Raw genomic sequence first — 57,671 nt, forward strand, 5'->3', positions numbered from 1 at the left:
CAAAATCCCCTAATATATAATGTAAAACTGCAAATAGCTAGTAAAATATAATCATTTTACTAGCTATTTATAGTCGCCTTCACTTTGTATTTAATCCAATAACTCTTGCTGCTTTTTCTTTGAAAATGATTGTAATACTAAATCATACGACCAATCTATCATTTTATTAATTTGTTCTTGCCCCACATCCTTATGTATGTACACTGTATTCCAATGCTTTTTATTCATATGATATCCAGGAATTATTGTTTCTGGGTAATCTTCTCTTATTCGTAAAGAGAGTTCTGGATCACATTTTAATGTAATCGCAGCTTTTTCCCCTTCTTCATGGTTCACTATCGCAAATATTTTATTATTGAGCCTCATACATGTTGCACTCCAGCCATCTGGAGAATCCTCTGTCGCTTTTCTTTTCGATAAACAATACGCTCTTGTTGCATTCATTCTAATTGGCACCTCTTATTCTTTCACTATTTGATTACGATGCATCACAATTTGCTTCGTCGCTTTAAATTGCTGTTCACCATAAAACTTTATTAGTTTCTCGCCGCAAAATAGACTAACAATATCAATATCGGATACCTCTTGAAGTAACATTGTAAGCATCTTCTCACCAATTCCCTTGTTTCTTACACTCTCATGTACGACAACATCTTCAATATACGCCCGAAAAACACCGTCAGTAACAACTCTAGCAAATCCAATTAATTCGTTTTCTTCCCATACTCCAATTGCTATACTATTCTTTAACATTTTTTGAATATCGACTTCTTTTCTTTCTGGCCACCAACCTACAGAATCGTAAAGTTTCTTTATTTTTTCTACACAAATTGGTTGTTCATGTTGTAATTTATACGTGTACATTTTCTTTCTCCTGTCAAATAGTTTACATAATATTATTATAATCTCTTTTCTAAAAAGTGCTGACTATGCCCTTTCGGGTGATCTTCAACGACACCATATTCTCGGTAGCCGTGCTTTTTATAAAATTCTGGTGCTTGGAAACTAAATGAATCTAGTAATATGAGTCTACATCCTTTTTCTTTCGCAATGTCTTCGATTTTATGTATCAGTTGACTTCCATAACCATCATGACGAACGGATTCATCAACCCATAAAAAATCGATATGAAGATGATAAAAATACATCGTTCCTGTAACGCCGCCAAAGATTTTCCCTTCCTCATCTTTCACTACGAAACTTACTTGTTCCATTGGTTGCTTTACTTCATCTGTTAAGGTGGACATGTTATATTGAATTACTTTATTTTTTATGTATTCGCCTTCAGTGCGAGTACCGTTCTCTATACGTTTCATATGTACTTCTTCCTTTCAATTCTTATAATATTTACATATTTTTATTTCTTCATTTCAATAGACTAATCCATACAAATCCACCATATGTAACAAAACATGAAAAACTAATTAACCCCGGCATTGATACATACCCTGTTCTTGCATAACTTATGACGATATAACTAGCAATTAATGGAATAGATTTATATCTGTGACATAAGGGCATATGCTTATTTTTATTTTTAAAGGCTTTTTCCTTATACTTGCGTGTTAGCTAGTTCATAAACTATAAAGTGTAAGTGGGTGAATAATAAGGATGGTGTAAAAATGAGTAAATTTAAAAAGAAATTTCATATTCCGTGCGAATGTTTTGGTCCCCCTTTACCTCCACCTGAAATTGGTCCAACGGGTCCAACAGGACCAACAGGACCGACAGGACCAACAGGACCAACAGGACCAACAGGACCAACAGGACCAACAGGACCAACAGGACCAACAGGACCAACAGGACCAACAGGACCAACAGGACCAACAGGACCAACAGGACCAACAGCAGTAGGGTGTTGTCCATGTACTAATGTTCTTGACAACCCTGGATTTGATGAGCTACCAATAATAACCGATCCAGTTCCTGGTTGGAATCAAACTGGGGATGTTACAGAGGTAGGTTTTCCAAATGCCCATAGTGGTCGTATTCTTTCAAATGGGACACTTAGTCTCTTAGCTGCGTCAATTGAACCAGGTGGAAGTATTAATCAATCGGTTGATGTTGGCGAAGGTTGTTGTTTTACACTTTCTTTCGCTGCGGATGTAAGGGATAATGCATTTCTTATAGCTTCTGTATCTTTTCCAGAACTTGGACACGGATGTCCTCCTCTCGCTACAACTCTTGGTTCATTAAATATTCCACATATTATACCTGTTGGGAATCAACCGCAATCTCTTTTCCAACATTATATTCTTGTTGTGTGTATACCTCCTGGTGTGACTACAGCATGTGTTGCTTTCCAAAATATTGCTACAGGTGGAGAAGGTGCAACAGCTTTTGTTGATAATGTTGTATTTCAGCCGACTGGTGGACCTTGTCCTTCATGTTCACAAAATTTCTAATGTATTGAAGTACTTGAAGCTTTTCGTTTTACTGGCGGATCACAAAACCATTAAGGAGAGCCTTTGTGCTCTCTTTTTATGTTAGAAATCACCAGACACTCCCATATGCTGAGCGCATTCCTTTATAGTCCCGATACATATGAGCGATTCACTTTTGTAAACGGTATACTCCTTTAGGTGCACTATTCCCCTCCCTGCTATTAAAATAACGTTTTTATTCAATTATCGGTTACAACGTTTGGTTGACTTGTCATCTTATATTCTTTATATAAGCACTTCAAAGCTTCTAGAATTGTTTCATCAACCTCTTTATGATCAAATCGATTAGGTAAATCTCTTCCCCCAATTACATAAAGAAACGGAAATTCATGAAACATTCCTATTATACCAATATTTATTATAGCGGTGGATAAACCACCTGTCATATGAGCTAAATGATAATACGGTATCCCTTCATAATCACCTTGTTGCCTTACCATTCCATTAATAATGGGTTCCCATAATTCTGGTTCTGATTTATATCCTTGAAAAATATGTACTAAAAGTGAAAGAACTTGATTTAACTCTCCGACATTTTGCTCATCTCTAGGGTTTTCCTGTATATGAATCTTTGAAAAGTACGTTAAAACATTTTCTCTGACAGTTTCCCATCCTCCGCAGTGCATTACAACCGAGTGAGCAATATAACTGTCGTGGCAAGCTATCATTACTTCAACCGCTTTACTAAGTGTTAATGTAGTTCTTCCTTGTAAATGAGGATATAACTGCACACTATCCTCATTTGGATTAAACTTAATGTGATGAAGTGTATCATTCCAATTAATTTGTTTGTCCTTTACCATCCTCGCTACTGCAAATCCAATTGCCACTTTTGCTGCTGATGCTAAAGGAACATAAAGTTCATTATTATAAGAAGCAATTATGTTTTCATATTTTGTAGAGTAAACAATTACTCCAACTTGACCAGATTGTATTTCTTTAATTTTCCCAATGACATCCTGCATATTCACCCCTCTTTTTATATCGTTTTATCATCTTCTCAAAATTCGATATAGAATATAAGAATCCTTTTTTGTTAAATGATAATCATGAATACAATAAGAAAAAGATAGCATGAGATTTCTTCATACTATCTTTTGAAATATATACAATTTCTTTTTAAAATTATTTTTACAGTAATAGATACAGCTATTCTTCAGTAGGATTTTTAGGACCATTAAGCTCCAATTGATAAAAAGCTAAATCTAGCCATCGATTGAACTTATAACCGGCTTTTTTTATTGTTCCTGCATGAACAAATCCATAGTTTTGATGCAGGGCAATACTTTTCTCATTTTCTGCGTCAATTCCAGCAATTAAGGTCATATATTCTCTTTTCTGTGCAATAGCTATTAGTTCTTTCATTAAAGACTTCCCAATTCCATTTTTTCTATATTCCTTATCAACGTATATAGAATGTTCAATTGAATATTTATAGGCAGGCCATGCCCTAAAGGGGCCAAATGTCGCAAATCCTACTACTTTATTATCTAGCTCGTAGACTAAAATAGGATAGCCATCAGCCTTTTTTTGTTCATACCAATCTATTCTATTTTCAAGGGTTACAGGTTCGTACGCATATACAGCTGTTGAATTAAGGATTGCATCATTATAAATATCTAAAATAAATGTTACATCTTCTTTCATTGCTTCCCTTATCATTGTTTTCTTCCTTTCATAATGATTTTTCTCTGTACCTTTCTTTCAACTGATCTACCTAATAATAATACAAACTTATTTTTACAACCGAATTCTAGATTTTCGAAAACCATCAATTGCATTTAGTACCGCAGATAATATGAAGATAATTATCCCTCCACCAATTAACCACGTTTTAAATTCCTCTGGAGAAATTGCAAACACATTTGCCACATACGTAATGAATCCTTCGTTAAATAAATGAGGATTTACTACGATTACAATGAATACTATTGTTGCAGCTAACTGTAGGATTGCGTTCCCAATTGCCAACCTTGTCGTCCATTGTCCTTGCACTAACTTATAAAGAGATATACCTATCTCGAAAACAATCATAATTACAACGATTGGCCAATACTGAAGTAAAACATCTTGATTGAAAGTTGGTGCGACAAATTTCAGTCCATCTGCTGCACCATTATATACGCCAACAAGATGATTCGCATAAAAGTAAAGGGTAGCCCAAACTGCTGTCCACATCAAACCTCCAAAAACTTCAAACTTTGAGATCGCCTTTTTCTTTGGAACATACGAGATATTTTTCAAATCATCAGGAGTCCATTTTTTTAAACTTGTCGTCAACGGTTGGGTACCTTTGTCTTTATCTGTTCTTTCTAAAATAGCAAATACAAGTGTCAACCAGAAAAATACATGGAGGCCTACTTCGACAATTTCCCCAATGCCTTTACCTATCAATTGTAAAATAACATTTAATACTGCCTGATCACCAGTATAGCCTATAAAATTTTCTGCAATCATTGCAATGAGTGCGATAACAGCTGCAATTGGTATGATCATTTTTAATAATGTCGTATACACATCAAAATAACGTGGTCCAATTAAATGCATCGGTCTATCCAAATACCCATTAGCCAATGAAACTGGGCTCCCCAATTTTTCAAGGACACTCTTTACATCTTCCTCATTGTACTCATCAGGTAACATATCCTCTATTGTCGACCGTAGTTCAAGCGTAATATCTTCACGATTTTTTTCAGGTAATCTCTTCGCAACTTCATGGACGTACATATCAATCAAACTCATTCTCGTCCTCCTCCTTTAATAAGTTATAAAGTTCTTTTGAATCCTTTATCCATTCCTTTTTCAACTGCAAAAATATATTTAATCCATATTCACTTAAAACATAGTACTTACGAGGTCTACTCTCAGTTTTATCCCAACTACTCGTCACTAGCTCCTGCTTTTCTAATCGGCGAAGTAGTGGATATAAAGTACTTTGATCTATCATGATTCCTGATTGCTCCAATAATTGGACAAGCGAATATCCATATTGCGGCGTTCTTAGTTGACTTAAAACCGCTAATGTCAATGTCCCTCTCCTTAGCTCAGTAATTAATGAATTTAATAAAGTATCCATTCACCCACCTCATTTCCATTACTATATGTCATACAGTATGTGTTTTATACTATGTATCGTACAGTATTAGTGTGACAAAAACAATAATTTTTCAAAAAATATATACAATAAAAAGCACAAACTATATAATTTGCGCTTTTCTAGCTAACTTAAATACCTATAACACTCTTAACCTTGTCCCTCTGGTAATAAAAAATCTCCCTTTTCTTTAAAAAATGGAGCAACACCTACAATTGCCTCAAAATTGATTACTCCATATACATGCGGGTATTCTTGACCGTTAGTAGCAAGTTCATATTTTATTTCTGCTTTTACTAGGGATGGATCAATTGTAAGTAATAAAACATCTTCTTCATGACTGAAATATGTTTCCGCAACTATTAAAGCTTGGTCTAATAATGAACAATGAATAAATCCCTCTTCTATTAGTGATTTTTCATTAATTTCTCTAGTTGTTTTTGCGATTTCCCAATTTCTTTTTGTTATTACTTTTGTAATCATATCCATTCCCCCTATATCCTTATATAGAAAAAAAGAGGTTTTTCTGTTTATTACTAGAAAATCCTCTTTTTTATTTATTTTATCCCCTTAATTAATGGCGACGCTTCCCCACTATGGAAAATCCATAAATCATGAAGCGATCTCGTACATCCGACATACAATAATTTCGCATCATGTTTTGTATTTTTGTAATGTTCCTCATCAACGTCGATTAGAAGTACGGCATCAAATTCTAAACCTTTCGCCAAATATACAGGTACTACCGAAATACCACCTTCATATTTGCTTTGATCTGCTTCAATGACATTAACAGTCAACCCTGCATTTGTTAACTTCTCATATATATCACGGCATTCATCGTCTGTTCTTCCAATTACCGCGATTGTTTTCACATCTTCAGTTTGCAAATGCTGTAATGTCTTTAAAACTTCAGTAAATTGGTCCTCTGCCGGAATTACTTTCACGTCTTCACCGCTACGGAAAACTGGAGTTGCCAGTCCCACTGGAATCTCTGCATTTTTAATTATTTCATTCGCGAATTCAATAATTTCTTTTGTAGAACGATAACTTCTCGTCAATTCGTAATAATCTGTTTCTTGGAATACTTCCTTAAAAGCACCCCAGTCTTCAATTCCTTGATAATCATAAATCGCTTGAGATAAATCACCTAATATAGTGAAAGAATTACCTAGTGTAATTTCTTTTAATACATATACTTGGAATGGCGAGAAATCTTGCGCTTCATCAATAACGACGTGATGGAACTTTTGTCCAATTTCAATTCCTGTTATGCGATGTTGTATGTAAATTAAAGCTGGTAAGTCTTCTACATACACTTCTTTTTTACGACAATTCTTTTCTGTTTCTTGAACAAGTTCTTCAGGTAATACTTCGAGTATTTCTTTACTCTTTATCATTGAATTATATAGTGAAAGCGGGCTCATTTTCGGCCAAAAATTCATATATGTGTTCAATCTCTTTGTCGCTTCTTTTTTTAGTAATTTTTTCTCGTTTGTTTCTCCAAACTTTTTAAGCTCAATTTCAATCCAGCGCTTCATACGGCCGACTAAACGTTCTCTTCTTTTCTTTAATGGATAGTGTTTATATTCAACCTGCATCCATTTTTTAACGTCTTCCACTGGAATAACAGCTTTATCCCATGCCTCAAAATCTTTTGTTGGCACTAAATCTTTTTCAAATTGAATCATTCTTTCTTCAATAAACGACTTAAATTCCAGCGTGCCTTTCAATTTACCTAGCATAACCTTTTTTTCATCGCGATTAATTGAGAAAGCTTCTTTCAATTTTTCTTCTGTCTGCTTCAGTTTCACCGAACCATCTAACGTACGTAATGCCCAATCTGGAAACGTTGTTTGACTAATATTTCCTACCCCTAACTCAGGAAGTACACTTGAAATATAGTCTAAAAACAAACTGTTTGGAGCGAATACGATCATTCTCTCCGCTTCAAGTTGTTCACGATATTCATAAATTAAAAAAGCAAGGCGATGTAAAGCGATTGTTGTTTTTCCGCTCCCTGCAACCCCTTGAATTAATAACGGTAAGTTTCTTTCCGCACGAATAATATCATTTTGCTCCGATTGTATAGTCGAAACGATATCTTTCAATTTATTATCTTTATTCTCACCTAATCGATATAGAAGAAAATCATCAGCATGTGAGACATCTTCATTTCCTTTCACATATGTATCAACAACACGTTCTAGTTCTCTCTTTCGAATCGAAATGTTTCGTTTTAAATAAACATCTCCTTCTACTAATCCGTCTGGTGAATGATAAAATGCTAATTCTTCTCCACCGGTAAATGAATAAAACATACTTGCGACAGGTGCACGCCAATCAATTACAATTGGTTTCATCGTATCTTTATCTGAAACACCTACTTTACCGATGTAAATCGGCATTACATCTTCCTTGCCATCCTCCTGAAAATCTAATCTTCCAAAGTACGGCTCATGTATACCAATACGTAAGCTTTGTCTATTAGACTCCCTCATACTTTCAAGAATTTGTTCTTTAAAATCTTCTCCATAATAAACCGGGATTTTTTCAAGCTGTTCTAATTGATCATCCATCGTACTTAAAGTATCTTTCATTTTTTGTAACTCTTCGTCAAAAATGTTGTTCATTTGATGATTCCCTCCTGTCCGTTCCAATTTTTTCAGTCGAAATATAATTGTATTAAAAATCCATTCATAAAGTCAATAGTTTTAGTAAGAATTTTCTAAATTAAAAAAGAGTAGAGATTAATCCCTACTCTTCCTTACTTTAATTCGATATGCCAAACATTCATTTAATGTTGCCAATTCTTTATATTTTCGTTTTTCAAAATCATATGCTCCCCCAGGGAAGAATCCCATAATACTTAAACCAGCTTCAGCACATAGATTGCTAATCTCATCTACCGTATAACATCGTAAAGACTGTGTTACTACATCATTTGGATAATTAGGGTCCCACCAATGATCTAACATTCTTTCATTTATACTATCATATTCGTATTTTCGCATAGCTGCACTTAAGGACATTTCTTGTCCACTTACTTTTTTCCAATACAATGGTTGATAAATATCAATAAGTGCACATCCATCATCCTTCATCCAATTTTTAATCCGTTTTAATAGAATCAATTGCTCATCATCTGTTCCTACACCAAATCCGTCTAAATAACTAACAACATCAAACTTTTCTTCAAAGTTAATTTTATAAAAATCAGCGCAATGAATATCTATATTATTAGTAGAATGTTCTTTTGCAAACATAACTAACTCTGGTACAAGTTCAACCGTAGTCATTTTCACTTGTAACCTAGACATCGCCCTTGCAAATCTACCATTTCCTGCTCCTAGTTCTAACATCGCTTGAAATGGATGACCAACTTGTTCTTGAACTTCTGTAGCAACCTGCTCTAACCAGCTTTCTGTATTGATATCGTAATTCGACAGTTCGAATTGTTTTTGGTAAAATTCCTTCACATTTAATTCGTTCATTATTATTCTCCTCCTGCACTAGATTTTTCTGCTACAGGTGAGAAACTAAATTTCTGACACCCATGAAAAAAAACCATTCTTATTTCTCTATATTTACAATTTATCAAAATAATAGGAATTTTGAAAGTACCAATATAAAAAGCAGATAATGGTCGATTCCACTATCTGCTCTATAGCTGCTTTTATTTTCCTTGTTGATACTCCACCCAATCACCAGAAATGATAACTTTCTTTAGCATCTCTTTATCTTGAGCAATATACACAAATGCACGTATTTCTCTATCACCTAAATAAATCGTTTCGGTGATTCGGTCATATAAATCACTCTCTGCATTACCTGTGTATTCTTCAAGTTCATCTAACTTTTGCAGAACATCATCATTTACTTCATAAACTTCTCCGTATACTTTGTCCTCATTTGAACAAATCATCGCAGGATACCCTTCGTATGTATCAAATAATTTACCATACGTCCATGCTTCGTCTGCGATGCATATTGCACCTTGCATAAAATGAGCATTCGTTTGCTCTTTTCTTAACGTGCCATACACGAAAACGTGATGCATAAATCCCTATCCCCTTTATATGTCTCTACTTTCTAATTTGTAAATAAGCACGAATCATAAAGTAACTCACTTCATTTGGAAGTTGGTCCTTAATCGATTTCAGACCACCCTCTGCATTTTGCACGGCAGTTTCAATCAGTGATTCATATTCTGCAGGAACAAAACTGTTCCAGTCTACTTCCATTCCATCTTCAAAGCAGCGAATTAAATGATTTTCAATTGTTTGTCTTGATAAGCTACGTTCTTTAGCAATTTCATCTAGATCAATGCCTTGTTTATACATTTCATACGTTTCTAAATGAGAATTCGCTGACGCTTTTCCTGATTTTTTACTCTCTGAAACAACTTCAGTCTTAATTGTTTCCGCATAGTTTGGGTTATCCTCAATAAAGCGCTGAACTGCTTGTAAGAAGTGAGACCCGTACTTCACAAGTTTGTGTTCTCCGATTCCTTTTACAGTTAGGAGTTCGGAGTCACTTTGTGGCATTTTCGCACACATATCTTTTAACGTTTGGTCAGAGAAAATAACGAACGGCGGTACACCTTCTCCTTGTGCAATTTCTTTACGCACTTCACGAAGCACTTCAAATAAAGGATGGTCTTGAACAATTTGTCTCGTTTCTACTCGTTCTTTGCGTAAAACATTCTCTTTACCAAGTAATACTTCTTTTCCTTTTTCCGTTACTTTTAATGTTGGATACGTACCATGTTCAACTGCAATTAACTCATCTGAAATTAAAAACTCAATAAACTCACTGACTTCTTTTACACTACGGTTTGATAAAAGACCGTACGTTGGCAAAGTATGAAAATTAAATTCAATGACTTTCTTATTTTTAGATCCAGTTAATACTTGTGCAATCATTTGCTTTCCGAATCGTTGGTTCGTCCTAATCATACAAGATAGTACCATTTGGGATTCTCTCGTCACATCGATACTTTCACGGTCGTCCGTACAATTACCGCAGCGACCACAATCTTCTTTCGGCTCTTCTCCGAAGTATTGCAAAATAAATGATTGTAAACATTGTTCTGTATGACAGTAATCGGTCATATTTTGGAGTTTTTCAAGCTCATTTGAAAAACGTGATTCTCCAGTTGATTGATCAATTAAAAAGCGTTGTACTTGCACATCTTGAGAAGAATATAACAAAATACATTCACTATCTAATCCATCACGACCAGCACGTCCTGCTTCTTGATAGTAACTTTCCATATTTTTTGGAAGTTGATAATGGATAACGTAACGTATATTTGATTTATCTATACCCATTCCAAATGCAGATGTTGCCACCATAACACTTATTTCATCTCGTAAAAAGAGTTCTTGCTGTTCATTTCGATCGTGGTCGCTCATACCAGCATGATATTTCGATACAGAAACTCCTGCTTTCCCTAAATCTTCATATAACTGATCGACAACTTTTCTTGTAGCTGCATATATAATCCCAGATTCCTTCTGATTTTGACGAATATAATCCGCTAAATAAGCATTACGATCCTGTCCTTTAATGACAGAGAATGATAAGTTCTCGCGCTCAAACGTTGTCATAATTGTATTTTCTTGATTAATTCCAAGCGTGTTGCAAATATCTTCACGAACTTGTGGTGTTGCCGTAGCAGTTAACGCTAATACGAGCGGCTTTTCTGGAAGATAATCTAATATGCGATGTATATGTAAATAACTAGGACGGAAATCATGTCCCCACTGCGAAATACAGTGCGCCTCATCAATTGCAATCATCGGGATTTTCATATCGATAAGTTGATCAACAAATTCCATTGAATCAAGACGCTCAGGCGCCACATAAAGTAACTTATAATGGCCTTGTTTCGCTAATTGAATTCGTTGATTTGCTTCTGTAATAGAAATAGAACTATTAATATAAGTAGCTGAAATACCGTTTTGTACTAATGTATCTACTTGGTCTTTCATAAGTGAAATCAAAGGTGAAATAACTAATGTCGTTCCTTCGAATACTAATGCGGGAATTTGATAACAAATTGACTTACCACCACCCGTAGGCATAATACAGACTGTATCTTTCCCATCTAATACATTTTTAATTGTTTCATCTTGTCCTCTTCGGAATGACGAATAACCGAAATAAGACGCTAAAAGTTCTTGTGCTTTTGTAAACAAAAAAGAGTCACCTGCTTTTCTTTATCTTTCATCTATTCCCATTATATCATCAAACTGATTCTCGCCACTTTGAATTTTATAAGTATTTGAGTTCTATTTGCTTCCTACGTTTTCCAACATAAAAAACAAATCTAGTACACAAGAAGAAAGAATTTCAAAATAAATATTCATTTAATTTACCTTCCTAGAATACTACTAATCGTATACATATGAATTTGAGGAGGTTAAATTATGAAGAGTCGTTACAATAATTCCAACAAACCTAAAGCGTCAAATAAACAACTCCAATTCTCTAATAATGATGCGTGGAAATATGAATCATTTTATAAGTATCAGCCCTTATTTTCTTATAGCAAGCTTATGAATTTCCTTTCTCAACTTTTTAAACGTTAATACATGTGCCAAATATATATCATTCAAACAAATTTTCTCAACATATAACTTATAGACTTACTACAATACAGTTGTTACCATATATAATAATCTGTTAGATAAACCCCTTATGTTGACCTGCTTAAATTAGCAGGTCTTTTTTTATACTTACATATTGCAATGTATCGTAGCCTGGCTGAAAAGTCTTTTCTCCATTTTAGAACCCTATTCCGCTCTCCACAAATGATTATAATTCCAAAAAGCAAAATATAAATCCGCTACATTCATACAAGCAATTCATTTTTTCTCAATACACAAAGTGAATTTCATTTGTTACTATAAAAGTACTCTAGATGAGTTTTTGCTCATCAACATTATCTAGTTAAAGGGATCTGCCGCGGGAAGCAGATCCCTTTAACTTTATTAAAAAGCACCCTTCTCATTTGGACACATTTACCAGGGTTTTTTGAAAGAATTTTATGTTAATATTACGTAGTCGAGTCCGACATCTCGGCAATACCCTTTTGAGGTCCTGCAATTTCCCTTGCAGGACCTCTATTATTTTAAAATTCTTTTTATTCATATATATCATAAGTGTGTTTTTTATTCCCCTTCAACTTTCTCCTTTTCCAACTCTCAAAAAAACTCTTGGACACGTAACTTAAAAATAACGTTTATCATATTGTGAGATATACATGTTCAAAGGAGTGTAACTATTTATGTATACTTATTGGCAATCGTATTACTCCCCTTATCATATCACTAATGGAAACTTCGATTCATTTGTACGAAATTACCGAGTTAGTAAAAACGAAAACTTTCTAAAAGGATATATGCGTTCTTTATGGGAACAACACGTTGCTTGGACACGATTAGCCATTATAGGCATCATCTTTAACTTGCCCGACGTAAACGTTACCGTTGGACGTCTTCTACAAAATGCAACACACATGGGGCTATCACTTGAACCATTCTACGGAGAAAATGCAGTGAAAAACTATAGTGCATTAATTAAAGACCACTTAACAATCGCTGCTGATCTTGTTAAAGCCGCAAAAGCTGGTGATCAAAACGCAGCGGCCGCTATAGAAAAGAAATGGTACGCTAATGGTGATGAAATCACTGAATTTCTTAACAGTATCAACCCATATATAGATAAAGAAGAATTTAGAAAAATGTTTTATGAGCATTTAGCGTTAACGAAAGCGGAAGCACTTGCCTTCCTAAATAAAGATTATGATGCCAGTGTAAAACTATACGATAAAATTGAAAAAGAAGCATTAGAAATGGCCGACATGATAACAGACGCAATCGTAAAACAATTTCCGCAAGTATTTCAATAAAAATAAGCCGATTTGAAAAAACAAATCGGCCTATTTAGTTTTCTATCAATGATATTTCACCACTCCTCTTTACATTTAACGTATATCGATATATTTTATTAATATCCGTTTTTTATAGGAGGAAATAGTTTGATTAACGCAATTGGTCTCGTATTTATTCTCACAAATAAGCACGAGAAAAAGAAGAAAGTTTATCTGAATGAAAAATTCGCATTAATAGACATTATTGATTCTAAAGAAGTATTTGATGATGAAGGTAACTCATTAGTAGAACTAACATGTAAATACAGCATATACTTAGATGAAAAATACTATTGTAAATCTCTCGATGATTATACTGGACAAGTATTCCCCTTCTTAAGCGCAAAAATAGGAAAGGGACTTCTTAGAAACTTAAATTATTACTTTTCTTACGTTGATGCCTATGATAAAAAACCACCTGTTAAAGAAATAAGACCGCTTATGAAACAAGTAACTAACAGATAGCGGACAGTAATCAAAAAGAAAGCACCTAACTTCAGATGCTTTCTTTTTTTGAATCAGTAACTCTCTAACTTTCATCTCCTTCTAAATATATATACCCACGCATACTTTAAAATAAAAACATTGGAGGATTAGGCTGAATGAAATATTCAGAATCAATCGTAAGTAAACGGCTTCGAAAACTTAAAACAACTGGTATGTTTTTTATACTATTTTTAATCGCATGGCTTGGATATACAAAATTCCTTTATGGAAATGGTTTTCTTCTAGAAAAGAAAAATTCAGTTGAAGTAATGAATACTAGCGTTACTGGAGAAATAGAAAAGAATTTCGATGTAAACTTACAAGGTTTTCGTAAAACGAACCTTGATACACTTATAGATGCTAGTAAAACCGATCCTAGCGAACTATCCTTAATTGAACTTATCAACACATCTTGTTCTAAAGATTGCATTGGCGAACCTTTAACTTACGTTAAATCAAACCACGGATATATCTTTTATAAGGAATCTAATGGTACTAATGTAGCTTTAAAGATTATAAAACAGGATTCATGGGAAATTGAAAAAAAATCTGTTCAAGATGGAATTTAAAAGGTTTATACACAAAAAGAGTACTTACTTCAAAGTACTCTTTTTAAAATATTACCACTTACGACATTTATCATCGTCGTCACGTTTACGATTGCGACGGCAATCATCACAATCACAGTCACGTTTACGTCTACAACCACAATCATCACAATCTCTGCGTCTACATCTTCCAAACATTAAATCATCCCAAAATCTATTACAATCTCTGCGTCTACAACCACAATTATTACACATGAATATGACTCTCCCCTCAATAGCGTTCATCATATTCTATGTTTAAAAACGTAAAAAGGCTTGTTTACTAGTCTATTTTAAATGTATTAATTTGGCATAATTTGAATCTATATTACTAATTTATCCCTATACTTCCTTCCGCGCTTCCAAAGCCCCCTTCAATCTCTGCAACATATACCCAATTCCTTTACACCCTTCTAATGGATATGTAATGATTTCTTCTGGATATAGCTTCGTCACTACTTTTTTATGCTTCTTTCCCGCAAGTAAGACGATCTCTTCAAACTGAAGTAAATCTTTATCAACCATCTGTTGTTTTAATTGTTCTATGCTAATAATCTCATTACTCTTTGAATCAAATGCAAGATCATAGTTTTCTTGTACGATATCATTTGGTCTTAAGAATCCATGCTTTGCTGATAATATAACCCAATTCTCAAAAAACTCAGTTGCATACGCCTGACATGCTTTTCCGAATGGACTAATATATACATCTTTTGCCTCTGCCTCTCCGTAATCTGAGTACTTATCCCAAATTTTCTTCTTTCCGCACGGAATAATGCATAATCTTTTCATTGTTATTTCTTACCTCGCTTCTATATTTCTTATGAAATATCAATTTTTCAGTACATTTTTTTACAGAATACTATATACTTATCTCGAAAGATAAAATTACATTATCTCCTATATTTGGTTTAATTTATTTCAGAACAGTCTATTAAGCATATGTATTATTACATAAACACACCGTACTAAAGTCACTTTCATACAGCATGCAGACTCCTCATCCTTTAGTGAATTTGTAAAGATTTCGTAAAATCAAGTACACTTAATCTCCCAATCTCTATTCAATAGTACAATATATAAATGTATTATAAAAAGGAGGTGAACAACTATGAAAAATATACTCCCAGCATTATTAGCTTATATTATTGTTTGTATCATCGCGATTATCATTCCAGCATCTGAGGGCTATAATACTGTAGGTTGGAAATTCTTTGTTGGGCAAGCGTACGCAATACCTATTTTCATTATTGCTGCTATTATCACATTTTATATAAATAGGAAACGATCTTATAAATAAATGATAAGAAGGATAGCTATTGCTATCCTTTTTTATTTCCATCCAATAGGCTCTTCTGTAATTTTATAATAAAAAGGACAAGTAGCCAATATGACTACTTGTCCTTTCTTTTATCCATACTCAATAATATTAAGCTTGGAATGTTTCTGTTAGTACAGGAACGATTTGTTTTTTACGAGATACAACACCTTTTAAAGTAGCTGTGTTGTTTTGTAATGTTACGTTGTAAGCTTTCTCAACAACGTTTGTTGCTTTACCAATCGCAAGACCAACAGAATCGTTAGTTAAGATATCAGTTACAACGAATAAGAATAGGTCCAAACCTTTTTCTTCTACTACTGTAGTGATAACTTTTTCAAGTTCTGCTTGGTGTACAAGAACGTCGTTTGTATCAACAGCGTTTACTTGTGCGATTTCAACTTTCGCGTTACCCATTTGGAATTCTTTAGCATCAAGAGAGATTAATTGCTCCATTGTTTTTCCGCTTAAATCAGCACCAGCTTTTAACATTTCTAAGCCGTAGCTATCTGCATCTACACCAGCGATTTCCGCTAATTCATGAGCTGCTGCTACGTCTTGTTCTGTGCAAGTTGGAGATTTGAATAGTAAAGAATCTGAAATGATTGCAGATAACATTAAACCAGCAACTTCTTTACGAATTGTAACGCCATTTTCTTTGTACATTTTGTTTAAGATTGTAGCTGTACATCCAACTGGCTCACAACGGTAGTAAATAGGATCGCTTGTTTCAAAGTTAGCAATACGGTGATGGTCAATAACTTCTAACACACGAACAGATTCGATATCGTTAGCACTTTGTTGACGCTCGTTATGGTCAACTAAAATAACGTTGTCCACTTCGTTTGCTACTGTCTCAACAAAACGCGGTCCTTCTACTTTAAAAGAGTCTAACGCAAATTGAGTTTCACCACTGATTTCGCCTAAACGTACAGGCTCAGCATTCATTCCTAATTCTTTTTTCAATTCTGCATAAGCAATCGCAGAACAAATTGCATCTGTATCTGGGTTTTTATGCCCGAAAACTAGTACTTTTTCCATGTTTTCCACCTCTTCATGAAAAGGATATCTTAAAGAAGCAAATATGACAATATTTAAAGCCGAATTTTTTATAAATAATTGTACTTTCTTCTATATTTTTCATAAAAAAGATCATCTAAAATGAATTAGATGATCAAAATGTATATTTAATTTAAAATAGTGTAGGAACTTGCACTACATTGTTAAACGCAAAATTGGAATTTAAACCATTATTCACAAGGTTCACATCAATAACTTGATAAAACGCATTTCCAGTGTCCGCAATCTCCCAAACAGCTAAAATAAGATGGTAGCCACTACGATCAGTTGGTACATTTGCTTCATGCGTTACTGTTGTCCCCGGTCTAACTCCGCCATCATTTTTCACATAGAACGGCACTAAATCTAAACTAGACCTTGTTAAAGGCATATTTGGATTCCAATCCTTCTTTGTAATGTAGTATTTCCATTCTTTCGTACTATGAGGAGCCGTTAATTTCCACTTGAATGTATTCGTCCCGCCGTTTAACGTAACTTTCTTCCACCTATCCACTGATTGAGCGTCTAAAGCAGGAAAATGACCAGCACCTGCAATTTGTCCATCAGAAGGTCCTAATTGCGGAAAGCCGCCTATTCCTTCTACACTTTGTGGTTCATATTGAACTGGACCGCAATTTACATTTACCTCTTGCTTACATAAAAAAGATCGGCTCGCTGGTGATTCTACATACCCATGAGCTGAAGCCTTTTCTGAAAATCCAAATGTTAATAATCCCGTAAGTAATATCCCACCACTTAACATAATCTTTTTCATCTTTTGTAAACTTGTCTTTTTCATTCTTTCATCCCCTTCCCAAAAATGAAACGAAAATAACTATAGTTGCCTAGTCATCTTCTCTACAACCATTATAAGTGGAAGGGCATTACTAAAAGAACCCTCTAAAAACTTTCTCAAATTCAATTAGTATATTAAATAAAGTTTATTGATACATTCAAATAACACCGCTAGAAAAATATAGACGGTGTTAAATATACTCAATTAAACCATTCGTTTATAAATAAATTACGAAATTGGCAAAGGCAGTCTAATTATCGAATAGCCCTCTTCCTCTCAGATTTGCGGAAACAGGCTCCTTTCCTATTTCACGTGCCCATATAGATAACTGGCCGATATGGTGGATTTCATGGACAATGACATGACGTATTATCTCTCCGTGTGTACATTCAATGACTCGGCGCCTGATTGGGGCGTCTCTAGAGCTAATCGTTTCTTCATTGAAATCAGTTTCTGAAAGTTTCCGAGAATCCATTTCATTTGTCCAAGATGTCACAAATGGCTTCACTTTCTCGTGATATTGAGCTGAGAGATTTTTTACTTTTTGCAAGCTGGCATACTCTTCAAACAAGGGCTCCTCAGGAACTGGCTCACCTCGCAAACCTAAGATCCACATATATTCCACATCTACAATGTGAAATAAAGTATGTAGTATACTGCCGAACCCACCGACCCGTTTCTTTACCAGTTCTTCATCCGGCATGTCTTCGCACCATGTAAACCAATCATCACGAACTTGCCAGTTATATTGAAACAGTTTCAACATCACAGCAACCTCCATCTTTTAGATTAACATTTAATATTCACCAAAAGACTTCAAAATTCCTATTTAAATAATACCTCTTATAAACCTATTAAAACCTTATACAAATTGGCCCTCAAATTGAACATTCAATATGAAGTTAATGAATGAAAAGAAAACCCCTATTATACAGGGGTTTATCAATCTTTTTATAAATCAATACTCAGACCTAATAACAACTTTGTGGTTTGAAAATATCCCTCTTTTTAAATAAAAATACTAAATCATTTTATAATAAATAACCGTTGCATCTAACTCACCATTCGGAGAAATTGCATACCCCGGTATTTTACCGGATTCTTGAAAGCCTAATGACTTGTACAATCTATTGGAAGAATCTCCTTCTCTAGTATCTAATACTAAAAGAGATCTGTTTTCTTGCTTTGCCCGTTCTTCTGCTTTTTGCATAAGTAAACGCCCAATACCATTTCGTCTATAATTCGGATGAGTCATTAACTTGCAAATTTCAGCTCTATGTATCCCATTAGGCTTTGTAACTAAATGTAATTGAATACTCCCTGCCACTTCATTGTTTATTTTAGCAACATACAATATCACTTCTGGTGCTAATACAGTTTGCCAATAATTTGTTGCTTCTTTTTGTTCCAGTGGAGGTAAAAAACCAATTGACGCCTCATCATTTACTACAATTTTCAACAGTTCAGAAAGCTCTTCAATGTCTTCATCAAGTCGTTTAATTTCTTCTATTACTATACTTCGCATTCCTTTTCCCCCTTTTGTTTCATTGTAACAATTTTTAAAGCAGGAATAATGAAATACTAAGATGAAATTATTAAATATATGATTTTTTAGAGAAAGGATACCTATATGAAATATATATTAGATAGGAAATATGCAAGAGAATTACTCCAGTGGGCATATGAACAAAACCCAGGTCCGTGGTTCGATCATTCACGTAATGTTGCCCTTGCAACTGAAAAGATAGTTGTTGAACTTATTAATAATGGGTACGACCTAGATGCTGATATAGCATACAACGCTGCCCTCCTGCATGACATAGGAAGATATAAAGGCTTTACTAAATCTGTTATTCATTCCTATGATGGTTATATGTATATGAATGATTTAGGGTATACAGGAAACGCCATTATATGTGTGACACATTCATTTCCTTGCAAAAATGAGCATTTAGATATCGCGGCAGAGTGGAGCATTGTTCCTGATTATATGGAAAGCCGATTAATTGAAATATTGAATGAAAACAGTGACTACGACTTATACAATAAGGTGATTACCCTTTGTGACGCACTTGCTGATGCGGAAGGCTTTACTACTCTTGAAAAAAGATTGATTTCAGTTGGTTTACGTCATGGCACAACCTCTCATACTTCTTTACATTGGAAGGGATTCTATGCAATTAAGAAAGAATTAGAATCTTTAATTGGTAAGAGCATATACACACTTCTCCCTAATATAGAGACATCGATTTATAAAAATATAGAATATTAAAATGGGATTTGACTTGATAGAACATAAAGGTAACTTTGATTTTGGATATGAAGATATTGCGGGTATATCTCGGAAATGTAAATTTTCTAATTGTTCGCATACAAATGAACCACACTGTGCAGTAAAAAAAGCTATCTCTGACGGCATACTTTCTGAAGAAATATTTAATAGTTTTTATAGAGATTTAAACGAGGCACACTATGTTTCTAAACAGAGTAATAAAACAAAAGCTATCGACTATATGAAACAATTGAAACTCTTTCAAAAAAATTAGACTAAACTAGAAAGTCCCCCTTAAAAGAATATTTTAAGGAGGGCTTTTTCTTGTTTAATGACTTTGATGTTTCAATTCCACCAGACATTCTTGTACTAAGGTTACTGCCTGACTCATTGCAGCTCCCCCAGCAAACGCGGCTGAAACACCACAAGCTTCTAAAATTTCTTTATCAGAACATCCTTGGTCAATACAGCCCTTCGTATGATAAATCGTACAATATTCGTCTTGTGTTGCTAAACTAATCCCTAATGCAATGAGCTGCTTTTCTCTTTTAGTTAATGTACCCTCCTGAAAACATGCTTGTGTAAAAGCGTTATATGTTTCTGCAATTTCAGGGATTTGTTGCGTAAAATTCCCTATACCTTCTTTATAATCAAGTAATACATCATTTATAGAGCCATATTGTTGATTTTCCATCGTATATCCTCCATTCATTTTATTCACACTTACTTTAGTATGAGATAAAATGAAGGACATATACAAATATTTACTTTAAAAAAAATAGAATGAATTTTCAGTTTATTTTACTTTTAAATTTGCACATCTACAGTTTCAGCCCATTATCTACTGACACTTTTTCTTTAGAATTTTTCCTTTCAACCTCTTTACTTCTTTCTTCCCAAAATGTTAAACCTTCAATTCCCACATTTTTAGGATCAAACACTGGATCTTTCCCTTCTTTTTTCTGCGTTTCATAGTCTTTTAACACTTTTAATGCCGTTTTACTTAATAATAGAATCGCGATTAAGTTTAACCATGCCATACTACCGATTCCTAAATCTCCAAGGTTCCATAATAGCGAAGCTGATTCTACGCTACCGATGTAAACCATAATTAAAAACCCAATTTTCAAAACTGGTTTTAACCAGCTATATTTGAGGTCACGATCTAAATAAGTGAGTGTCGTTTCAGCGATATAGTAGTACGCGAGTAAAGTTGTAAATGCAAAAAAGAAGATTGCAATTGAAATAAATATTGGACCAAATCCTGTCATAACAGTTTCAACTGCTTGTTGTGTATAGATTGGACCTGCATCTACATTTCCCATATTCTTTACAATAGCGCTTTTCCCTTCAGGTATTACATTATACATACCTGTTATTAATATCATAAGAGCTGTCGCTGTACATACTACAATTGTATCAATATATACAGAAAACGCTTGAACTAGCCCTTGTTTTGCAGGATGTGATACTTCAGCAGCAGCGGAGCTATATGTCGCTTCTCCAACACCAGCGACGTTTGAAAATACAGCACGCTTTACTCCCCATGCAATAGCTGCACCGACGATGCCGCCAAACATTTCATTTACACCAAAAGCACTTGAGAAAATTAAAGCAAACATACTTGGAATTTCCGTTACATTCGCAATTAATACGATACATGTAACAATTACATAACCAATTGCCATAAATGGAACTAGCATTTGAGAAACGCCCGCAATTCTCTTTACGCCACCAAAAATGATAGCTGCTAATAATACGACTAACAATATACCAGTTATATATTTGCTAATACCATTAGAATTTTCAAATCCAACTGCGATACTACTCGATTGAATACCTGGTAATAAAACGCCATATGATAGTGTTACAACGACCGCTACAATGACCGCAAACCATTTCATTTTCAAGCCTTTCTCAATGAAATATGGTGTACCACCACGGTATTCATTGCCTACTTTACTTTTATATACTTGTGCTAATGTTGATTCAACAAATGCACTAGCTGCTCCTAATAATGCCATCACCCACATCCAAAATACAGCTCCAGGTCCGCCGAAAGCGATAGCTGTCGCTACTCCTGCGATATTACCAATTCCAACCCTACCTGATAACGCCAAACAAAATGCTTGAAAGGATGATATCCCAGTCTCCGAGCTCTTCCCTTCAAATAATAGTTTAATCATCTCCTTAAAATAGCGAATTTGTAAAAAACGAGTTGCAATTGTGAAATACACTCCTGCTCCTAATGCGAAAACAACTAAGCCAATACTCCAAACTTGCCCTACTAACCATTCTACTAACTGCTCCATCCAAATCCCCCTTATAATTCTTTTGAAAAAGCAATTTTATATATAAGAAAACGGACAACTATTATTAAACCTTCCAGTTGTCCGCATCTCTCATTATTTCATCCCTCTATTTATTAACAGTTAGACTCTCTATTACTTTATATTTACCCAAACACTTTTCACTTCTGTATAGTTATCAAGGGCGTATGAACCTAATTCACGTCCGATACCAGATTGTTTATATCCACCAAATGGTGCAGCAGCATTTTCTAAGTTATAATCATTAATCCACACTGTTCCTGCCTTTAATTTATTGGCCACTTGATGCCCTGTTTTAATATTTTGTGTCCATACGCCCGCAGCAAGTCCGTAAGACGAGCGATTTGCTCTTTCAATTACTTCTTCTGTCGAATCGAACGGGAGTACAACGACAACTGGTCCGAAAATTTCTTCCTTAACGATTGTCATATCGTCTGTAACATTTGTGAATACTGTTGGCTGTACAAAATAACCTTTTTCAAATGCACGTTTACCACCAGCTGCAACAGTAGCACCTTCAGATTTTCCTTGTTCAATGTAATTTAGCACACGCTCTTGTTGTTTTTTAGATACGAGCGGTCCCATTTCAGTTTCCGTCTCCATACCTGCCCCTAGCTTCACGTCATTCGCCATTTTTACAAGTTCATTTACGACTATTTCATAATGCTTCCGATGAACGAAAACTCGAGATCCTGCGCTACAATTTTGACCATGATTATACATAATGCCTTGGAATGCACCGTTAATCGCTTCTTCTAAGTCAGCGTCTTCTAAAATGATGTTTGGTGACTTACCACCAAGTTCTAACGTTACATGTTTAATTGTTTCTGCAGATTGACGCATAATATATTTCCCTGTAACTGTTGAACCTGTGAAAGCTACTTTATCAATATCATGATGGTTTACAATTGCCGATCCTGCTTCAGGACCGAAACCTGGTACAAAGTTTACGACTCCGTTTGGAAAACCAGCTTCTTTAAAAAGCTTCGCTGTATATAGTAAAGATAAAGGTGTTTGCTCTGCTGGTTTTAATACAATCGTACAACCCGTCGCAAGAGCGGCTCCCATTTTCCAAGAAGACATAACGAGCGGAAAATTCCACGGGATAATTTGACCTACAACGCCAACCGGTTCATGGCGTGTGTAATTTAAATAGTCTTTTGAAATTGGAATGGTTTGACCAATAATTTTTGTAGCCCATCCCGCGTAATAGCGGTAATTTTCTACAGTCGCTGAAATATCATCATCAAGTGCTACTTGATATGGTTTTCCATTATCTAAAGCTTCCAGCTGTGCTAATTCTTCTCTATGCTCTTCAATTAAATCTGCTAATTTATAAATAAGGTGTGCTCTTTCAGCAGTAGTCATCTCTGCCCACGGGCCTGATTCAAAAGCAAATCTTGCCGCTTTTACTGCGACATCAACATCTTCTTCTTGCGCTTCACATACGACTGCTAGAACATCTTCTGTTGCTGGATTGTATGTTTCAAACGTCTTTCCACTTATTGAAGAAACAAATTCACCATTAATAAACATTTTAATTTCTTCATTTAAAAACGCTTTCACTTTTGGTTTCAGCTCAATGTTTGTCGTTAACATATATACTCTCCTCCTTATTTAAACAGCTGCATGAGCTGCAATTTCTAGTAAAATAGCTTGAAGCTTTTGATCTTCTTCTTCAGTTAATCCTAATCTCGGATAACGTGAAGGTCCTCCGACTTGCCCATGTAATTCCATTGAACGTTTAACGATTTGCACATACTTTCCTGATCCTTCAAGAAACTCACAAAGAGGTAAAATAGCATCGTTCATTTCCCACGCTTTTTCTAATTCACCATTTTGAAAATGCTCATACATTTTCGTAACGAGTCCTGGAACGATATTTCCGGCTACTGAAACCCATCCCGATGCACCAACTAAATAAGATTCCATAACTAAATCTTCAGATCCGCAGAAGACTTGGAAAGCACCTTCACCTTGTCTTACTAAATCTCTCGCTTTTCGAATATCTCCGCTAGATTCTTTAATATGTGTAACATTTTCACACTCTTTTCCAATACGGAGCATTAACTCTGTGCTCATATCAACACCAGAAGTAAATGGGTTATTGTATAGCATAATTGGTATATTTACAGCGTTTGAGATTTCTTTAAAATGAAAATAAATCTCCTCTTCCTTCGGTTTACAATAGTAAGAGTTTATAATTAATGCGCAATCCGCTCCGTGCGCTTCTGCATGTTTCGTATATTCAATCGTTTCTTTCGTCGTCTCTGCAGCAGTTCCAACAATGACAGGAATACGGCCATCAACTTCTTTTAATACTGTTTCTACCATGTTAAATCGTTCTTCTTTTGATAAACTAACAAATTCCCCTGTACTTCCATTAATAATAATTCCAGCTACCTTTTGCTCAATAAAGTAGTTTACGTTTTGTTTTACGCCTTTCCAATCAATCTCTTGAAATTCATCCATCGGTGTTATTAATACTGGAAATGCCCCTTTAATTTTTTGCATCTTTATCTCTCCCTTTAACATATTATTTTAATAAGAAACCTGTTGGAAACGGATCAGTAGGATCTAATATAAATGTTTGCATACCTGTAATAAACCCTCTACTTTCAAATCGAAAAATGTATCCGAGTTCTTCTTTCTTCACTTTTTCTACTGTTATAAAGCTATTAAAAATACTTTCATTTTTAAAAGGTTTATCCGCTATATAATCATTTTTAAATAATGTATGAACATAAGACACAATAGTAGAAACAAAACCTGGTGAACGTACTATAAAGTTATCTTCATGAAATGTAATCGACTTTATATGGTTCTTTTCTTTTTGCATAGAATCTACTAAAATAAGTCTTTTTATTAATGACTGTTTTTGTATAGCTTGAAGTGTAGCTTCACCCCATTTTTTTAATTTAGAGATGTTTTCAATACTGATTTCTGGCGAATACGTATCCTTTTCTACAACTGCATATACTTTATCTGCCTGTATGAGAGAGTAACTTATATTACCAACCTTTAAATTTTTCTCAATCATATAACATAGTTTGCTTTCAAACGAAACAGATACAACTTCATCATTCTCTACATATGCATTCACTGAAAATATGCCAGATAGCGTTTCGATTTTGTATTGATTAGACTCTCTCTTTTTTAAATACCCGCTTTCTAGTAACATCGTTATTACTGCGACAATGCCTCCGTAATGAAGAGGAATGGATCCTTCATGATTAAAAAACAATACAGCTGCATCCACTTCATTATGAATAGAAGGAACGACAATACATCCATTTAAACCGATAAAACCACGTGGTTCATTTAATAAAAGCTTCATTTCTTCTGCTAATTCACCTGAAAATTGTTCGTTTAATTGCTCCAAACTGTAGTAGTATTTACATGGTACGTCTTTCATTACACGAAATGCCTCGCCATTTACGTGTACGTCTACTGCTGTATACATTTTTTGAATGTTCATTTTACATCCTCCGTTTCATGTTCCATCGGCGGAATTAGCAAAAATCCTTCTTTAAGCGGATCCTTTTCATTGTAAAAAAATCTATGCATACCCATAAGCCAAGCTGATCCCGTAATTTTCGTTACTACAGCTTCAATATTTTCTACATATGTTGTATTCATAACACACCCTTTAAATAAAGAACCTACAATACTCTCATGAACAAATTCTTCATCGATATCAATTTTTTTATGAGCATATAATACAGCTAACTTCGCTGATGTTCCTGTGCCGCATGGAGATCGATCAATTCCTCCTGGCGGAACAACAACTGTATTTTTCACATGCGCACTTTCATGAGTAGGATCTGTATAAAATTCAACATGTGTTAATCCTCTTATAAACGAATACTCTGGATGAATGATTTCAAACTTCTCATTAATTGTATTTCTAATATGAATCGCCTTATCAATGATTGTAGATGCGTTTTCTGGTACTAACTCTAAACCTACTGACTTCGCATCGATAATGGCATAAAAATTCCCTCCATACGCAATATCAGCCTCTACAGTTCCAATTTCTTCGACGTGTATAGAAATATTTTTCAGTAAAAAAGCTGATATGTTACAGAAGGAGACTTCTTTCGCTTTCCCATCTTGAACAGAAATATCTACTTCAACTAAGCCAGCTGGTGTATCTAGCTTTAAAGAAGTAACCGGTTCAATTACTGGAATTAAACCTGATTCAACTAAAGCTGTACATACACCGATTGTATCGTGGCCACACATCGGCAAATATCCACCTGTCTCTATGTATATAACACCTATATCAGCTTCAGGATGACACGGATCTGTTAATAATGCCCCTGACATTACATCATGACCACGAGGTTCATTCATTAACAATTTCCGAATCCAGTCATACTCTCTTTTCATATGTAACATCTTCTCTGCCATCGTCTCTCCAATTAACTTAGGAAGTCCGCTAATTAATGTCCTCGTTGGATTCCCGCCGGTATGTGTATCAATCGTCGTAAAGACTCTTTGTGACCTCATCCGTTTAACACCCTTTCTGTAAAACGACTCAAACGAAGTGGTTCAATAGGAATGATTGTTTCTTTTTCATTTAATAACTCTTCAATCACTTTCCCAGTAACTGCCGCAAGACTAATTCCATCACCTTCATGTCCTGCTGCTATAAAGTAGTTCGGAATATGTTCCACTCGTGAAATTATCGGCAAATGATCTTCTGTCCACGGGCGTAATCCAGCATATGAACGAATCACCATCATATCTGCCATTTTCGGATAAAAACGAATTGCTCTATTCGCAATACATTTAATAACCTCATTATTTATCTTCGTATGAAAACCTACAAACTCTCTACTACTACCAATTAAAAAATTTTGGCTTTCTGTCGGTTCAAATACAAGTGCCACCCCATACTTTTCAGTTAAAGCATCCACTTTTCGTTTTCCACCAAATTTAGAAATTAAATAACCAAATTCCATTACTTTACGGCAGCCAACGTGTTGTTGCCTTGAAGCTACAATAATATGTCCCTTTCTCGGTTCAATTGGGATATTCACATCTAACATCTGTCCGATTTTAGGAGCCCACACACCGGCTGCGTTCACAACTTGCTTCGCAGTAAACGTTCCATTTGTTGTTTCTACAATAAAGGAACCGTCTATATCTCTTTTCACTTCTTTAACTTCTGTATGATTAAAAGCTTTTGTACCAAATTTCTTCGATTCTGCAAGAAGTGAAAAAGCAAGAAGATATGGATTTACAGTTGAATCCGTTGCACATTCTAAACCGCCTAATAAATCATCTGCAAAAAATGGTGATTCTTCTTTTATATCTTGCCTATCAAGCATTCGAAATGGTAAACCAACCTCTTTTTGACGATTTACCCATTGCTGCGCTGCCTCCATCTCTTCGTCTGATTCACAAACGAGAATGCTTCCTGGCGCTCTATATTCAAATGAGTGCTCCAATTCTTCACTTAATTCAGTTACTAAATTTTGACTTACTAACGACATTTGACTATCAAACCCTGGGTCTTTATCAATCGCCAAAATGTTCCCGTCACACCGTGAAGACGTTCCACTGACAAACTCCCCTTTTTCAATGATTGTTACGTCTCTTCCGTATTTTGATGTGTAATAAGCGATAGAACATCCTATAATACCACCGCCTATTATTAAAACGTCACAGTGTCTCACATAGCACCCCTCCTTTCTCCTAAATCTCTCACTTTCTATTTATGCAATTGGTGTGCCAACTCTACATACAGAACTATTTATATGAAATAATTTTTATTTGTAAAAATATTTTAAATTTATCGTAAATAGGTGTATTATTTTTTTATCACTGTCTAAATTTTTATACATAATAGGAGGGCAATATGGCATTTTCATTCCCAACAATAAAAGAGTTAATAAAAATTTTGTCAATTGATTGTACAAGTATCGTTAAGCGCATGACACAGGTAGGTGAAAAATTTTATTACCTCCATTCACCTACTGAGGAATGGAGGTGCGCAGTTATATATGAAGATGACTCTTTCACTACTTTAATCGACGCATTTTCTCATGAACTAGCCGTTGTCATCATTAAAGAAAATCAAGAGCCTTTATGCTGTATAACTGCTCAGCAAATGATTCCTTTTCTTTATAAGTATTACAATGAACTACTAGCTTTTTATAACACTGTTATTCAAACGTCTGATTCTTCTGTTACAGTCATCGACGATAAAGAATGCGTTCGTACTTGGACAGATGGCGCTGAAAAGATTTTTTCAGTGAACCATAATGAAATTATCGGACAACCCATCACTCGTTTTTTTGATTATAAAGATTTAGAAATTCTGCAATCATTACATGACGGAAAAAGCATAATTGCTCAGTTCCATCAGCCACGTCCAGATTTGTTCGTATTAATTAATTCAAACCCAGTTTATTGCAACGATAAAATTATTGGAGCAGTCGTTTCAGAAACGGATGTTACAAATCAAGTCGTATTAAATGAAAAACTATTTAATATGTCGCATGAAATGCACCGTTTAGAACAAGAAGTAGCAAAATATAAAGATACATCCGATCCTTTCCTTGCGATGAATGGAAAAAGCCCTGTTATACAAAGAACGATTCAATTAGCTAGAAAGGTTTGTTCAGTGAAATCCACGGTTTTAATACTCGGAGAAAGCGGAGTTGGAAAAGAAGTGTTTGCGAAAGCAATTCATGAAGCAAGTGAGACAGCAAATGCCCCTTTCATTTCAATTAACTGCGGCGCAATCCCAGAAGCGTTATTTGAAAGTGAATTATTTGGTTACGAGCGCGGGGCGTTTTCTGGTGCAAATAGTAAAGGTAAGAAAGGTAAAATAGAGCTCGCACAAGGCGGTACTTTGTTCCTCGATGAAATAGGTGAAATGCCGCTCGATATGCAAGTGAAGCTTTTACGTGTACTGCAAGAACGAAAGTATTACCGAGTTGGTGGAGAAAAAGAAATACATATCGATTTCCGCATTATCGCTGCTACAAACCGTGATTTACAAGAAGAAATGAGAAAAGGAACTTTCCGAGAAGATTTATACTATCGCTTAAATGTAGTTAGCTTGCTTATTCCACCGCTGCGCGAAAGACGAGAGGATATTATCGAATTGACGTACTCCTTTTTAAACGATTTTTCAATAAACTATAACAGGCCTATTCGAGACTTACCTTCAAATATTATGCATGAACTGCTTCATTACAATTGGCCTGGTAATATTCGCGAGCTCCGCAACGTAGTTGAAAGACTCGTCGTATTTGCGACAGACGGCATTATAAAACAAGAATATTTACCGTTTCATACAAATGATACTTTAGACAATCATACGGCTCATTCCTTATTAATCAGCAATAATAATACGATTCTTTCTTTACAAGAAGAAATGGATGAGCACGAGAAAAAGGTAATTGAAAGAGCTTTACGCATTTTAGATGGTAATAAATTAGAATGTGCGAAACAACTTGGGGTAACGAGGGCCACTTTATATAACCGTTTAAAAAGACTAGGGTTACAATAAAGTGAAACTTTAATCAGTGCGGGTTTTGTTCATCCCCACTTGATTATCAGCCCTCACCAATCGGGCTTTTACGGGCAGCCCGACCCCCACCTAACTTCTTTGCTTTCACTGAATTTTGAGGTGGGGTCTTACTGCCTAGCAAATAGCGGGATAATCCCTCTCCTCCTCTATATTGGCATAGTTTTTGCATAATAATTTGTGTAAACCGAACTAGAGGAGGAATACATATGACGAATAAAGAGAACTTAATTGTTTGTCGTTGTGAAGAAGTTACATACGGACAACTTCAATCGACAATTGCTGAATATAATTGCTCAGCTCGTGAGCTAAAACTAAGAACACGTGCTGGCATGGGGTTTTGCGGTGGCCGCACATGTAGAATGATGATAGATCGAATGGTTGAAAATACAAACCCTGACATAACTCCTAATGAAATACCTTTAAAATATCAACCACCAATACGTGCGGTTACTTTTGGAGCGGTAGGTGAAAATAAATGAGTAGAATTACAGATCACCCTATTTTAGGTAGTTTAAATAATAGTGAACGCATCACTTTTCAATTTAACGGTCAACAATACGAAGCTTATGAACACGAAACGATAGCTGCTGCCTTGCTAGCAAACGGAATACGAACTTTAAGGGTCCATGAAGATAGCGGGACACCACGAGGTATTTATTGTAATATCGGGCATTGTTCAGAATGCCGCGTGACAGTAAATAATCAATCGAACGTACGAGCATGCTTAACAGTTGTAGAAGACAATATGGTTGTTGAAAGTGGAAAACAGCATCCGAATATCGTGAGAGAGATGGTGAAAAAGCGATGATCGATGTAATTATTATTGGCGCAGGACCAGCAGGATTATCAGCGTCTATCTCTTGTGCCCATTTTGGACTTAACGTACTTGTTATTGATGAATTTATGAAGCCGGGCGGGAGATTGTTAGGTCAGTTGCATCAAGAGCCTACTGGGGAATGGTGGAACGGAATAGAAGAATCAAAGCGCCTTCATGAAGAAGCAAAATCCCTTTCAGTCGATATTCGGTGCGGTGTTTCCGTATATAACTTAGATGAAGATGAGAGGTCTTGGTTCGTGCATACAAATATCGGGACGCTAGAAGCACCGTTCGTACTAATTGCTACTGGGGCTGCTGAGTATTCCATTCCCCTTCCTGGATGGACACTTCCAGGAGTTATGTCAATTGGAGCAGCTCAAGTTATGACAAATGTTCACCGCGTTCAAGTTGGTAAAAAAGGAATCATTATCGGTGCTAATATTTTGTCATTCGCCATTTTAAACGAATTGCAATTAGCTGGAATCACAGTGGATCATATTGTACTCCCTGAAAAAAGCGAATTAAGCCAAAAGGCCGGTGAACCAGAAGAAGTTTTAAACTCACTCTTAAATGCGGCTCACCTCGCCCCATCTCCCTTCCTACGTATAGGTAGCCGTTTTATGAAATATGATTGGATTCGAAAAGCTGGATTAACATTTTATCCAAATAGCGGCATGAAAATAAACGGGACGCCGCTTCATCTTCGTAAAGCTGCACTTGAGATTATCGGAGCGGAACAAGTTGAAGGTGTTCGTGTTGCTAACATTGATTCTAAAGGAAATATTATTAATGGATCAGAAAAGATATATGAGGCTGACTTCGTTTGTATAGCCGGAGGTTTATATCCGCTTGCTGAGCTTGCCGCTGTAGCAGGATGCCCTTTCCATTACATTCCAGAATTAGGCGGACATGTTCCACTTCATTCAGAAGAAATGGAAACCCCTCTTCCAGGTTTATTTGTAGCTGGAAATATTACCGGAATTGAAAGCGGAAAAATCGCGATGGTGCAAGGAACAGTTGCAGGTCTATCTATCGCTAAACATGCAAGTGAGAAACTTGACGTAGTCGACCAACAATTACAACAAGCAATTCAAAACGTTCACTCTGTTCGTCAAAAAGCAGCGATTCAATTTAATCCAATGATTGATGTTGGTAGACGGAAGATGAATGAACTTTGGCGTGATTATTCTTCTACATATGCACATACTAAAAAGAGCTGCTGAGATTACTCTCAACAGCTCTTTTCACTACTCGTCCGAGTTATTAAATTTCGCTAATGCGTAAATGCCTTCTTCATCATCTAATTCAAGTTGCAATCTTGCTGCAAATGAATTGACGTTGTATTCTCGATCAAGCAACAAGCGTAGTGCTTCGATTAAGTTTGCTTGAATTAAAATTTGCTGGCGACCATTTACCTCTACTTCTGCAGAGAAACCGTAGTCATCATCATACATTAGTTCAACTGAAACTTCTTCTGGACCAACTTGTCTTTTTTCAGCGATATATACGCAAAGCGCATTTATAAGTTCTTGTTCAGAAATTTTTATTGTTTCCATGCTACTTCATCTGCCTTTTTCTTACGTTGATTTTTGAAGTATTTAAATGCACGAACTGCTAACATTACGATACCAGCCATTAATAACATATTTACCATAAACGCTAATACAGAACCAAGTGCTCCCATATTTGCAAATAAGCTACCCATTAGTAAACCACCAAGACCACCTAGTAATAAGCCTTTCATAAAGCCACCTTTATTACTTTTTGGCGCTGTGTTTGTTGCTTTTGTTTTTGAATCAGTTGTCGTTTTTTGTGAATTCACATTAGAATCTTTTTTGTTTAAATCAACTTTTGACTTTTGACCTGAACTTGGTGTATATGATTTTTTACCAGATTTGTAACTTTTCGCTTCCGCGTGATTTACGAACATAAAGCTACTAGCCCCAAAGATAACCATGAATGCTGTCATTACTGCTACAAGTTTTTTCAACATATTATATCCATTCTCCTTTTATATAGATATATGTGAAATCTACCTTTCTAGTAAATTCAGAATGATAGATTTGTTTTAAAACCATTTTAAAGGTTCTTATGAACTTATTATATGAACTTTTGTCGAAATATGCAAGCATTATTTACTTACGACAATTTCATGACATAGGAAAAATTAAGCAAAACGGAATTGACTTTAAATGAAACAAAACATATTATAAGTTCATAAGAACTTTTTATAATTTTGGAGGTGAAAAGATGGAAACATTTCATCTCACACGAAACGAAATGGCAACGCTCCTTCTATCACTAAGAGGATGGAATACGAAGAAGCCTCTCGGCATTTTACAAGAAGCTTGGGCAAAGTCACATAAAAAAGATATTGAAAGCGGACAAAGCGTTACTGCTTTTATTACAACCGCACTTTCACCTATTTTTGAAAAATTGATTAAGATTGACGATACGGATGTCGGTTTTTCTTTAAATGAAATAGTTGCGCTTGGCAATCAGATTGAAAATACGAGCTTCTCTGTAACTGCTATGCAAAACTGGGTGAAACGAGATATAAAAGAAATGATTGGCTCCCCTCAAAAAGGGAAGAAATACTCAATCGAACAAGCAGCATTACTATTCATTGTCGAAGATTTAAAAACAGCGCTTGATTTTGAATCTATTCGCAAACTATTACGACTCATCGTAAATGACCCGGCCGATCGAAGTGATGATTTAATTAACCCTCTTCATTTATATGTAGCTTATTCTTCTTTATTTGAAGAACTGAATCAAGGGAATTGCTTACAACTAAATGCTACAGATACAGTTCATACGATCGAAAATATCGTAAAAGAAAAAGCTGATAAAATAGCAAGTAAGTTCGATCAAATTAATAACGAACAACGCGAAGCAATTCGTAACGCTATTATTATCGCCACACTTTCTGTACATACCGCTTATGTACAAATGCTAGCGAAACGATATGTGACAGCAACATTATTTTTACAAAATTTAGATGTGAAGCCTTAAAAAACAGGAGCAGATTTGCTCCTGTTTTTTTATATCAATATATCTTTTGTACTATTAAGCTCACATGAAATTCGAAATTGCCCTTCATGAACTTTTTCGGAGACTAAAAAAATTTTATGTAGACACCTTTATTCTCACTAATATATGAGAAATTTTTAATAATCTTTTCATTATCTCTTCATGAAAACATGGCTTATATCCTTTACTATAATACTTATGAAAGACATAAAAGAATTGAAATGGCAATCCCCTATATGAATAAGGTATAATATACATATAGTGAACCTTTTATATTGTTAAATAAAGGGGCTTATATTCAAAATTCATAAATTAGAAGGTGCAACAATGTTAAGTAGTTTTATTCATTCAGTATTAACATTTTTTGAGGGATTAGGTTATTGGGGCATAATGCTTGGACTTATGATTGAAATTATTCCAAGTGAGATTGTCCTTGCTTATGCGGGATACTTAGTATTCAATGGTAGTATCTCATTTGTAGGCGCAGTTATATTCGGTACAATTGGTGGTGTTATTGCCCAAATCTTTGTTTACTGGATTGGTCGATATGGTGGTCGCCCTGTATTAGAACGTTACGGTAAGTATATTTTCATACATAAAAAACAAATGGATGCTGCTGAAGATTGGTTTAATCGTTACGGAACTGGCGTAATTTTCACTGCACGTTTCATTCCTATCGTTCGTCATGCGATATCAATTCCTGCTGGTATTACAAAAATGCCATTACTACGTTTCACTACATTAACAGCACTTGCGATCATCCCTTGGTCTATCATTTTCATTTATTTAGGTGAGAAACTAGGTGAAAATTGGGAGAATATTAACGATATTGCTGGACCGTATGTGAAATCGTTCGCTATCGGTGGCGTTGTACTTATACTTTTATATTTCGTAATAAAAAAGTGGACAAAAAAACGTAAAAATCTTGCTTAAGATTATAATAAAAACCGCTATAAATTCATTTAGAATTATAGCGGTTTTTTATTATAGGCTTGTTTATATATTATAAATTGCATTATTTCTTCTTTATGCTTTAAGTCATGCTGAATGAGTAATGGAAAATAATTATTTAACCTCACTTTTTTTGTACCAAATTGATAGTCATTATTAAAATTACGAGCAGGAATTCGCTCAATTTGGTCTACTAATTGTTTACGAGTAAAGCTGAATTGATCTAATAGTTCTTCTTTTGAAATACCGGATCTCGCATATTTTATTGCACCCTCATTCATTTCCTCAACACCTGTTGGAACATTGGGTACAGATTGTCCGCTTATAAAGTATGGAATTCTAAACTTCATTAAAAACTCATCCCAAACGATTAAATGTGAAATCACATCCGCGGTTCCCCATGAACCTTTTCTAAAAGGTTTAACCATACATCATTTTAGTTACATACTTCAACGTTTGGCACCAATCTATTAGACTTAACTTTTTTTCTAGAATACTTTCTTTCTCCATAATTCATTCCTTCCTCTTTCACACTAATAATCGATTCATATATAACTTCTAGACATTACATAAAAACCCCTCCAGTCTAAGATTTACATGGATAAGCAACAATTCCACCATAAAATACGTATAGTAACTCAAAAAGGATTGATTCCCTATGCATTGGCAGCAAAAAGTACCATACTTAATCGGACGCCCTGTTGGTGTTTCTCTCATTAATGGGCAAGGGACATCCGGCGTTTTATGCGGTGTTCAAAATAATCAATTATTTGTTTACGAATACCTTTACCAAGCCCAGTTCGCCATGAAACATTATGACTTTAGACAAATTCAAGATATACACGCCTTTCCAAATTGCCCACACCAAAATCCTCTATACTAAAAAACAGGAACGGCTTTATTGCCATTCCTGTTTCTATTGTTTATGCATTATTTTTCAGAGTAATACTTCTGCACTGCTTCATCAAAATAGATCCATCCTTTCCAGCCTAAATGAATTGTATCTTTTAAGAAATACTTATCATATTCATGGCTAGAAAAATCGACTACTGGGTATCCTGCTTTCTCGACTTGATCGCGAACCTTATTATAATACACATCACGACGTTCTTTTGGGAAACCAGCGTAATCATACCACGGTCCGTTTACAGGCACAGAAATAAAGAGTGGTTTTACATTTTTTTCTTTGAAAAGATCTAAAACAATTTGTAAGTCATCATATTCTGGTGAATCATCATACGATTCATTTGCTCTAAAGTTTTTTAAACCTTTTAATTTTTTCTTTAAATTATGTTTATAATAATATGGATTTTCAATTCCGAATGTATTTGTTGTGGATCCTACTTTACCTTCTTGTTCCGCATGTTTACGTGCATCTTCCCAAGAAAGCGAACGTAATCCCATATTTGTTTCCTCTTTCATCGGTTCGATCTTAAATAGAGAGTTAAATAAATCTCGATGATCTAAAATGTTCCGGTACATATACGCTAGCGGTTTAGCTAGTCCAGCTTTTATGTTATGTTTTGTATCGTTATATACAATACTTTCTAGCGAACTATTTAATATCGCATCCTTACGAACAACTTTATAATCTAGTAAACGTTTCGCGATTTTCCTCTTCATTTCAGGCTTTATTTCGTCATTAAAAATAAAGTGATAGGCTTGTTGTTTGGAGAAATTATTTGTAAAATCCCCTTGTGATACACCGGTTTTTGTAAACCATTGTGGTGAAAGAACAAAGACTACCTTTTTATCTTCTAATTCATCCATTGTAGACGTCATATTTAATATATGAGCCAAGCTTTGCGTACCACCAGTCCCTATTAAAAATGGAGTAAAACCTGCTGGATTTACTTTAAAATAGTTAGATGGATGATATGCATCCATTCGTAAAAACTCTGATGAACCATACATCGGTAAATACTGCGAATTCTCTAACATTTTCTGTTGCAAGAAAACACTTTGTAATTTCTCTTTTTGTAAGGACGTTGCTGCATCTTCTATCTTTTTATCGCTTAATAGTGATACTAAACTCTTAGATGGAATAAGCAATACAATGAAAAAGAGTACACAGGCTAAAATAATTGGTCCGAAAGCATGCTTCATCTTCATCGTTTATTCCTCTTTCTATTACGAATAAATTGTAACCCTTGTTTATGACACGTCATCATTTTTCTCCTTTTTTCTATACATGTCCCATTCTATTTATCTATTATATACATGTATGTATTTCCTCCCTTGCTCTATTAAGTCCTATACAAATAGCGCAAGAAAATGCTTCCAAAGAAACATGTTAATTATACAAGATTCTACATAAATTTCACACTGGAATTTATGTAATAATTTTATTTTTAAGTGATGAAAAAACTTATAAAATGTCTATAATTCATTTGAAGCCATAAGAAAAAACAGACTATCACATACGTGAAGTCTGTTTCTCCATCACTTTATTTTTGTACATCTGCCCATTTTAAACTTGTAGCTGGACCGAATTGATGTACATATAATTCTTTCACATATGGTTTTTGTAAGTAAGAAAGACCGCGCTGGAATACTGGTGCAATTACCGCATCATCAAGGAGCACTTTTTCCGCATCTTGCAGTGCTTTCCAACGAGCTTTTTCATCATTACCTAATTCTGTTTTAATCTTCTTAATTAACGCATCATACTCTGGATTTGCATATCCTGTATTATTTACGGTACTTCCCGAAAGGAAAACTTCTAAGTATGTCATTGGATCTGGATAATCAGGTAACCAGCGTGATAACGACATTTCGTATTCTTTTTTCTTCTCTAATGCTAGTTTTTGCGTATGTGGTTGTAATTTCACATTTACTTTTAGCCCTGGTAAGTTTTTCTCAAGCTGTTCTTTTATATATTCGCCTACTTTTTTAAAGTTCTCTAAGTCATAGTTTAATAGTTCTAACGTCACTTCATTTGTGCCTGTCTCTTGCTTCGCCTTTTCCCAATATTCCTTTGCCTGTTTTACATCCGTCTTATTAAACTCGCCTGCTGTACTTCTAAAATCTTTCTTATCTGGTCCTTTTAAGAATCCTTTTGGTACGTAGTAGTTCGCCGCAACTGATCCGTCATTTAAAAATGATGTCGCCAAGCCCTTTTTATCAAACACTGTACTTAGCGCAAGACGTGCATTTTTATTTTTAAGAATCGGCACATTTTCATTGAAACGGAAGAAATACATAACAGGATCTGTATATTGTTTCAGCTCTTTATTATTTTTATATTTATCTACGAATTCTGTTGAAATGACAGCTCTATCAACTTTATCTGTCTCATATAAATTTACCGCAGTTGAAATTTCTTTAACAATTTGATAGTTTACTTCATCTAACTTCACTTCTTTTTTATCCCAATACTTATCATTTTTCTTCATTGTAAAACTTGCTTCATGCTTCCACTCTGATAATGTAAACGGCCCATTGTATATCGCTTTATTTGCTTCTAACCCGTATTTATCGCCTTGCTCCTTCGCATATTTTTCATTAATTGGATAGAAAGATGGTAAAATGAGTAGTTTCGTAAAATACGGTACAGGATGTTCCAGCTCTACAACGAACGTTTTATCATCCTTTGCTTTCACACCTAATTCTTCTAAGCCTAATTGTTTCTTATTTATCTTCTCCGCATTTTTCACATCGTACGCGATATATGCATATTGAGAGGCTGTATCTGGATTTATAAGTTGCTTCCAAGCATATACGTAATCATGAGCTGTTACTGAATCGCCGTTAGACCATTTCGCATCACGCAAGTGGAATGTATAAGTCTTTCCGTCTTTACTCACTTCATATTTTTGTGCTCCCGCTTGGATCACTTCATCATTTTTCGATAAACGGAATAACCCTTCCATTACATTGTTTAAAACATTAAACGATACGGCGTCTGTTACTTTTCCGGAATTTAGTGACGGAATTTCACCCGTTTCTAATAGTTGTAATACTTTCTTCTCATCTTTCGGTTTTGTAGCTGTTTTTTCTTTAGCACAGCCTACTAAAAATGAAGATACAAGTAGAGTACTAACTAATGAGTAGCGAACAACCTTTTTCATATAAAGCCCCCCTATCTTTTTTAAGGTAAGTAACGACGAGCACCAGCGTATTCTTCTATATATCCTGGTGTATTTAGCGGTATAATTTCTACCGATCTTTCAGCCTTTGGAGAGTGAATCATATTTCCATCACCAATATACATGGCAACGTGATGAACACTACCTTTTCCTTGATTATGTGCAAAGAATATTAAATCGCCCTTTTGTAGGTTTTCTTTACCAACCGCAATTCCTGCTTTTGATTGTGGCCCAGAATCCCTCGGTATTGTAATGCCATGTGATTTATAAATCGTATGTGTAAATCCAGAGCAATCAAATCCAAAACCACTTGTACCAGCCCATATATACGGTAATCCTAAAAACATTTTTCCGGTGTTTATTAAGTCATCAGCGGTTGGAGTCGGAATATCATTTTGAGAATGGTAAACAGTTCCATCACTTTTCCGTAGCCACGCCTTCTGACCATTTGGCAACAATACGCGGTATGAGATCGTATCTTCACTTAATAGCGGTAAACGCGTATTATAACTGACTTCAAGCGATTTATGTTTTTCAGAAGGGTTAATATATACAATTGCTGTCGGTTTCGTTATTAATACGAAAGGTTCGTTTGTTTTATCTACAAATTCTTGATTATACGTTAATTGTTTTTCAGGCATCCACCCTGGATAACCTTCTTCATTTCGCGGCGTTGGCTGTCCGTGCACTAGTACTTTTACCCAATCACCTTTTTTATCAATTACTGTTACTTCTTGACCGAGTAGCGCTTGCGTTTCTAATTTATTTGCACTCGTTAACCAAAGCTTCTCATCTAGCGTCATTGATTTCGTCCACTTCCATAAATCAACTGGATTTGTCGCACTCGGTGCATCAATTGGTCGTAATGAATCTGGTGCAGTCCATAACGTTGCAGCAGATACATCTATAAATGCTTTACTATCCTTCTTCTCTTCAGCATTCACCGAAGTAAACGATGAAAATATAAATAAAGTTGTTAAAAATGCAGTTCCTACTTTTTTCATATATATCCCCCTTAAAAGATAGTTTACTAGGTACTACTTCTAAGATTGCATATTCACTATAGAATGCAGGTTTACCTTTGGACCATTGTAAGTCATCCCTTCTGGCTCTTCTACTAACCATAACGGTGCATCAAGATCAAAGTAATGAATATTCGGATGAGCCGCAGCTAAATGGGCAACAGCGCTAACTGAAAGTGAAGGTTCCATCATACTTCCAACCATACACTTCACACCTGCTGCTTCCGCAATATCTGCAATTTTCCAGGCTTCTCGTATGCCGCCGCATTTCATTAATTTAATATTAAGTAGGTCTGCATATCCTCCTTGGACAATCTTTAATGCATCGCTTGCCGAAAACATACTTTCATCTGCCATAATAGGCGTTTGTACATTGTCCTTCACGTACTTTAATCCTTCCCAATCTTTCGCATGAACTGGTTGTTCTACAAATTCTATATTTAAATTTCTATTCTCCATTTCTCTAATAATAGAAACCGCTTCTTTCGGTTTCCATCCTTGATTTGCATCTAAACGTAACGTCGTATTCTTTGGAACTACATTTCGAATTGCCTCTATGCGTTCTAAATCTAGATGTGCCTCTTTACCCACCTTAATTTTTAATGTTTGGAATCCCTTTTCGATATGCTTTTTCGCTTCTTTTGCCATTAATAAAGGTTCATCCACACTTACTGTAATATCAGTATAAATCTCTTTCTTCCCACCCAGTAATGCGTATAACGGTATGTTGTGAAATCGACAATATACATCGTATAAAGCCATATCTACCGCCGCTTTCGCACTTGTATTTCCTATACAGCTCATTTGAATGTGTAACAATAACATTTGAAATTGCAGCACATCTTTATCAACTAATACGGAGCGAATTGGCCCTAATATTGCTTCCTCAATCCCGTTGGCAAAATCACCTGTAATAACCGGTGTTGCTGCAGCAGCTCCTTTTCCAACAATCCCTTCATCTGTATGAATAAACACATCTATACTTTCGATTTCCGTTACAGTGCGAAGCGCAGTTTTAAACGGTGTATGAAGCTTTACATGTCGGCGGTTTACCTTCACATCGGTAATTTTCATTTTGTTCATCCTTTCATTGTTTATAGAGTGATACTTTAATATCCGGGTGGCTTTTCCGTTAATGCGAAACAAAAAAATCCAGCCATAAGAAGATTCTTACGGCTGGATTTTGTCTATGAATGGGTAGACAAAGCAGCGATCTGATTATATTTTTTCTGTGCATCCTTTAGCGCTACAAGTAGCGCCTTTTGAGACGAACCGAAGTACCGATTTTTTATTTCTGTTACTAATGCTGGGTCATTAATATTTTTATGTAGAAACAAATATTTAACAAATTGAGATGTTAATGCAATTGTGGCTGAGCAATCTGCATCTACAATTTCCCCTGTATCCTTCTCAAGTACAAATGCTACAAAATAACTTTTGAACTTTTCGGTAATGGGATTATTTTGAGGTGCTTTCGCATCCCCTACGACGTAAATTGTATTTGAAGCGTACACAGCTATCTTCCTTTCTTATACGAGGATAACGGTTTTCTTAACAGACGTATAAGCTGTTAACTCAACGTTGATTAAAAAATGTATCCGCTTACCTTGTATTATATACAATTGACAGAATTTTAACAATATTTATTTTGACATATATTCCATAATTATGAAAATCTCTTAAAACAATTAAAATTGGCTCAAACTTCTCATTTTTACAATATGTCATTGCTCCTTGTACCATGACATTCACACTACAAACAACTTTTCCCTCATACATCAAAAAACAGTTAGCTATCGCTAACTGTTCCACCACTTCACTTTGGCAATACGAATATTGTTTCGTTTGACTTAGAAAATTGATACTCTTTTCTAGCAAACTTTAAAATCTCTTCTTCATTATCTGTTAAATTCTCAATGTTAGTCTTTAAAGAACCTTGATCTTTCTTTAAAGAAACTAATTGTTTCTTTTGATTTGTTATTGTATTTTTTTTGCCATTAATTACTTCTTGTTGTTTCGTTAAAATATATTGAACGTACAAAGTAGTCGCAGCAATAAAAATGAACATGAAAATAAAACGCCTTAACTTCTTCTTATTTATAGTTCGCTTGTCGTTAGGCTGTGATAGTTGCTCTGGTATATTAGGAACATTGACTCTTTTGAGTTTCCTCATTTTCAAATCCCCCTAACCCATATTTTCTCACTACCATAGGCACGATCTCTTACTAACTTAAATTCTATTCTTATAAAATAACCTCCTTCACAAAAAAATCTCACAAATTAACCAATTAGAGATAGCGTTCGACGACATCTCTGTATTTAAAATGAGAATTTTTATTTATGCTGCTATAAAATAGTAGTTTATGTTATTCTTTTTCCCCAATTGTAGAAAACATTTTTACACATATAAATTCTAGTTTTGCATACCGATGTTATAACATGCTTACAAGGAGGAAAAATGATGCACTACCGTACATTAGGTAAAACTGGAATTACTGTTTCTGAAATTGGCTTTGGAGCGTGGGCGATTGGCGGCGATGAATGGGGTCCTGTTAACGACAAACAATCTATAACCGCTATGAAGAAAGCAATTGAATGTGGCGTAAACTTTATTGATACTGCTGATGTATACGGATTAGGACATAGTGAAAGGTTAGTAACTCAAGCGATAAGAGAGCACCGTAATAATATCGTTTTATCAACGAAAGGCGGTTTAATTGGGCATCACTATGATCCAAGTGGAGAGCCTGTTTATAATACTGCAGAAAAAGTGATCGCAGTATTTGAAACTAGCTTACTGCGCCTAGAAACAGATTATATTGATGTTTATTTCTGTCACATTTGGTGGGATAAACAAGAAGAAACAGAAGCATTTTTACGAGCATTTGAAATATTAAAACGGGACGGAAAAGTAAGAGCTGTTGGTGTTTCAACTCACGACATACAATATATAAAACACTTCAATAAAAACAATGAAATTGATGTTGTGCAACTTGATTACAACATATTAAACCGAAAACCAGAAAACGACATACTGCCCTACCTACAGGAGAACAATTTAGGAGCTGTTATACGCGGCCCTTTAAAAATGGGGATATTAACTGGAAAATTTACAAATAAAACAACTTTTCTTGACGGAGATTTACGCCAAGAATGGCCAAAAGAAAAGTGGTTTCAAGAAGATTTACAAAAAGTAGAGAAACTACGATTACTCTCAAATGAAAATCAAACCTTAGGGCAACTTGCACTTCGTTATGTCCTCACTCATCCAGCGGTATCGGTCGCAATTCCTGGCGCAAAAACAGAAAAACAAGCGAAAGAAAATGCAGACTCGTCTATCCGTCCGATTCTTACAGATGAGGAATTAGCGCATATTCAGTCAATATAAAACAAGACGAGCAGCTGGAAATATCCAACTGCTCGTCTTGTTTTACTTTTAATATTTTAAATCTATATCATATTCCATTCTCTTCGCTGTTTCTTCAGCAACCTCAGCACCCAACAAATTTTTCACAATATGAAATGACATATCAATTCCAGCTGAAATTCCTCCAGACGTAATAATATGCCCCTCATCTACAAACTTTACATTTTCTAATACTTCCACATTCGGAAAATCATTTCTAAAACTTTCAATACTTGCCCAATGTGTTGTCGCTTTGAAGCCATCGAGTAATCCAGCTTTCGCAAGTAAAAGCGCACCGGTACAAACAGAAGTCATTAACTTTACTTCTTTCATTTGCTCGCGGATCCAATTTGTTATTATTTCATTTTTCATTTCGTTTTCTCTAACACCTAACCCACCAGGAATAATTAAAATATCAACTGGAGGCAAGTTTTCGATACTATAGTCCGGTTGTACCTTTAATCCATTTCTCGCTGTAATCATTTCTCCATCTTGACTAACAGTATGAACTGTAAATGGTTGACCTTCACTTGTTGCTGTAACGGAAAAAACTTCAAATGGACCCGCAAAATCTAACACTTCCACTTCATTAAAAAGAAAAATCCCTACATTCCAGTGGCTAATCATAAGCTCACTTCCTCTTGCAAATGATGTAATAGGGATTCATAGCCTTTTTCTAAAGCAATATCATATGCGGTTTTCCCATCATTTTTCTTAATCATTTTATTAGCACCATTTTCAAGAAGTAATATAATGATTTCTTCATTTCCTAATAACGCTGCTTCATGAAGTCCTGTCCAGCCACCACTTTGAACTGCATTCACATCTGATCCCTTTTCAATTAAGAAAGCTACAAGCTCGCTTTGTTTGTTCGCAATTGCTGCTTGAAGTGGCGTATTTTCATTTTCGTTTTTTGCTCTAATATGTATATCTGCACCCTGTTCTAAAAGGAAGCTTGCTAGTTCTTTCTGTCCAAAATAAGCTGCTAAATGAAGTGGTGTCCAGCCATCTTCACTAAATTCGTTAACAACACTTGGATCCGTATTAATGATTTCTACTACCTTTTCTTTTTCACCGCTTATGACTGCTTGTGATATTGATATGATTTGTTTCATAATGAACCTCCATGTATACAAATATTAAGTACCCCTTAATAAATTCCATTAATAATCACATGTTCCTTTCTAAATAATTAAGTTTACATAATAATATTATTTTTATAATTCGCTATCCTAATAAAAAAACAACCGACTCTAATGAGTAGATTGTTTTTGAATTTCATTTTTATATTTTTTTAAAAAAATATCATTTTCACTTACAACTAATAAACATTAATAAAAATGAAATGAAATTATATATTTAGCAGCCATAAACTCTTCACATATCAAAACCGGCTATTTACTTAAATTAATAGTTTTTTATCATTTGAAAATAAAAATGGAATTTATCCTTACATTTGAAAAATACATATATAGCAAGAATCTATAGCAGTACACTTATCATACTAATCTATAACAATTCTGCCTTCTTCCCTTACCTGTATCCTTTAAAACATAAGACTTTAAAACGAGTGCTGTTAGTGAATCTGTTAATGTTTTATATGATAAATTTGAAAGAGCTAATAGATCGTTCGTATATAACATTCTATGCTTCTCTAATAATAATAGTACTAATCGTTCTGACGGTTTTAAAGTTTCATCACTTTCTAGTATAAAATCTACATTTTTCATATTCCTACTTCTTACTCCTTATATAAAAAAATGATTTTAGTAGTTATTTAATATAAAAATACTACATAACAAATTTGAAGATATATCGAAATAACATAACACCCAAACACTTTTATACTATAACATAAAAAAGACATTTCCCCAAATTGAAAATGCCTTTTTATATCTACTTCTCTTTTTTATATAATTGATATGATTGTTCTAGCCCTTTATTATATTTCGTATTATTATCTGTCCATTCTCCCCCTAAATTTCCTGGCCACCCTGATGTATTAGCAACATATTTAAGCAACTCCCAGTCCTGCAATCCTTTTTTCACACCACGTTCATACGATTTGACCATACTTGAAATTGCTATCGTTGTATTTATACGCGAATCCACTAAACTCTCTTCCGATAATTGCGCTGGTGCTAATCCACCACGATGTAATTGGAATAATCCGAAAGATGTTCCGTTATCCCCTATCGCTTTTCGATCAAATTTTGTTTCATGATCAGCAATAGATAATGGTATCCAATCTGGAATATCATACCTCTTTGCAACTTCACTAATTACTTGTTTATTATTTTTAATCTCTTTCTGCTTTTCATAATTAATATAAATTACATAACTTAAAGTAACTAACGTAAATAATATGAATATATATTGTAGTGCCTTTTTCATCATTTCATCTCCTGCTTTGTATATGTTTCACTTTCTATATACACTATAAGACTTTTATGTGACATTCATTTGACAAAATGATATTAATTATACATAAACTGTTACAGTTTTAACTATCAATCTAAAAACTACAATTCTTCTAAAAGACTCCTTCAACACATAAAAACAATCAGCCTTTCATGTATAGTACATGAAAGGCTGATTGTTTTTCACTACACTTTTTTATGTATACAGTATATCCCTCTATAACAAAACAAATTGAAATTACTGATAAAATTGTACCTTGGATTTCATAAAATGCAGTAAAGAATTTTCCGCTTGGTCTATCCCAAATTTCTAATGAACCCGCGTAAATTGCGAAAGTTATATATGTAAGGTCAAATAGGAGAATTCCCGAAAGAACATAGGTTACTCCACTATTTTTCATTATTAGCTCACCTCCATTAATTTTATTTGTGAATAAAACAAAAAAGACCTTTATACGTTAAAGATCTTTTTCATCTTATTTTGTTACAAAAAACGCCAGAATCTAAAACAAAAACTTACTTTATGATTAACATCTCCATATACAAATTAAAGACTATAAGGTTACCAGCGTCTTCTCGATTATCATTTTCACATTAAATGTTTCTTGCAATATGCGGTTTGCTGTAATGACTCGTTCCACCGCCACCTACTATTACTTTACCGCCTTTTTCGAAGATTAATAATTTACTTGAACCATCTGAAAGTAAAACTATTACTTCAGCATGATCACTTGTCGCTACATAGATTACATAACCACTTTTTGAAATACAAGTTTCCCAATGCTTATCAAATTCTGATCTTACAACTCGATTAGAATACACTTGATTTTCAATTCTTCCTTGTTCTTCGTTTTCCAAGTTTATTCCTCCCACTTCTCTAAAGTGTCATTTATAGTAAAATAACAGCCCATTTAAAATAGTGACTGACTTTAACATAAATAGTATATGTAGTTAGTAGGAGAATGCTTGGACAATGAAAACGTAACAGCATTTAAGTAATTTATAATCGAAACTTCTCCTTATTTTTATGAATATTCTCTACATTATTCGTTTCGTACAGCTTCAAAAGTAATAATTTGTTCTGCATTTGACGGTTGCTTTTCATAAACATAGTCAGCAGAGCAAGTAATGTCAGTGAAACCTATACTTTCTAAAAGGAGTCTAAACTCTTCTATTCCATACCACCGCATTGCAAAACGTTGTAGTTCAGTTTGTACTAACTTTCCTGTACTCCATTTTTCATATTTTAAATATGATACAGTTACTTGGTTAAGCCAATCTATTTCAATTGATTTATTTTCTAATGTAATTCCGTCCCCGCTTGGCAAGGAAAAAGTCGATGTATGAATCTCACCCGTCTTCCAGTCATATGGAAGCGCAAGATCTACAATTAAACGCCCGCCTAGATTAAGATGTCGATAAAAACATTTCAGAGCATTTATAGAATCATCACGATTTTCAATTAAACAAAAGGATCCAGTAGGAATTATTATCGCTTCATATTTATGTGGCAGTGAAAATTGTTGTAAGCTTCCTTCATATAAATTAGGATGCAAGCCTCTCTCTTTACACCGCATACGGCAAGAATCTAGCATTTCAGGCGAATAATCTATCCCATCAACTTTAAAGCCAGCTTCAAGAAATGGAATAATGACACGTCCCGATCCTACTGCTGCTTCGAGAATTCTCCCTTTACAACTCTTTAAACGATCTTGATAATATTCAATATCACCATTCAAAGCGTAACCGACAGGTTTTGTGAAATCATATAATTCCGTACAAAGTGTACTATAATAACTAAACATTTATTTTCTCCTCCGTTTTATGTGTACGGAAGATTCTAACTTACTTAATCTTTCCGTACCTCAAATTTTAATGAGAATTCGAAAGAGCTGACTGTCATAATATATCACTCGCTTTCCATAGAATATAATCATATTGTATAATATTCCCTTCAAAATGAACATATAGAAACCAAAATTCAGACTTATACTGAAAGGAGGATATGATGAATTCATTAATTGGATTTCTTTTTCTTCTTATCGCTATTAATGTTCTAATTTTCTTTATAGCAAAGCAGTATAAACGAATATGGAAAATAGCCAGTGGTATTTTCATTCTTTCTTCCCCCATTTTTTTCTTTGCCACTATGCACGTAATTGGAGAAAAAGTAGGAGATGGATTAGCTGGAGGTTTTGCCGCTTTTACCTTTAGTGGCCTTTTAATCATTAATGCAATTTTTTTATTTGTTGTAAATATTATTATATCTACCAATAGAAATGCATAATACACTCCCTATGTTTGTAGGCATTTCTATTTCAAAATTTAAAGAGCTTACTATAGTAAGCTCTTTATCAAAAACTATTTATTTCACAATCGGCAATGTAACTTCACTCAATTTCACCGTTAGCTTCGTTCCTGCTTTCGGTCTAATTGTATAATCGTAATCACTTGCGATTAAAATGACCCCCATTTGATGCCCTGCTTTAAATACATAATCATCTGGCTGCATGTCCCATGTAAATGTGTAATCTTTACCAGGTTGAATCGCTGTTGAATTTTCTATACTATTTAAGTTTTGCGGATCCATCCAACCTCTCGTTACAATTTCAGGCCTCGCTCCGCCATAATCAACAAGTAAAGCTGTTAAATTTGAAACAGATCGATCAATATTTCCTGTTATTGAAATTTTAGGCGTACCACTTATTCGCATATCTTTTTGCAGTACAGGCATTGTATATACTAATCGATTCGCTATTTCTAACTCAGGGTTTTCTACTAGTTGATTTGACTTTATTTTAGCATCATCTACTAATGAGAAAACATTGTTTACTGATCCCATACTTAATGGTAGATTGACTGCTTTATTACTTAAATACATACGGACTTTTGATGGTACAGCTGCTGGATCTGGCCAATTTTTTATTTTTTGCCACGATTTATTTTCACGTTGTACATCTACCATCGGTTCATCCATAATTCCATTTTCAATTCCATATAACCAATAATCGAACCATTTATTTTGGGTTTGTTGCCAGTTATTACTTGATGTTCCGCCATGTCCACCTTGATGTAACCACATTTTACGAGGAACATTATTTTTGCCAAGAGCTTCCCACCACTGTGCGAACTGCTTCGTTTTTACATTCCAATCATTTAAACCGTGAACAACAAACACACTAGCCTTCACATTCTTAACATCTTTTACATAGTTACGTTTATCCCAAAAATCGTTATAATCGCCTGTTTTACGATCTTGTCCAGCTGTTAGTTCTTTAATAATTTGCCCGCAAACTTCAGGGTTCTTTCTTGTTAGTACTGCTTCTGCCATATTATCTGTATCTTCTCCCTGATATCCACCTGGCGCAATAACCGCCCCATTTGCACGATAATAATCATACCAGCTACTAATCGCTGCGATTGGAATAATTGTTTTTAACCCTTCCACTCCTGTCGTTGCGACAGCATTCGGTAACGTACCATTGTAAGAAACTCCTGTCATTCCTACATTTCCCGAAGACCAATTTGCATTTACTTCCTTACCATCCTCTGTATATGCTTTCGCACGCCCATTTACCCAATCAATGACAGACTTCGTCCCTAGTATTTCTTGTTCATCTCCAGTTGTCGGACATCCATCTGATTTTCCAGTTCCGATACTTTCGCCTAAAATGACTGCATATCCTCTCGGAACATAATAATTACCATACGACCCAAGATTAACTGCCCCATACGGTTTTCCTTCATACGCATACAATTCTTCATCAACATTATAAACAGGAACATCTTTTAATCCTGATCGATATGGACTCATTTCATAAATAACGGGGACTTTCACATCTGAGTTCGTCTTTGGACGCATAACCTTTACTGATACACGATCTTTTTTACCATCACGATCACTATCAACTTCTGTCTCTACAAATAGATTTTCTACGATGGCTTCATCAAGTGAATAGATTGGCTTCGTCATCCCATTTTCTAATTCAATTTTCGTATTTGACATTAAACCCTCTGAAATTTGACCATTTAACATAACATTTTTGTCTTTTACGGAGCTCCCTTCATTTTTTTCTGCATGTGCAGTCATACTAGAAACTCCTGAAGTAATTGTTAAAGATAATATAGTCGATAGTGTAATTGCTATTTTCTTTTTCTTCATGCCCTTCCCTCCCCATATATTCCTTCTTTTACTATACATTAAAAATGCAGAAAATTCAGTTTATATTTCGTAGAAAGTTGAGAAATTTGTAAAACATTCGAATCTTTCAAGATAATAGAAAAGGAACTAATAACAATTAGTTCCTTTCTATATACATATAAAATTGTATTTCCCCACCTACTACCGAAACCCCGTATTCAAATCTATGCCTTTCTAAAATACTTTTTACAATCGCTAATCCTAATCCAGTACCTGATTTTTCTTTACTGCGAGAAGACTCTAATACGTAAAAAGGCTCCCAAATTTTATCTATCTCTTTAATTCCCTCAGCGGCAATACCATTTTGAATTTGAAAATGCACAATGTCATTTTTCTCTTCTAATGTGATTTTTATATTTTGATTCGTTGTATATTTTATCGCATTAGAAATTAAATTTTGAAAGACCATTCTCATTTTATTTAAATCAGCATAAACAATCGTGTCACCAACACTATAGTTCACTTGCAACTTGATTTCTTTCGACTCCAGTTCAATCTTATGCTTATCTATTATACTTTGTACTAGTGGTTCAATAGGGAATTCTTCTTTTCGTAAAATATCTCTTTCTAGTTTGGAAAATCGCAATAACTCTTCAATTAAATTTGAAATTTGATCTGTTTGTTTAATGATTGTATCAACATATGTGCCATCATCTAAACCGTCTTTTATTCCCATAGAATATGCTTTTACTAATGCGATTGGTGTTTTTAATTCATGAGTTACATCGCCCATAAATCGTTTTAAGTGGTCATTTCGATCTGTTAAATCTTGATGTGCTTCATGTAATTTATCACTCATAATGTTTATACTATTTGCTAAATCACCTATTTCATCATTCGTTTTAACTTTCGTCCGTTTAAATTTCAGACGTGAAATATCTTCTGCGACATCACTCAATTCATTCAGTGGTGTAGTGATTGTTTTTGAAAAAATCCAGACGAGCACGATAATAAGAAATAGTGAGAATCCCAAAATGTATAAATAAAATGAGTTAAGCGTTTTAATTATTTCATTTGAATGTGCGATAGAAACTCCTACTAAAATCAACATATCATCTTTCGCAATGTATTTCGCAAAAAAACTAGATTTTATCTTTTCTTGATCATATATTTTATTCGATTGTCCGAGGTTCTTCACTTTCGTAATTTCTTCTTTTGTAATCCAAAGTTTATTCAATGCAACTCTCTTTTTTGTAAGTTGCATGCGTAATTCTTCATTAATAGCATCTTCTGAACTATTTATTGATGTATACGCAATAGTAACATTACCTTCATTTTCAATACGATTTATAGCATCATCCAGTTCTTTACGCGGTATTGACTGGATTTGCGTTGTAATGCCTTCTAAGCTTTCGCGTGTTTTGTGCACATTATATTTTGGTAAAAAATAGTTAATTAATAATAAAGAGATGGCAAAAATAAGGATGACTGTTAAAGAGATGCTGAAAAATAACTTTTTACCGAGTTTATTCACACTCTTCCTCCAAACTGTATCCTAAACCGCGATGTGTCTTTATAATATTTTCTCCTATTTTTTTACGTAATCTTCTTACATGCGTATCAACCGTTCGTTCTTCCCCAAAATAATCAAATCCCCAGACGATATCTAACAACTTTTTCCTCGTTAAAATCGTGCCTTTATGATTTAAAAAGCACTTTATTAATTGTAATTCTGTCTTTGTAATTTCTAATTCTTTCTCATTTTTATATACTTTATTTTTGGTGAAATCTATTTTTAAATCTTGAACTTGAATAACATCTTCATGCTGTACAAGCTTTTTCGCTCGCGTAATTAGCACTCCTGGGTGAAATGGTTTTTTCACATACTCATCTGCCCCACTTTGAAGAGCTGCTAATTCATCTTCACTTTCACTTTTCGCAGTAAGCATTAATACTTTTACACTCGAATTCTTTTTTATTTCCTGACAGACAGTAATACCACTACTTTTCGGCATCATCCAGTCTAAAATAGCTAAGTCAATTTTCTCATCATAAAATATTTGAAGTGCTTCCTCTCCATCCTTTGCTAATAAAACTTCGAAGCCTTCTTTTTCAAAATACGCTTTTAAAATTTTCAGCATATCTTGTTCATCATCCGCAATTAATACTTTCATTACATTTCCTCCATTACTTATAAACAAATATCAATTTTATCATACAACTTCTTTGTTACATCAATGTGACATAAAAATATTTACAACGTTTGAGGGTATAGTAAGTGTGAGGTGTTGTTTCATGTTCAAAAAAATAGGAGTCATTACTCTTCTCTTCTTTTTATTATCAACAAATGCGTTCGCAAATACAAATAAACAAATTGAAGTATTTGATTGTAAAAAAGAAATGGTCGTTCAAAAACAATCTTTAGATCCAGCTATTCAAAAAGAAGCTGTTCAATATGCTAAATCCATTACTGGCCCGTTCAAAAACTTAAACGTCGTTCCGAAAGATGGACATATGATAAAAATCCCATTATCGAAACCTGTTCCTATTACAAATCAATGGTTACATACAACAATTGATGAAGTACTCATCCTTCTCCCACTTAACGAAAAACCTTACATTATGCTTTACGATGATGAAAATAATCCGCATTTTTATTATGTAAAAGGTAATCCGAAAACTTTATTGAAACAAATGAATGTTAAATTATAATTAATTAAAGATCCCGCAAGTATCATTCGCGGGATCTTTCTTTATCAGTTAACAACTTGATTTTCATTTAAAAAATTAATAATCTGCCTTTTGTGATGGTTATCGTGATCTACGAATTCTTTAATAATATATATTAGAGAGTACGGCATTCCAGTATGAGGACAATATGTTACTCCATTGGCAGTTAAATGTTCCTTTAGCTTTCCAATAGACAGTCGGTTAAGCTCTTGAACAAGTAAATCTCTTTTAGCTTGTGCTTCTTCAAGAAGTTTTATCTTAGATATACCTGATTTTGCATAATTAGAGGCTTGTTTATTATATGTATCAAAGTCAGGGAACTCCATTCCCTGTCCATCTCTCACTGATGATAATGTCTCACGTAAAAGATAGTCATCCCAATTCATAATATGAGATACAATCTCACCAATAGTCCATTTCCCCTCTGATATTGGCGCTGTCCACAATTCTTCTTTCATACCTTTCAATGTGGTTATCCATATTGAATAATCTTTAAAATCATTAATAATTTTATTTTCTCCCATCATCTAATCCCCATTCTAATAGTAGATTCAAATAAATTATACCATAAATCTACACAACGAAGAACAAACGTTCCCTTCGGGTCGAATAATAATTCACTCCATCCTTTTATCTAATTTTAGATAATGGCTTGTTCCTACATACGTTTTCCCTTTCGCAAATCCACTCGAAGTATAAAATTGATCCCCCTGTTCTGTATCTGTATGTAAGACAACAATAGTAAAATAGATTTTTGCATCGCTTAAGATTCTCCCTAACAGTAACTTTCCTAATCCTTTCCGCCGGTAATCTTTTGCAATATAAAATCTTCTTAATCGACCAATCTTATTATTTTTCGTATACGGATCTTGATTTAATCCTCCAATTCCAATTAACGTATCCTCTCGAAAGATTCCATATAAACATTCACCTGTTTTACTAAACGTATTTCTTTTACTTTCATATTCATTTTTTAATTTTAATAAGAAGTTAAAACCTTCTTCTTTACTTTCCTGGACAAGGTGATTGACCTCATATTTTAGCAAATCTCCAATTCGTTTTATTTGTATATTTTCCAGCTTACTCCCCCACTTTCTCTATCCAAATGTATCTTTTTAAAAAATAAAAATGCCCAAGAATATATTATCCTGAGCATTTATTTGAATGTGAACTTATTCATTTTGTTATGTACGTATTCTTCAATTCTGGTAATAGCCCCTTCAGTTCCATTAAATCATCAATTACTAAATCAGCATGAGCAAGTTCATCTTCTTGTGCAAAATCAAAATTACATCCAATTGCAATTAGACCATTATCTTTTGCCGCATTAATATCCGATAAACGATCCCCAACTACCGCTGCCTCTTTTATATCATATTTCATCAAAATGCTTTTTACTAAGTCACCTTTATTTAGCGAGTGTATTTGTTCAATACTGAATGTTTCCGTAACCCATTGGTCTAAATCATAATAAGATACGATTGCTTGTAAATATTCCGTTAAACCATTACTAACAATGTAAACAGAACAATTATTTTCTTTTATAAAACTAAAAACTTCCTTTACACTCGGATATAAAGCACCATTTCCGCTCTTTATATTTTCAATTAGTCTTTCTAAAAAATATGCATCTGTTTGTTCCCTTACTTCATTAGAATGATTAGGTAATAAAGCTTCCCAAACTTTAGGTAAAGGTACACCCATAATTTCACGATATTTATCAATTGGTGTTATCGTATTCCATAATTGTAGTGACCGTAAATGATCAAATGTATCATCTAGTGATAACTCTAAAATTTTATCTGTTTGAAATAAAGTTCCATCCATATCGAAAATTAGTGCTTGTAACATGATATTCTCTCCCATTCTTTACTTATGAACTACAATACAGCTTTAATCGAAATATTTTTAAGCATCTCAACAATAATTTCTGAGCAATAATTCGCTGCGGTTTTCGCGAAATCATCATATGAAACTTGCGCTGAATCATCTGCACTGTCAGAAATGCATCTCAAAACGAGAAACGGTATGTCATTTATATAAGCAACATGTCCAATTGCTGCTCCTTCCATTTCTGTACAATGAGGTGTATATTCAGTGACTAATTGCTCCTTTAATTTTGAATCCTCGACGAAGCATTCTCCGCTGACGATTCTTCCTTCATGAACAGTAATATTTAAACTACTACTATTAACAGCTTTTTGGGCTAAATCTCTTAATTCCTCGCTTGCATGAAACTCTTCTTGAAACGGAAATAAATTCTTCATTTGATTTTTACTAACATCATGATGAGTAACATTTGTAGAAATAACTAAATCGCCGACTTTCACATCAGGATGCAATCCACCCGCAACACCTGTATTTATGATAAAATCCACATCAAATTTATTAATTAAAATTTGTGTACATGCCGCTGCATTTACTTTCCCTACACCACAGCGAGTAATTATAATCTCTGTACCCATGAACTCTCCCTTATAGAAAGGCATGTTAGCAACTGTATGTTCCTCTTTTATATGTAGTTTTTCTAAAAGTAAGTCTATTTCTATTTGCATTGCTCCGATAATACCGATTCTGTTCATGTATGTAGTCCCCTTTTTTTATTCATAAGTATGCTAGCATATTATGTAGTTCCCCATAATTTTCAGCTAACCAAATCATTTCTTCTGCAAAACGTATCGGTGGTATACTATGTTGATCCATATTGGTATGAATCCACCAAGTACTCTCCATATACCACAACATTTGAATGGCCTGAACAATCCTGCCATTAATTGGTGAGGTCGAACTTGTTAATCTGCTGGATTATGATTTTACTCGGCAGTAGCCTCTGCAAAATACAGATTTATTTGGTTTAATTAGGATTAAAAATGAATTAACAATATCGGAGGCGGAGATTATCAAATTTATCCAACTAATAAGTAAAATGAGTGATTTGATATCACCAGATACAAAGAACGAAATAATAGCTGGGATTACCGATAATACGATAAAAGGTAAGCTCATAAAGACCCAAAATCTCTTCTTAGAAAGAATTGCATTTGTATTGAGCCAAAAATATAGTCCTCTGAACGTTAAGCTAACATCACCTTTTTTGTTTATTACAAGAATATGAAGAGCTTCGTGTATTAAAAAAACAAAAAAAACGATTAAAATAAGGGGGAATTTTGTCATATGATTAAAACTTACCCCAAACCAATTTGGTGCTAGAAAAAAAGTAACCGTTAATAGGTAAACAAGCTTCATATAATGCTTTCGAAACCAAGTATTTTGAATGAAAGGTTTCCATTCCGACAAATCCAGACTTAACTGTGGCAAATTTCGAAACCATAATATCATACCTATCCCTGCCTTTCCTATGATATAGTTCCGACCAATTAATACCATGTAATGCTTGGGACTAGCGTATTATTGCTCGTCAGTTTAGTAAGTAAATGTTTTTTGCAAGCCTATCATGCTGACTTAAATGAACGTACTGGTAAGAATACTGCTTTTTTGCAAGATTCAAGGACTATTTGAATGTGGTAGATGCCTTTTTTGACCAGTACGCCTTTATTCCAGTTAAGAATTTCATACGGAATGACTTTCTCCTTGGCGAACAGCTTGTAATTAGAGGCTGAGTCTGTGCAGAGAATAATGTCAGAATATAAGCATCCACTTAAAGCTTAATCAATTTCCTCAGCGGTAATCCGCCCTCTACCAGCTACTTTTGTCATAGGCGACGATAACGCTGATTTGTTCATTGCTAATGCCGTATTTTCGTGATTTGCGATGGATAATTCACCTTGTCCCTTTATCGCTTTCGAGAAAATAGCCTTTCAAAAAAACACTCATTATACAAGCTCCAAATATTCATCAATATCTTTATGAATTTGCATAAAAGCTTTATTCCAAAATTCATAATCTGATAGATCAATATCAAAATGTTTTTTCATCAGTTCTTCAACCGGTGCTTTTCCCGTTGCTCGCAAAAATTCTTTATACCTCAAATGAAATTTACTTTTATTTTCTTTCGCTAATCCTAGTAAACTAAAACTTACTAAATAACCAAATGCGTATGGATAATTATAAAAAGGAACGTCTGCTATATAAAACTGAACGTATTTCATCCAAACAAACGGCTGGTATTCTGTTAGTGCATTTCCGTATGCCTTTTCTTGCGCGGCTATAGATAATTTCTCAATTTCATCAGCACTTATAGGACCTTCTTTACTTTTTTCATAAAAACTCTTTTCGAACTGGAACGATGCACGAATTGCCATAACATAATTAAAGCTATTTCTAATTTTCCAGCTAAGCAATGCCTTTTTCATTTCTGTACATTCTGCTGTTTTTATTAAGTGATCTACAAGCACCATCTCAAAGAAAATAGACGCTGATTCTGCTGTACTCATTGGCAGATAATCATCTAAAAATGAAGTAGATTGTTCCAAACTCATAACATAAAAATGCCAAGCATGTCCTAATTCATGAGCAATTACTCTTACACTATCAATTGTTCCATCATAACGCATTGAAATACGGGATTCTTTTTCACTGAAAAAAGGAGCACAAAATCCACCCGGCGGTTTATTATCTCTCGGTTCAGCATCTACCCAGCCATTCGCTATCGCATTCCGCGCGAACTTTGCCAATTCTTCATCTATATTTTCAAATGCATCATATATGTTTTGTACTCCTACTGAAAAAGGAATAACGATCTCATTACTTTCTTTTAATGTCATAAGTTCATGCCATGTAATCGAATTCTTTTCCTTTTTAAAAGCGTTTAAAGCACTTACTAGCTTATCAATTTTAGATTCCGTTGCATCCCACATTTGGGATAATGCAGTTTCAGAGATGCCATTTGCTTGTAGTGATTGTTTTAAAATCTCTGTTCCTTCCATTTCATCACTTTTAGCATGACGTAATCTTCCTATTTGATTCAATACAGTAGCAAAGATTTCTTTTTCCTTATTCAAAGTATTTGTAAGAGAATCGAATACTTTTGACCTTTCATTGTGATCATCACTATTCATCGCAACATAATTCGCTTGTCCAAAAGATAAAGTCTCTTTATCATGAGTTATTTCTAATTTATTCCGTAATTGTATGTACATATCTTCCCAAGCTTTTAATTCATTTTCTATAAATTTAATACTTGAATGATTTGCATTAACACTTTGTCCCTTACTAGATTCTATTAATAG

The 57,671-nt window shown here is 34.4% G+C and carries 66 protein-coding genes and 3 pseudogenes (1 of these 69 only partly in view); 17 read left to right on the forward strand and 52 right to left on the reverse strand.

Features of this window, described 5'->3' with window-relative positions; all coding sequences use genetic code 11:
* Positions 1-90: 90 nt before the first annotated feature.
* From QCI77_RS13935 to QCI77_RS13945, 3 genes are read right to left on the reverse strand one after another with little or no spacing between them, the layout of a single operon-like run.
* Positions 91-444, reverse strand: coding sequence for an MmcQ/YjbR family DNA-binding protein (locus QCI77_RS13935; RefSeq protein WP_000994618.1), 354 nt, complete (start codon positions 442-444; stop codon positions 91-93).
* Between the two features lie 15 nt (positions 445-459).
* The gene (locus QCI77_RS13940) at positions 460-864 is read right to left on the reverse strand and encodes a GNAT family N-acetyltransferase (RefSeq protein WP_060751382.1); all 405 of its coding nucleotides are present in this window, start codon (positions 862-864) and stop codon (positions 460-462) included.
* Positions 865-899: 35 nt separating this feature from the next.
* Positions 900-1,316, reverse strand: a complete 417-nt coding sequence (locus tag QCI77_RS13945) for a GNAT family N-acetyltransferase (RefSeq protein WP_353825068.1) — start codon at positions 1,314-1,316, stop codon at positions 900-902.
* Between the two features lie 306 nt (positions 1,317-1,622).
* Between QCI77_RS13945 and QCI77_RS13950 the strand changes: the two genes are divergently transcribed.
* Positions 1,623-2,405, forward strand: a complete 783-nt coding sequence (locus QCI77_RS13950) for a collagen-like protein (RefSeq protein ID WP_353825069.1) — start codon at positions 1,623-1,625, stop codon at positions 2,403-2,405.
* A gap of 218 nt (positions 2,406-2,623) precedes the next feature.
* On the opposite strand, the gene QCI77_RS13955 is transcribed toward QCI77_RS13950, so the two are convergent.
* From QCI77_RS13955 to recQ, 9 genes are all read right to left on the reverse strand, one after another.
* Entirely contained in the window at positions 2,624-3,409 is a 786-nt protein-coding gene (locus QCI77_RS13955; RefSeq protein WP_353825070.1) for a serine hydrolase, read from the reverse strand.
* Positions 3,410-3,593: 184 nt separating this feature from the next.
* Positions 3,594-4,106 (reverse strand): GNAT family N-acetyltransferase, encoded by a 513-nt coding sequence (locus QCI77_RS13960; protein WP_353825071.1) that lies wholly within the window; start codon positions 4,104-4,106, stop codon positions 3,594-3,596.
* A 78-nt stretch (positions 4,107-4,184) separates the two neighbouring features.
* The gene (locus QCI77_RS13965) at positions 4,185-5,186 is read right to left on the reverse strand and encodes an HAAS signaling domain-containing protein (RefSeq protein ID WP_353825072.1); all 1,002 of its coding nucleotides are present in this window, start codon (positions 5,184-5,186) and stop codon (positions 4,185-4,187) included.
* On the reverse strand, positions 5,173-5,520 hold the full coding sequence (locus QCI77_RS13970) for a PadR family transcriptional regulator (RefSeq protein ID WP_002013008.1): 348 nt from the start codon (positions 5,518-5,520) through the stop codon (positions 5,173-5,175). Before QCI77_RS13970 ends, QCI77_RS13965 begins: the two co-directional genes overlap by 14 nt.
* Positions 5,521-5,688: 168 nt before the next feature.
* Positions 5,689-6,021 carry a DUF952 domain-containing protein gene (locus QCI77_RS13975; RefSeq protein WP_353825073.1) on the reverse strand — a complete coding sequence of 111 codons (333 nt, stop codon included), beginning with the start codon at positions 6,019-6,021 and terminating at the stop codon, positions 5,689-5,691.
* 74 nt (positions 6,022-6,095) lie between these two features.
* A complete protein-coding gene (locus tag QCI77_RS13980; protein WP_353825075.1) occupies positions 6,096-8,171 on the reverse strand; it encodes a HelD family protein in 2,076 nt (691 codons plus the stop codon).
* A 117-nt stretch (positions 8,172-8,288) separates the two neighbouring features.
* Positions 8,289-9,032, reverse strand: a complete 744-nt coding sequence (locus QCI77_RS13985; RefSeq protein ID WP_353825076.1) for a class I SAM-dependent methyltransferase — start codon at positions 9,030-9,032, stop codon at positions 8,289-8,291.
* Between the two features lie 182 nt (positions 9,033-9,214).
* Positions 9,215-9,598 (reverse strand): gamma-glutamylcyclotransferase family protein, encoded by a 384-nt coding sequence (locus QCI77_RS13990; RefSeq protein WP_002032638.1) that lies wholly within the window; start codon positions 9,596-9,598, stop codon positions 9,215-9,217.
* Positions 9,599-9,623: 25 nt separating this feature from the next.
* Positions 9,624-11,741 (reverse strand): DNA helicase RecQ, encoded by a 2,118-nt coding sequence (recQ, locus tag QCI77_RS13995; protein ID WP_353825077.1) that lies wholly within the window; start codon positions 11,739-11,741, stop codon positions 9,624-9,626.
* 1,091 nt (positions 11,742-12,832) lie between these two features.
* Between recQ and QCI77_RS14000 the strand changes: the two genes are divergently transcribed.
* From QCI77_RS14000 to QCI77_RS14010, 3 genes are all read left to right on the forward strand, one after another.
* The gene (locus QCI77_RS14000) at positions 12,833-13,456 is read left to right on the forward strand and encodes an acetylglutamate kinase (protein WP_353825079.1); all 624 of its coding nucleotides are present in this window, start codon (positions 12,833-12,835) and stop codon (positions 13,454-13,456) included.
* Positions 13,457-13,585: 129 nt separating this feature from the next.
* A complete protein-coding gene (locus QCI77_RS14005; protein WP_000606233.1) occupies positions 13,586-13,942 on the forward strand; it encodes a hypothetical protein in 357 nt (118 codons plus the stop codon).
* A gap of 137 nt (positions 13,943-14,079) precedes the next feature.
* Positions 14,080-14,532: a hypothetical protein gene (locus QCI77_RS14010; RefSeq protein WP_002012998.1), complete on the forward strand. Its 453-nt coding sequence runs from the start codon at positions 14,080-14,082 to the stop codon at positions 14,530-14,532.
* 51 nt (positions 14,533-14,583) lie between these two features.
* On the opposite strand, the gene QCI77_RS14015 is transcribed toward QCI77_RS14010, so the two are convergent.
* Together QCI77_RS14015 and QCI77_RS14020 are read right to left on the reverse strand one after the other, a co-directional pair.
* Positions 14,584-14,766 (reverse strand): hypothetical protein, encoded by a 183-nt coding sequence (locus QCI77_RS14015; RefSeq protein WP_097818078.1) that lies wholly within the window; start codon positions 14,764-14,766, stop codon positions 14,584-14,586.
* Between the two features lie 126 nt (positions 14,767-14,892).
* Complete coding sequence (locus tag QCI77_RS14020) at positions 14,893-15,342, reverse strand: DUF6884 domain-containing protein (protein WP_353825080.1); 450 nt, start codon at positions 15,340-15,342, stop codon at positions 14,893-14,895.
* A 319-nt stretch (positions 15,343-15,661) separates the two neighbouring features.
* Here QCI77_RS14020 and QCI77_RS14025 point away from each other — a divergent pair, with 319 nt between their 5' ends.
* Positions 15,662-15,850, forward strand: coding sequence for a DUF4017 family protein (locus QCI77_RS14025; RefSeq protein ID WP_353825081.1), 189 nt, complete (start codon positions 15,662-15,664; stop codon positions 15,848-15,850).
* Between the two features lie 129 nt (positions 15,851-15,979).
* Here the strand turns inward: QCI77_RS14025 and ppaC are convergent, their stop codons facing one another.
* The 4 genes from ppaC to QCI77_RS14045 form a co-directional block, all read right to left on the reverse strand.
* Positions 15,980-16,909 carry a manganese-dependent inorganic pyrophosphatase gene (ppaC, locus tag QCI77_RS14030; RefSeq protein WP_353825082.1) on the reverse strand — a complete coding sequence of 310 codons (930 nt, stop codon included), beginning with the start codon at positions 16,907-16,909 and terminating at the stop codon, positions 15,980-15,982.
* A gap of 151 nt (positions 16,910-17,060) precedes the next feature.
* Positions 17,061-17,726 (reverse strand): lytic polysaccharide monooxygenase, encoded by a 666-nt coding sequence (locus QCI77_RS14035; RefSeq protein ID WP_353825083.1) that lies wholly within the window; start codon positions 17,724-17,726, stop codon positions 17,061-17,063.
* Positions 17,727-17,973: 247 nt separating this feature from the next.
* Positions 17,974-18,489 carry a DinB family protein gene (locus QCI77_RS14040; RefSeq protein WP_353825776.1) on the reverse strand — a complete coding sequence of 172 codons (516 nt, stop codon included), beginning with the start codon at positions 18,487-18,489 and terminating at the stop codon, positions 17,974-17,976.
* Positions 18,490-18,744: 255 nt separating this feature from the next.
* Positions 18,745-19,248 (reverse strand): GNAT family N-acetyltransferase, encoded by a 504-nt coding sequence (locus QCI77_RS14045; protein ID WP_353825084.1) that lies wholly within the window; start codon positions 19,246-19,248, stop codon positions 18,745-18,747.
* A 105-nt stretch (positions 19,249-19,353) separates the two neighbouring features.
* On the opposite strand from QCI77_RS14045, the gene QCI77_RS14050 reads away from it, so the two are divergent.
* Positions 19,354-19,995: an HD domain-containing protein gene (locus tag QCI77_RS14050; protein ID WP_002032624.1), complete on the forward strand. Its 642-nt coding sequence runs from the start codon at positions 19,354-19,356 to the stop codon at positions 19,993-19,995.
* Between the two features lies 1 nt (position 19,996).
* A complete protein-coding gene (locus QCI77_RS14055) occupies positions 19,997-20,269 on the forward strand; it encodes a P-loop NTPase family protein (protein WP_002012986.1) in 273 nt (90 codons plus the stop codon).
* A 54-nt stretch (positions 20,270-20,323) separates the two neighbouring features.
* On the opposite strand, the gene QCI77_RS14060 is transcribed toward QCI77_RS14055, so the two are convergent.
* The 7 genes from QCI77_RS14060 to QCI77_RS14090 all read right to left on the reverse strand — a co-directional run bounded on the left by QCI77_RS14060 (position 20,324) and on the right by QCI77_RS14090 (position 28,009).
* Positions 20,324-20,689 carry a carboxymuconolactone decarboxylase family protein gene (locus QCI77_RS14060; protein WP_002085063.1) on the reverse strand — a complete coding sequence of 122 codons (366 nt, stop codon included), beginning with the start codon at positions 20,687-20,689 and terminating at the stop codon, positions 20,324-20,326.
* A 127-nt stretch (positions 20,690-20,816) separates the two neighbouring features.
* Entirely contained in the window at positions 20,817-22,307 is a 1,491-nt protein-coding gene (locus QCI77_RS14065) for an alanine/glycine:cation symporter family protein (protein ID WP_002085061.1), read from the reverse strand.
* A gap of 132 nt (positions 22,308-22,439) precedes the next feature.
* Positions 22,440-23,924 (reverse strand): aldehyde dehydrogenase family protein, encoded by a 1,485-nt coding sequence (locus tag QCI77_RS14070; RefSeq protein ID WP_353825085.1) that lies wholly within the window; start codon positions 23,922-23,924, stop codon positions 22,440-22,442.
* 18 nt (positions 23,925-23,942) lie between these two features.
* On the reverse strand, positions 23,943-24,839 hold the full coding sequence (dapA, locus tag QCI77_RS14075) for a 4-hydroxy-tetrahydrodipicolinate synthase (protein WP_002142092.1): 897 nt from the start codon (positions 24,837-24,839) through the stop codon (positions 23,943-23,945).
* 22 nt (positions 24,840-24,861) lie between these two features.
* On the reverse strand, positions 24,862-25,803 hold the full coding sequence (locus tag QCI77_RS14080; protein ID WP_002142093.1) for a proline racemase family protein: 942 nt from the start codon (positions 25,801-25,803) through the stop codon (positions 24,862-24,864).
* Entirely contained in the window at positions 25,800-26,837 is a 1,038-nt protein-coding gene (locus QCI77_RS14085; RefSeq protein ID WP_353825086.1) for a proline racemase family protein, read from the reverse strand. The genes QCI77_RS14080 and QCI77_RS14085 overlap by 4 nt, the downstream gene beginning before the upstream one ends.
* Positions 26,834-28,009: an NAD(P)/FAD-dependent oxidoreductase gene (locus QCI77_RS14090; protein WP_002032609.1), complete on the reverse strand. Its 1,176-nt coding sequence runs from the start codon at positions 28,007-28,009 to the stop codon at positions 26,834-26,836. The genes QCI77_RS14085 and QCI77_RS14090 overlap by 4 nt, the downstream gene beginning before the upstream one ends.
* Before the next feature lie 182 nt (positions 28,010-28,191).
* Between QCI77_RS14090 and QCI77_RS14095 the strand changes: the two genes are divergently transcribed.
* The 4 genes from QCI77_RS14095 to QCI77_RS14110 all read left to right on the forward strand — a co-directional run bounded on the left by QCI77_RS14095 (position 28,192) and on the right by QCI77_RS14110 (position 31,914).
* Positions 28,192-29,853 (forward strand): sigma-54 interaction domain-containing protein, encoded by a 1,662-nt coding sequence (locus tag QCI77_RS14095; protein ID WP_113769322.1) that lies wholly within the window; start codon positions 28,192-28,194, stop codon positions 29,851-29,853.
* A 227-nt stretch (positions 29,854-30,080) separates the two neighbouring features.
* Complete coding sequence (locus tag QCI77_RS14100; RefSeq protein ID WP_113769321.1) at positions 30,081-30,353, forward strand: (2Fe-2S)-binding protein; 273 nt, start codon at positions 30,081-30,083, stop codon at positions 30,351-30,353.
* Positions 30,350-30,682, forward strand: coding sequence for a (2Fe-2S)-binding protein (locus tag QCI77_RS14105; protein ID WP_113769320.1), 333 nt, complete (start codon positions 30,350-30,352; stop codon positions 30,680-30,682). Before QCI77_RS14100 ends, QCI77_RS14105 begins: the two co-directional genes overlap by 4 nt.
* Positions 30,679-31,914 (forward strand): NAD(P)/FAD-dependent oxidoreductase, encoded by a 1,236-nt coding sequence (locus tag QCI77_RS14110; RefSeq protein WP_113769319.1) that lies wholly within the window; start codon positions 30,679-30,681, stop codon positions 31,912-31,914. The genes QCI77_RS14105 and QCI77_RS14110 overlap by 4 nt, the downstream gene beginning before the upstream one ends.
* Positions 31,915-31,938: 24 nt before the next feature.
* On the opposite strand, the gene QCI77_RS14115 is transcribed toward QCI77_RS14110, so the two are convergent.
* Both QCI77_RS14115 and QCI77_RS14120 read right to left on the reverse strand, forming a co-directional pair.
* Positions 31,939-32,247, reverse strand: a complete 309-nt coding sequence (locus tag QCI77_RS14115; RefSeq protein ID WP_002127770.1) for a YxcD family protein — start codon at positions 32,245-32,247, stop codon at positions 31,939-31,941.
* On the reverse strand, positions 32,235-32,684 hold the full coding sequence (locus QCI77_RS14120; RefSeq protein ID WP_113769318.1) for a hypothetical protein: 450 nt from the start codon (positions 32,682-32,684) through the stop codon (positions 32,235-32,237). Before QCI77_RS14120 ends, QCI77_RS14115 begins: the two co-directional genes overlap by 13 nt.
* 257 nt (positions 32,685-32,941) lie before the next feature.
* Here QCI77_RS14120 and QCI77_RS14125 point away from each other — a divergent pair, with 257 nt between their 5' ends.
* Both QCI77_RS14125 and uptA read left to right on the forward strand, forming a co-directional pair.
* Positions 32,942-33,706, forward strand: coding sequence for a DUF1836 domain-containing protein (locus tag QCI77_RS14125; RefSeq protein ID WP_002085036.1), 765 nt, complete (start codon positions 32,942-32,944; stop codon positions 33,704-33,706).
* Between the two features lie 345 nt (positions 33,707-34,051).
* The gene (uptA, locus tag QCI77_RS14130; protein ID WP_002032601.1) at positions 34,052-34,657 is read left to right on the forward strand and encodes an undecaprenyl phosphate transporter UptA; all 606 of its coding nucleotides are present in this window, start codon (positions 34,052-34,054) and stop codon (positions 34,655-34,657) included.
* A 35-nt stretch (positions 34,658-34,692) separates the two neighbouring features.
* Here the strand turns inward: uptA and QCI77_RS14135 are convergent.
* A pseudogene (locus QCI77_RS14135) lies at positions 34,693-35,185 on the reverse strand (DinB family protein).
* Positions 35,186-35,333: 148 nt separating this feature from the next.
* Here QCI77_RS14135 and QCI77_RS14140 point away from each other — a divergent pair.
* Entirely contained in the window at positions 35,334-35,558 is a 225-nt protein-coding gene (locus QCI77_RS14140; RefSeq protein WP_002032598.1) for a hypothetical protein, read from the forward strand.
* 47 nt (positions 35,559-35,605) lie between these two features.
* Here the strand turns inward: QCI77_RS14140 and dltD are convergent, their stop codons facing one another.
* The 7 genes from dltD to QCI77_RS14175 form a co-directional block, all read right to left on the reverse strand.
* On the reverse strand, positions 35,606-36,787 hold the full coding sequence (dltD, locus tag QCI77_RS14145) for a D-alanyl-lipoteichoic acid biosynthesis protein DltD (protein WP_353825087.1): 1,182 nt from the start codon (positions 36,785-36,787) through the stop codon (positions 35,606-35,608).
* 335 nt (positions 36,788-37,122) lie between these two features.
* The gene (locus tag QCI77_RS14150) at positions 37,123-38,745 is read right to left on the reverse strand and encodes a peptide ABC transporter substrate-binding protein (protein ID WP_353825088.1); all 1,623 of its coding nucleotides are present in this window, start codon (positions 38,743-38,745) and stop codon (positions 37,123-37,125) included.
* A 20-nt stretch (positions 38,746-38,765) separates the two neighbouring features.
* Positions 38,766-39,767: a C40 family peptidase gene (locus QCI77_RS14155; protein ID WP_353825089.1), complete on the reverse strand. Its 1,002-nt coding sequence runs from the start codon at positions 39,765-39,767 to the stop codon at positions 38,766-38,768.
* 39 nt (positions 39,768-39,806) lie between these two features.
* Complete coding sequence (locus tag QCI77_RS14160) at positions 39,807-40,868, reverse strand: dipeptide epimerase (RefSeq protein ID WP_353825090.1); 1,062 nt, start codon at positions 40,866-40,868, stop codon at positions 39,807-39,809.
* Between the two features lie 104 nt (positions 40,869-40,972).
* Entirely contained in the window at positions 40,973-41,299 is a 327-nt protein-coding gene (locus QCI77_RS14165) for a DUF3870 domain-containing protein (protein WP_002012954.1), read from the reverse strand.
* A gap of 88 nt (positions 41,300-41,387) precedes the next feature.
* A complete protein-coding gene (locus QCI77_RS14170; protein WP_002136778.1) occupies positions 41,388-41,663 on the reverse strand; it encodes a hypothetical protein in 276 nt (91 codons plus the stop codon).
* Positions 41,602-41,958, reverse strand: coding sequence for an FtsB family cell division protein (locus tag QCI77_RS14175; protein WP_002085024.1), 357 nt, complete (start codon positions 41,956-41,958; stop codon positions 41,602-41,604). The genes QCI77_RS14170 and QCI77_RS14175 overlap by 62 nt, the downstream gene beginning before the upstream one ends.
* A gap of 288 nt (positions 41,959-42,246) precedes the next feature.
* On the opposite strand from QCI77_RS14175, the gene QCI77_RS14180 reads away from it, so the two are divergent.
* Entirely contained in the window at positions 42,247-43,173 is a 927-nt protein-coding gene (locus QCI77_RS14180; RefSeq protein WP_002192845.1) for an aldo/keto reductase, read from the forward strand.
* A 48-nt stretch (positions 43,174-43,221) separates the two neighbouring features.
* Here QCI77_RS14180 and QCI77_RS14185 read toward each other — a convergent pair whose 3' ends face one another.
* The 7 genes and pseudogenes from QCI77_RS14185 to QCI77_RS14215 form a co-directional block, all read right to left on the reverse strand.
* Positions 43,222-43,818, reverse strand: coding sequence for a DJ-1/PfpI family protein (locus tag QCI77_RS14185; RefSeq protein WP_113769312.1), 597 nt, complete (start codon positions 43,816-43,818; stop codon positions 43,222-43,224).
* On the reverse strand, positions 43,815-44,306 hold the full coding sequence (locus tag QCI77_RS14190; protein WP_012261099.1) for an ankyrin repeat domain-containing protein: 492 nt from the start codon (positions 44,304-44,306) through the stop codon (positions 43,815-43,817). Before QCI77_RS14190 ends, QCI77_RS14185 begins: the two co-directional genes overlap by 4 nt.
* Positions 44,307-44,690: 384 nt before the next feature.
* A complete protein-coding gene (locus QCI77_RS14195) occupies positions 44,691-44,921 on the reverse strand; it encodes a hypothetical protein (protein WP_113769311.1) in 231 nt (76 codons plus the stop codon).
* Positions 44,922-45,087: 166 nt separating this feature from the next.
* Entirely contained in the window at positions 45,088-45,588 is a 501-nt protein-coding gene (locus QCI77_RS14200; RefSeq protein WP_002012946.1) for an invasion protein, read from the reverse strand.
* A gap of 209 nt (positions 45,589-45,797) precedes the next feature.
* A pseudogene (locus tag QCI77_RS14205) lies at positions 45,798-46,012 on the reverse strand (hypothetical protein).
* A gap of 193 nt (positions 46,013-46,205) precedes the next feature.
* Complete coding sequence (locus tag QCI77_RS14210) at positions 46,206-46,469, reverse strand: hypothetical protein (RefSeq protein ID WP_098635712.1); 264 nt, start codon at positions 46,467-46,469, stop codon at positions 46,206-46,208.
* Between the two features lie 185 nt (positions 46,470-46,654).
* Positions 46,655-47,416 carry a class I SAM-dependent methyltransferase gene (locus QCI77_RS14215; protein WP_353825091.1) on the reverse strand — a complete coding sequence of 254 codons (762 nt, stop codon included), beginning with the start codon at positions 47,414-47,416 and terminating at the stop codon, positions 46,655-46,657.
* 203 nt (positions 47,417-47,619) lie between these two features.
* Between QCI77_RS14215 and QCI77_RS14220 the strand changes: the two genes are divergently transcribed.
* Positions 47,620-47,898, forward strand: a complete 279-nt coding sequence (locus tag QCI77_RS14220) for a hypothetical protein (RefSeq protein WP_353825092.1) — start codon at positions 47,620-47,622, stop codon at positions 47,896-47,898.
* A 78-nt stretch (positions 47,899-47,976) separates the two neighbouring features.
* Here QCI77_RS14220 and QCI77_RS14225 read toward each other — a convergent pair whose 3' ends face one another.
* The 3 genes from QCI77_RS14225 to QCI77_RS14235 all read right to left on the reverse strand — a co-directional run bounded on the left by QCI77_RS14225 (position 47,977) and on the right by QCI77_RS14235 (position 51,926).
* Positions 47,977-49,773, reverse strand: a complete 1,797-nt coding sequence (locus tag QCI77_RS14225; RefSeq protein WP_353825093.1) for a Xaa-Pro dipeptidyl-peptidase — start codon at positions 49,771-49,773, stop codon at positions 47,977-47,979.
* A gap of 136 nt (positions 49,774-49,909) precedes the next feature.
* Positions 49,910-51,286 (reverse strand): sensor histidine kinase, encoded by a 1,377-nt coding sequence (locus QCI77_RS14230; RefSeq protein ID WP_353825094.1) that lies wholly within the window; start codon positions 51,284-51,286, stop codon positions 49,910-49,912.
* On the reverse strand, positions 51,279-51,926 hold the full coding sequence (locus QCI77_RS14235) for a response regulator transcription factor (protein ID WP_353825095.1): 648 nt from the start codon (positions 51,924-51,926) through the stop codon (positions 51,279-51,281). Before QCI77_RS14235 ends, QCI77_RS14230 begins: the two co-directional genes overlap by 8 nt.
* A gap of 121 nt (positions 51,927-52,047) precedes the next feature.
* Here QCI77_RS14235 and QCI77_RS14240 point away from each other — a divergent pair, with 121 nt between their 5' ends.
* The gene (locus QCI77_RS14240) at positions 52,048-52,464 is read left to right on the forward strand and encodes a hypothetical protein (RefSeq protein WP_012261104.1); all 417 of its coding nucleotides are present in this window, start codon (positions 52,048-52,050) and stop codon (positions 52,462-52,464) included.
* Between the two features lie 44 nt (positions 52,465-52,508).
* Here the strand turns inward: QCI77_RS14240 and QCI77_RS14245 are convergent, their stop codons facing one another.
* From QCI77_RS14245 to QCI77_RS14275, 7 genes and pseudogenes are all read right to left on the reverse strand, one after another.
* A complete protein-coding gene (locus QCI77_RS14245; RefSeq protein ID WP_353825096.1) occupies positions 52,509-53,006 on the reverse strand; it encodes a DinB family protein in 498 nt (165 codons plus the stop codon).
* A gap of 93 nt (positions 53,007-53,099) precedes the next feature.
* Entirely contained in the window at positions 53,100-53,528 is a 429-nt protein-coding gene (locus tag QCI77_RS14250) for a GNAT family N-acetyltransferase (RefSeq protein WP_483298980.1), read from the reverse strand.
* A 130-nt stretch (positions 53,529-53,658) separates the two neighbouring features.
* A complete protein-coding gene (locus tag QCI77_RS14255; RefSeq protein ID WP_353825097.1) occupies positions 53,659-54,333 on the reverse strand; it encodes an HAD family hydrolase in 675 nt (224 codons plus the stop codon).
* A 29-nt stretch (positions 54,334-54,362) separates the two neighbouring features.
* Positions 54,363-55,064 carry a 5'-methylthioadenosine/adenosylhomocysteine nucleosidase gene (locus QCI77_RS14260; RefSeq protein WP_353825098.1) on the reverse strand — a complete coding sequence of 234 codons (702 nt, stop codon included), beginning with the start codon at positions 55,062-55,064 and terminating at the stop codon, positions 54,363-54,365.
* A 22-nt stretch (positions 55,065-55,086) separates the two neighbouring features.
* Positions 55,087-55,251: pseudogene (locus QCI77_RS14265) on the reverse strand (homoserine kinase); the annotation flags it as partial.
* 36 nt (positions 55,252-55,287) lie between these two features.
* Positions 55,288-55,827: a DUF3267 domain-containing protein gene (locus tag QCI77_RS14270; protein ID WP_353825778.1), complete on the reverse strand. Its 540-nt coding sequence runs from the start codon at positions 55,825-55,827 to the stop codon at positions 55,288-55,290.
* Between the two features lie 488 nt (positions 55,828-56,315).
* Positions 56,316-57,671 carry the 3' portion of a M3 family metallopeptidase gene (locus QCI77_RS14275; protein ID WP_353825099.1) on the reverse strand. 255 nt of this gene lie beyond the right edge of the window, so 1,356 of the gene's 1,611 nt are visible here — the last part of the coding sequence; its start codon lies beyond the right edge, outside the window — the gene reads right to left on this strand; its stop codon occupies positions 56,316-56,318.

Origin of the sequence: Bacillus cereus group sp. MG9, from assembly GCF_040459995.1 — a bacterium.
Taxonomy (GTDB): Bacteria; Bacillota; Bacilli; order Bacillales; family Bacillaceae_G; genus Bacillus_A; species Bacillus_A mycoides.

Coding starts and splice junctions, on each gene's coding strand:
- QCI77_RS13935 (WP_000994618.1), bottom strand. CDS start 444: ATGAATGCAACAAGAGCGTATTGTTTATCGAAAAGAAAAGCGACAGAG.
- QCI77_RS13940 (WP_060751382.1), bottom strand. CDS start 864: ATGTACACGTATAAATTACAACATGAACAACCAATTTGTGTAGAAAAA.
- QCI77_RS13945 (WP_353825068.1), bottom strand. CDS start 1,316: ATGAAACGTATAGAGAACGGTACTCGCACTGAAGGCGAATACATAAAA.
- QCI77_RS13950 (WP_353825069.1), top strand. CDS start 1,623: ATGAGTAAATTTAAAAAGAAATTTCATATTCCGTGCGAATGTTTTGGT.
- QCI77_RS13955 (WP_353825070.1), bottom strand. CDS start 3,409: ATGCAGGATGTCATTGGGAAAATTAAAGAAATACAATCTGGTCAAGTT.
- QCI77_RS13960 (WP_353825071.1), bottom strand. CDS start 4,106: ATGATAAGGGAAGCAATGAAAGAAGATGTAACATTTATTTTAGATATT.
- QCI77_RS13965 (WP_353825072.1), bottom strand. CDS start 5,186: ATGAGTTTGATTGATATGTACGTCCATGAAGTTGCGAAGAGATTACCT.
- QCI77_RS13970 (WP_002013008.1), bottom strand. CDS start 5,520: ATGGATACTTTATTAAATTCATTAATTACTGAGCTAAGGAGAGGGACA.
- QCI77_RS13975 (WP_353825073.1), bottom strand. CDS start 6,021: ATGATTACAAAAGTAATAACAAAAAGAAATTGGGAAATCGCAAAAACA.
- QCI77_RS13980 (WP_353825075.1), bottom strand. CDS start 8,171: ATGAACAACATTTTTGACGAAGAGTTACAAAAAATGAAAGATACTTTA.
- QCI77_RS13985 (WP_353825076.1), bottom strand. CDS start 9,032: ATGAACGAATTAAATGTGAAGGAATTTTACCAAAAACAATTCGAACTG.
- QCI77_RS13990 (WP_002032638.1), bottom strand. CDS start 9,598: ATGCATCACGTTTTCGTGTATGGCACGTTAAGAAAAGAGCAAACGAAT.
- QCI77_RS14000 (WP_353825079.1), top strand. CDS start 12,833: ATGTATACTTATTGGCAATCGTATTACTCCCCTTATCATATCACTAAT.
- QCI77_RS14010 (WP_002012998.1), top strand. CDS start 14,080: ATGAAATATTCAGAATCAATCGTAAGTAAACGGCTTCGAAAACTTAAA.
- QCI77_RS14015 (WP_097818078.1), bottom strand. CDS start 14,766: ATGTGTAATAATTGTGGTTGTAGACGCAGAGATTGTAATAGATTTTGG.
- QCI77_RS14020 (WP_353825080.1), bottom strand. CDS start 15,342: ATGAAAAGATTATGCATTATTCCGTGCGGAAAGAAGAAAATTTGGGAT.
- QCI77_RS14025 (WP_353825081.1), top strand. CDS start 15,662: ATGAAAAATATACTCCCAGCATTATTAGCTTATATTATTGTTTGTATC.
- ppaC (WP_353825082.1), bottom strand. CDS start 16,909: ATGGAAAAAGTACTAGTTTTCGGGCATAAAAACCCAGATACAGATGCA.
- QCI77_RS14035 (WP_353825083.1), bottom strand. CDS start 17,726: ATGAAAAAGACAAGTTTACAAAAGATGAAAAAGATTATGTTAAGTGGT.
- QCI77_RS14040 (WP_353825776.1), bottom strand. CDS start 18,489: ATGTTGAAACTGTTTCAATATAACTGGCAAGTTCGTGATGATTGGTTT.
- QCI77_RS14045 (WP_353825084.1), bottom strand. CDS start 19,248: ATGCGAAGTATAGTAATAGAAGAAATTAAACGACTTGATGAAGACATT.
- QCI77_RS14050 (WP_002032624.1), top strand. CDS start 19,354: ATGAAATATATATTAGATAGGAAATATGCAAGAGAATTACTCCAGTGG.
- QCI77_RS14055 (WP_002012986.1), top strand. CDS start 19,997: ATGGGATTTGACTTGATAGAACATAAAGGTAACTTTGATTTTGGATAT.
- QCI77_RS14060 (WP_002085063.1), bottom strand. CDS start 20,689: ATGGAAAATCAACAATATGGCTCTATAAATGATGTATTACTTGATTAT.
- QCI77_RS14065 (WP_002085061.1), bottom strand. CDS start 22,307: ATGGAGCAGTTAGTAGAATGGTTAGTAGGGCAAGTTTGGAGTATTGGC.
- QCI77_RS14070 (WP_353825085.1), bottom strand. CDS start 23,924: ATGTTAACGACAAACATTGAGCTGAAACCAAAAGTGAAAGCGTTTTTA.
- dapA (WP_002142092.1), bottom strand. CDS start 24,839: ATGCAAAAAATTAAAGGGGCATTTCCAGTATTAATAACACCGATGGAT.
- QCI77_RS14080 (WP_002142093.1), bottom strand. CDS start 25,803: ATGAACATTCAAAAAATGTATACAGCAGTAGACGTACACGTAAATGGC.
- QCI77_RS14085 (WP_353825086.1), bottom strand. CDS start 26,837: ATGAGGTCACAAAGAGTCTTTACGACGATTGATACACATACCGGCGGG.
- QCI77_RS14095 (WP_113769322.1), top strand. CDS start 28,192: ATGGCATTTTCATTCCCAACAATAAAAGAGTTAATAAAAATTTTGTCA.
- QCI77_RS14100 (WP_113769321.1), top strand. CDS start 30,081: ATGACGAATAAAGAGAACTTAATTGTTTGTCGTTGTGAAGAAGTTACA.
- QCI77_RS14105 (WP_113769320.1), top strand. CDS start 30,350: ATGAGTAGAATTACAGATCACCCTATTTTAGGTAGTTTAAATAATAGT.
- QCI77_RS14110 (WP_113769319.1), top strand. CDS start 30,679: ATGATCGATGTAATTATTATTGGCGCAGGACCAGCAGGATTATCAGCG.
- QCI77_RS14115 (WP_002127770.1), bottom strand. CDS start 32,247: ATGGAAACAATAAAAATTTCTGAACAAGAACTTATAAATGCGCTTTGC.
- QCI77_RS14120 (WP_113769318.1), bottom strand. CDS start 32,684: ATGTTGAAAAAACTTGTAGCAGTAATGACAGCATTCATGGTTATCTTT.
- QCI77_RS14125 (WP_002085036.1), top strand. CDS start 32,942: ATGGAAACATTTCATCTCACACGAAACGAAATGGCAACGCTCCTTCTA.
- uptA (WP_002032601.1), top strand. CDS start 34,052: ATGTTAAGTAGTTTTATTCATTCAGTATTAACATTTTTTGAGGGATTA.
- QCI77_RS14140 (WP_002032598.1), top strand. CDS start 35,334: ATGCATTGGCAGCAAAAAGTACCATACTTAATCGGACGCCCTGTTGGT.
- dltD (WP_353825087.1), bottom strand. CDS start 36,787: ATGAAGATGAAGCATGCTTTCGGACCAATTATTTTAGCCTGTGTACTC.
- QCI77_RS14150 (WP_353825088.1), bottom strand. CDS start 38,745: ATGAAAAAGGTTGTTCGCTACTCATTAGTTAGTACTCTACTTGTATCT.
- QCI77_RS14155 (WP_353825089.1), bottom strand. CDS start 39,767: ATGAAAAAAGTAGGAACTGCATTTTTAACAACTTTATTTATATTTTCA.
- QCI77_RS14160 (WP_353825090.1), bottom strand. CDS start 40,868: ATGAACAAAATGAAAATTACCGATGTGAAGGTAAACCGCCGACATGTA.
- QCI77_RS14175 (WP_002085024.1), bottom strand. CDS start 41,958: ATGAGGAAACTCAAAAGAGTCAATGTTCCTAATATACCAGAGCAACTA.
- QCI77_RS14180 (WP_002192845.1), top strand. CDS start 42,247: ATGCACTACCGTACATTAGGTAAAACTGGAATTACTGTTTCTGAAATT.
- QCI77_RS14185 (WP_113769312.1), bottom strand. CDS start 43,818: ATGATTAGCCACTGGAATGTAGGGATTTTTCTTTTTAATGAAGTGGAA.
- QCI77_RS14190 (WP_012261099.1), bottom strand. CDS start 44,306: ATGAAACAAATCATATCAATATCACAAGCAGTCATAAGCGGTGAAAAA.
- QCI77_RS14195 (WP_113769311.1), bottom strand. CDS start 44,921: ATGAAAAATGTAGATTTTATACTAGAAAGTGATGAAACTTTAAAACCG.
- QCI77_RS14200 (WP_002012946.1), bottom strand. CDS start 45,588: ATGATGAAAAAGGCACTACAATATATATTCATATTATTTACGTTAGTT.
- QCI77_RS14215 (WP_353825091.1), bottom strand. CDS start 47,416: ATGTTTAGTTATTATAGTACACTTTGTACGGAATTATATGATTTCACA.
- QCI77_RS14220 (WP_353825092.1), top strand. CDS start 47,620: ATGAATTCATTAATTGGATTTCTTTTTCTTCTTATCGCTATTAATGTT.
- QCI77_RS14225 (WP_353825093.1), bottom strand. CDS start 49,773: ATGAAGAAAAAGAAAATAGCAATTACACTATCGACTATATTATCTTTA.
- QCI77_RS14235 (WP_353825095.1), bottom strand. CDS start 51,926: ATGAAAGTATTAATTGCGGATGATGAACAAGATATGCTGAAAATTTTA.
- QCI77_RS14240 (WP_012261104.1), top strand. CDS start 52,048: ATGTTCAAAAAAATAGGAGTCATTACTCTTCTCTTCTTTTTATTATCA.
- QCI77_RS14245 (WP_353825096.1), bottom strand. CDS start 53,006: ATGGGAGAAAATAAAATTATTAATGATTTTAAAGATTATTCAATATGG.
- QCI77_RS14255 (WP_353825097.1), bottom strand. CDS start 54,333: ATGTTACAAGCACTAATTTTCGATATGGATGGAACTTTATTTCAAACA.
- QCI77_RS14260 (WP_353825098.1), bottom strand. CDS start 55,064: ATGAACAGAATCGGTATTATCGGAGCAATGCAAATAGAAATAGACTTA.